The sequence below is a fragment of the Rheinheimera sp. UJ63 genome (assembly GCF_021568285.1).
Classification (GTDB): domain Bacteria; phylum Pseudomonadota; class Gammaproteobacteria; order Enterobacterales; family Alteromonadaceae; genus Alishewanella; species Alishewanella maricola.
In genome coordinates, this window is the sequence record NZ_JAKGTQ010000012.1 from 1 (window position 1) to 42,982 (window position 42,982).

A 42,982-nucleotide genomic window follows, 5' to 3' on the forward strand; every position below is an offset into this window, starting at 1 on the left:
GCTTACGCCCATTTTTCTCGGCGCGAGAAAGCTTAAGGATGTCTTCAGCAGTATGATTCATAAGACTCAGAGTATGATGATTTGGTGAGTACAATTAGAGCAGAAAACAAGATGGAATGGTATAATACATCCTTGTACGCTCCTCTTTTGCATCCATGCAAAAGACGTCCCCAGCCAAATTCTGCCCTATGCTGTATTGTGCTATTCGATTTGATTATAGCTTTTCCTCTTAAAGAACTGTTCAGCACTGCCAGTCTCTAGGTTCTCTCTAATCACGCGTGCAGTACCACTGACAAAACGCTTCAAACCATTGCCAATGCCTCACCAATCGCCTCATAGTGATTTTCTTTATTTGTTTGGGTGGGGTTTTCAATGCTTGAAGATCCAGTGCATTGTCAGCGGTTTAATAAATCGAATTGCTGATCACTGAGGATCTTTCGATAATGTAACCCTGCTAAACCTTGTAATCCACCGGTGTGGAAAAAAGCGATGCGTTTATTTGCTGGGATCTTGCCTTGATCTAATAGCGTGAATAATTGTTGTAGTGCTTTGCCGGTATACACCGGTTCTATACTGATATTCTGTTGTTGTTTTGCCTGACAACAAAAATCGATTAACTCGTTAGATACCTTGGCATAGTTAGAGTCGGCAGGTTGAATTGACCAGTTTTGATCATTTGCGGCAGCTATCATTGAATGAGGTAAACATCGTTTTACCTTGTCTGTTAAGGCGCTGTCTTTGACGACGGCTAAACCCAATATTTGCGTATGCGGATATCGCTGGATCAGACCTGCCAAAGTGCCGCCACTGGCCGTAGCACAGCATAGTATGTCGGCAAGACCATGGGGTGTATCGGCTAACGGTAATGTGGCAACGCCTGCTGCACCTTGTAAATTGCTGCCACCTTCCGGTATCACAAGATAATCGGGATACTGTTGCTGCAAATATAAATTGAACTCACTGCTTGAGCGCTGTCTAAACTGTGTTCGTGTTAAGGCGTGTAATTGCATGCCATGTTTTAAGCACTGGGCTAATGTTGGGTTATTTAAGTCTAGCTGCTCGGTACGCACTAAGCCGATGGTTGGAAAATGGTAATAGTGTCCAGCAGCAGCGAGGGCGGCTAAATGGTTAGAGAAGGCTCCGCCTAAGCTAAGAATGCCTTGCGTGGGCAAACGTTGTTGTAATGCGTTGTGTAATTTGAGCCACTTATTACCCGCAATTTCAGCCACAGGCGGGACTAGGTTTAATAACCATAGCTCGTTGTTGTTCGCGCCGAGGCGTTTGTCATACCAGCGTTGCCAGTGTATTGAGGGAAGTGTCATCGTCGTTATTCGTCTGCTTATCTTTAAGGTAAATTACTATTACAGTATAAGGTGCAGCGAGTATAACTGCCGCGGTGATTTGTTAGCAAAGCACGTGAATAGCTGACAAAAAAGCAGCAATACGTGGTTTTTTTCAGTAATTGGGTTAATTTGGCAAAAAAGTCATAAAAAGCTATTTTCTTGCCTGAGACTTACTTAGAATAGCGTTAACTCTTCTAAAATTTTTTTCTGATTGCTGACACGCTCTTGTTGGCTTTAGCAGTCGGATGTTGTTAAAAGGATCCACCTTCTCCATGTTTAATAAACTGCGCGGCATTTTCTCAAATGATCTGTCCATCGATCTTGGTACAGCTAATACTCTTATTTATGTAAAAGACCAAGGTATCGTTTTGAACGAGCCTTCTGTAGTCGCTATCCGACAGGAACGCGCCGGTGGTCCTAAGAGCGTGGCAGCAGTAGGGCATGCGGCTAAACGTATGCTGGGTCGTACGCCTGGTAATATCAAAGCTATTCGCCCGATGAAAGATGGGGTCATTGCGGACTTTTATGTTACCGAAAAAATGTTACAGCATTTTATTCGCCAAGCGCACAGCAACAGTTTTTTTCGGCCTAGCCCACGCGTTTTAGTTTGTGTTCCTTGTGGTTCTACTCAAGTTGAGCGTCGTGCTATTCGTGAATCTGCCCAAGGCGCCGGTGCGCGTGAAGTGTACTTAATTGATGAGCCTATGGCCGCAGCAATTGGTGCGGGCTTACCGGTTTCAGAAGCTACCGGCTCTATGGTCGTTGATATCGGTGGTGGTACTACAGAAGTCGCCATTATCTCGTTAAATGGTGTGGTGTATTCTTCTTCCGTGCGGATTGGTGGCGACAAGTTTGATGATGCGATTGTTAACTATATTCGTCGTAACTACGGCATTTTAATTGGTGAAGCAACAGCTGAACGCATTAAGACAGAAATTGGCTCGGCTTACCCGAGTGACGATGTGTTAGAAATTGAAGTACGTGGTCGTAACCTTGCTGAAGGTGTACCACGTAGCTTTACTATGACCAGTAATGAAATTTTAGAAGCCTTACAAGAACCATTAGCCGGTATTGTTAGTGCCGTAATGGTTGCCTTAGAGCAATCCCCACCTGAGTTAGCGTCAGATATTTCTGAGCGCGGCATGGTATTAACCGGCGGTGGTGCACTGTTACGTGATCTAGATCGTTTGTTAATGGAAGAAACCGGTATTCCGGTTGTTGTCGGTGATGATCCATTAACTTGCGTGGCTCGTGGTGGTGGTAAGGCGCTGGAGATGATCGATATGCACGGTGGCGATGTTTTCAGTTACGAGTAATGAGGTTTAGCACCGTCAGAGACCTACATGAATGATTTTTTTAGTCGTGGCCCGGCACTCGGGCTACGTTTAGTATTTGCTATAGCCTGCAGCGTCGGGCTAATGTTTGTTGACCGCTATACCGAAAGCTCCACGCAGTTGCGTAGTTATCTCACTTCAGCCGTTAGCCCGCTATTTTATGTGGCAAGTTTACCTGAAAGTCTTATTTCCGGTGCCTCAGAGCAGCTTTTGTCTCAGCAGCAGTTATTAGCTGAAAATGCTGAGCTCAAAACACGCTTATTGAACCAAGAAACGCAATTACAGTTGTTATCGTTTTTAAAACAAGAGAACAATAAACTACGAGCGTTACTTGGTTCAGCACCTGTGGTCGAGGGCCAGCGCCTGATTGCTGAAGTACTTGCCGTATATAGCCATCCTTTTAGTCATCAAATTGTGTTGAACAAAGGCACTAATGATGGCGTCACGGTGCATCAACCCATTATCGATGAAAAAGGGGTGCTTGGGCAGATCGTCAGCGTTGGGCCAAATAGTAGCCGCGCTTTGTTAATTTCCGATAATACTCATGCAGTTTCATTACGTGCAGAACGTACTGGGGTGCGCACCGTGGCAGAAGGTTTAGGCCAATGGGATATGCTGCGCGTTATCCATTTACCGTTGAGTACCGATATTCGAGAGGGCGATCGCTTGTTAACCTCTGGCTTGGATGGCCGTTTCCCTGAAGGCTATCCCGTGGCGGAAGTCATTAATGTTATTCGAGATGATAGCCAACCGTTTATGACGGTATATGCCAAACCTTATGCCAGCTTGGATCGCATCCGACATGTGTTGATCTTATGGCCAGGTACGCAGGTTGAAGCGGTGCGGCAGGAAGAGGAACCAGAATAATGCGCCCAGCACAGGGTTTAGGTTTTATTTATTTAAGTTTAATTACGGCGTTGTTGCTGACGGTTATTCCGGTACCGTTTCAATTCAGCTTATTTCGGCCCGATTGGGTGTTGCTTGTTTTAATGTATTGGACCTTAGCCTTACCACGTAGAGTGAATATTGGTACGGCTTTCTTTATGGGGTTTTTAACCGACGTTCTGGTGGGCACTGTGTTAGGGGTTAACGCCTTAGCGTTTTCAGTGGTTGCTTTTGTGATGGCGGTTAACCATCTGCAAATTCGCAACTTTGGTGTTATCCAACAAAGTTTATTAGTCGGTTTGTTGTTAGCACTGTATCAATTATTGCTTTTTTGGTTGAGTAACTTTTTAACTGGCGTTAATTTTCGCCCCGCTTATTTGTGGCCTGTGCTAACTGGCATGCTGGTTTGGCCTTGGTTGTTTTGGTTTTTACGGCGTTATCGCCGCCAACTTAAGATCCAATAATGTATCCGAAAATTGCTTTAGCTTCAGCCTCACCTCGTCGGCGCGAATTGTTGCAACAGTTGGGTGTGGAGTTTGATTTAATCAGTGCGTCAATCGATGAAAGTGTTTTGCCAGATGAAGCGGCTGCCGCCTATGTTAGCCGTTTGGCACTGCAAAAAGCACAAGCCGGTGCCGCAAAAATTGCCAACGCATTACCGGTTCTGGGCTCAGACACCAGTGTGGTGGTTGACAATAAAATTTTAGGTAAGCCAACGGATTATGCTGATTTTTTGGCTATGATGCAGTTATTATCCGGCCGTCAGCATCAAGTTATGACCGCCGTTGCCATTGTTTCACCAAGCCAAACCTTACAAGCGTTAGCGATAACAGATGTGTTTTTCCGAGAAATTAGTGAAGCCGAAATGGCTGACTATTGGTTAACTAAAGAACCTTGCGATAAAGCCGGTGGTTATGGCATCCAGGGTTTAGCCGGTAAGTTTGTCGAAAAAATTCATGGTAGTTATAGTGCTGTAGTAGGTTTGCCGCTGTGTGAAACAGATCGTTTATTACAGCAGTTATCGAGGTAGGCATGAGTGCCGAGTTACTGATTAACGTTACCCCTACCGAAACACGTGTTGCGCTGATTGAAAATGGCGTGCTGCAAGAGTTGCATATCGAACGTCAGGCCCGCTTGGGGCTGGTGGGCAATATTTATGTCGGTAAAGTCAGCCGCGTATTGCCGGGCATGCAAGCCGCTTTTGTCGATATTGGTATTGATAAAGCCGCTTTTTTGCATGCGTCAGATATCGTGCAGCACAATGAAGCCACTGAACTCGAACACAAACCCGGTATTAGTAAAGATATTCGTGTATTAGTGCGTGAAGGTCAGTACCTATTAGTGCAGGTTGTTAAAGATCCGTTAGGGACTAAAGGCGCACGTTTAACCACAGACATCACCTTACCTTCACGCTATTTAGTCTTTATGCCCGATTCAACGCATGTCGGTGTATCGCAGCGATTAGAAAGCGAAGCGGAGCGACAGCGGCTAAAAGAGATCGTATCCAATAATATGGACGACAGCGGGGGGTTTATTGTACGTACTGCCGCAGAAGGCGCCGCTGAAGATGAACTGATACATGATGCCAAATTCTTAAAAAAACTCTGGAGCAAGGTGCTCAAGCGCAAAAAAAATACGCGCAAAGAAGCGGTTGTCTATGAAGACTTAACCTTGTGTTATCGCATATTACGTGACTTTGTCGGCACAGAGCTGGAGCGAGTACGAGTTGATTCAAAGCTTACCTTTCAACAACTTACCGCTTTTTGTGAAGAGTTTATGCCACAAAGTGTGCCCTTGCTAGAGTATTACCCCGGCGAGCGGCCTATTTTTGATATGTTCGATGTTGAAAATGAGATCCAGCGTGCTTTAGAGCGCAAGGTGCCTTTAAAAAGTGGCGGCTATTTGATTATCGATCAAACCGAAGCCATGACCACTATCGATGTGAATACCGGTGCCTTTGTCGGCCACCGAAATTTAGATGAAACCATTTTCAATACGAATACCGAAGCTACCCAAGCCATCGCCCGGCAATTACGGCTGCGTAACTTGGGCGGTATTATTATTATCGATTTTATCGATATGCAAAATGAAGAACATAAACGGCGCGTATTTCATAGTTTAGAGCTAGCATTAGCCCGCGATCGAGCCAAAACCAATATTCATGGTTTTTCTGCGCTGGGTTTAGTGGAAATGACGCGCAAAAGAACCCGCGAAAGTTTGGAACATATTCTATGCTCAGAGTGTCCAGTATGTATGGGCCGCGGTTCGTTAAAAACCGTTGAAACCGTTTGTTTTGAAATTTTGCGCGAAATCGTGCGGGTTAATCGGGCTTATTCTGCAGATAAATTTGTGGTTTATGTTGCACCTGTTGTTAAAGATGCACTAACGACAGATGAGTTTCATAGTTTAGCTGAGTTGCAGGTTTTTATAGGTAAGCAAATCAGCATACATGCAGAGCCGATGTATACACAGGAGCAGTTTGACGTGGTAATGATGTAGTGCAGAAAACAAAGCAATTTTGTTTTTACTGTCTGCATAAATTATGGATAGCGCTGGCTATTTGTTTGGTGGTGTTAGCTACCGTGGTGTCGGTGCTACGCATTGCGCTACCTTATGCAGACAATTACAAGCACCATATTGAACAGGTACTGACTGCACAACTCGGTACTGAAATTGCTATTGGCCAAATTACCGCCGCGTGGCGACAAAGCGGCCCCGCTCTAGTGTTAGAGCAAGTTGAGTTGAACGCGGCCGAGCAGCTACAACTGCATATTGAACAAACGTCTATTCGTATCGACTTCTGGGGGAGTCTTACCTCAAGACAACTTACCGCTGAACATTTTGAATTACGTGGCTTACGTTATTGGTTAGATGCCGATGCACTGGTGCAGCCGGGATCTAACCAAGTAGACTCGGTGAGTAAGGTGCTACTGGCGTTAGAGCAATTATTTTTCCGGCAATTAAAAGAATTTACCCTGCGCGATAGCCAGCTGATCCTGTTTAGCGCTGATAATCCGCAGTTGGTATTGGATATCAGCCAGTTAAATTGGCGCAACCTGCAAGAACACCACCAAGGTCATGGTGAGCTCTCCATCGCCGATGTTACGGCTAATACCGTCAGTTTTATCTTAGATTTTCAAGGCCCAAGCTTGGCTGAGGCACAGGGCCAGCTGTATCTGCAAAGCTCGGAGTTAGACTTAATCCCGTTATTTCGGCAGTGGCTGCCGCAAACCCATCGCTTAGAAAAAGCCAGTATTAACTTTGAGGCTTGGGCTTCGCTCGACAACGGTCAATTGCATCAAATCCATGTTGAGTTAGCAGATAACAGCATGCATTGGCAGCGCGCCGGTTCAAAGCACAGTTTAAAGTTAGGGCCAGGGCAATTGTTATGGCAACCGGTAGCCGAAGGCTGGCAATTGTTATCCAGTGAATTAAGTTTGGCGGATGAACTGGAAGTGTGGCCCGGGTTGCAATTTCAACTGCACAAAACCTCAGAGCGCTGGGTTGCTGCGATCCAGCAATTTCAGTTAGATGCCTTAGAGCCATTGGCGCAATTGTGGGCTGAAGACAGTCAAGTGCTGCAAGGCATTTTAGCCTATCAACCTTCGGGCTATTTAGAACAGGCGCATTTAGCATGGCAAGACGCGCAATGGCAGCTACAAGGCCAGTTTAGTGGTTTCAGTAATCTTGCGGTGAAAGACATTCCTGGCACTGAAAACTTAGCAGGGCAATTTTGGGCTGGTAACAACTTTGCCTGGTTAGCGCTGTCGGCAGAAGAGCAGCAATTAACCTGGGATGGTTTATTTAAACAGGCCTGGCCTTATCAGCAATTAACAGCGGATATTCGCTTACTTAAACGGAACAACGACTGGCAGCTACAGATCCCCACCTTACAGCTGCAAGCTACTGACTTTAGTTTTGACGGCCAACTGGCTTTAACACTGTCTGAACAACCCGAGTTAGCTTTGCTGGCACAAGTCACCGGTTTAGATGCGGCCAATGCCCATTATTATTATCCGCAGCGCTATATGCCGGAGAAAACGCGAGACTATCTGACTAATGCGCTCAATAGCGGTCAAGTGATCCAAACCACTTTTTTGTGGCAAGGCGCCTTTGCCGATTATCCGTTTCGTGAAGGGCAAGGCCATTTTCAAGCTTTTGCCGAGCTAAGCGAAGGGGTGTTTTATTTTGCACCCGACTGGCCGGCGTTAACGGAGCTGCATGGAACTTTGCTATTTGATAATGCCAGTATGCTGATTGAATCACACAGCGCAAACCTTGCTGAATTGGCATTAACGGATGTGGTCAGCGCCACTATTCCGAATTTGTTTGACGCTGCCCAGTTGGATATTCGTTTAAATTCACAGTTAGACAGTCGCAATATCACCGAGGTCATCTCGCAGTCGTCATTAAAAGACAACTTAGGTAAAACGTTAGAACACTTAGGGTTAATCGGCCCACAACGTGTTGAGATGCTAGTAGAAATAGGCTTACGTGAGCCAAGTGTGAAAGTGAGTGGTGTCACGCGTTTACTGAATGTGCAAGCCAACTTACAAGCCCCCGCACTGCAAATTAATGGTTTAACGGGCAGTATTCAGTTTATTAATGAACAAATCAGCAGTGATCAGCTGCAATTTAATTGGCAAGGCATTCAAGGTGCGGCGGAATTAAAAGGGAGCTTACAAGAAAAAGGTTACAAAGTTGACCTCGCTGTAAATGGCCTAACACCGGCGACCGATCTCACTTTGCCGTTGTGGCCTGAAGCCGCAGATTTGCTTGAGGGGGAACTGGATTGGCAGTTAAAGCTGGCGTTATTGTTACCGAGCAGTGGTTTTACCTATCAGGCCGAGCTCAGTGCGCGGCTGGATGACTTAGCCGTAAACTTACCTACCCCCTTTGCTAAAACACAGCAGCAAGCTGCCAGCTTACAATTGGTGGCGCACGGTAATGAACAGCAAAGTTATTTTACGTTGGATTATCCAGCGCTGCTTAACTTTCAAGCCGAACTGCCACACAGTACAGGCGTGATAAGTCGTGCACAGTTATCGGTTGGTAGTGCGGACCCAGGGCTGGGAAGTAAAGGGTTTAATGTCGACATCAATTTGCCAGCAGTCAGTTTGCTGCCATGGTACGAGTTTTTACAGCCGTTACTCAGTTTGAAGAGCGAGGGCCAAGGGTTGTTACCGCCGTTAAACAAAGTGCGTGGCCGTATTGGCGCGATAGCGCTACCCGATAATTTGCAGTTAACCAATACGGTTTTTGAGTTATCAAGCACAGATCAAACGTGGCAGTTACAGCTTAATGGCACAGAGTTAGCAAGTCGTTGGCAGTTTTTCCATGACTGGCAAGCGCAAGGCATCGCCGCACAGTTTGATTACTTGCATCTTGCTTTACCCGAAAAAGACGCGGCCTTGGCAGAAAACGAACGCGCTGTAGCGTTATTAGCAGAGTTACCAGAGCAACAATGGTTAACGCAAATGGTGCCATTGCAATTAAGTTGTCAGGATTGCTCAATTGGTCATTACCGTTTTGGTTATGTCCAAATTCAAGCGGCGGGTACGGGTGATACTTGGCAGTTACGCCAATTCGATGCCGATTACAAAGGCAGTAAGCTTGGCGTGTCAGGCTATTGGCAGCCTGATAACGCAGCAGGTGTTAGCCATTTTAATGGTAGCTTCTCTAGCCCGAATATCGGTAACTTATTGGCTGAATATCAATTAAGCACCGCCATTAGCGGCAGCCGCAGTGACATTAGTTTTGAGCTAAATTGGCCAGGTGCGCCGCAACAATTTCGTTTAGGCTCACTCAATGGCAATGTTAAGTTTGCACTTGGTGATGGCGCTTTAACAGAGGTCAGCGATCAGGGCGCGCGGTTATTTTCACTGTTTAGCCTAGACTCGTTAGTGCGTAAATTGCGGCTCGATTTTCGTGATGTGTTTGCCAAAGGTTTTTACTACAACAAAATGAGTGGCACCCTGAACGTGCAGCGCGGTATTGCGCAAACCAATGACTTTGTGGTGGATGGTGTGCCAGGCAATTTAGCGATTCAGGGCTATTCTGATCTGGTAAAACGGCAGATGGATTATCAAATGTCCTTTGCGCCAAAAGTGACCTCGAGTTTACCGGTGATCATTGCCTGGATGGTGAATCCCGCGACCGGTTTAGCGGCACTTGCCTTAGATGAAGTCTTTCAATCGGCAGAAGTGATCTCGCGTATTAATTTCACGGTAACCGGCAGTTTTGATAAACCGGTCGTGACGGAAGTCAATCGACACAGCACCGAAGTGCCCGTACCGGTGCGTATTGCTCAACCAGAGGCGGTTCCCCTTGATAACACTCAACCCCGCTCAGACTAAGTGGCAGCTCAGTGCCATTCAATTTAACAGCCAGCCTGATCCCGAGAGTAATTTACGTTTCTTACGAGAGCAATTAGCACAATTGCCGCGTGCTTTGCAGCATCTGGTGGTGCTGCCAGAGTGTTTTGCCGTATTTGGTGGGGCTGAAGGGGTACAGCAACGTTATCAAGAGCCGCTAGGGCACGGGCCTATTCAGCAGGCTTGTGCGGCATTAGCTCAGCAGTATCAGCTGTACTTGGTGGCCGGTAGTTTACCAACATGCACCGATGAGTCAGCGCGTTTCGCTGCCAGCAGTGTATTTTTTGCGCCTGATGGCCAGCTATTGGCCGATTATCAAAAATTACATTTGTTTGATGTGAGCGTGAATGACAGCATGGGATCGTACCGCGAATCACTAAGTACCCAGCCGGGTAAGAAACTGACATTATCTGAACAGGGCAGTCTGAAACTGGGAATGACTATATGCTATGATGTGCGCTTTGCTGGCTTAACACAGGCGTTAGCCGAGCAGGGTATGAATGTACTCAGCGTGCCGGCGGCGTTTACCGAAGTCACCGGCGCGGCACATTGGCATACGTTATTACGCGCCCGTGCTATTGAAAGCCAAAGCTTTGTGGTGGCGCCAGGCCAAACCGGTACCCATGCCAATGGGCGTAAAACATTCGGTCATAGCCTGATTATTAGCCCTTGGGGCGAGGTGTTAGCTGAGGCGGGTTCCGCCCCGGGTTGGATCTCAGTGGCGGTCGATTTGGCCGATTGCCAACAATTGGCCGTAAACATGCCAGTAAAGCAACATAACCGATTTAGAAGTGAGCTGAAATAATGAATGTAGTAGAACAAAACCTAATTAATGCCTCTGAGCTGAGCGCCCGCGATTTAGAACAGACGCTGGGCTTTTTGTTTGCGCATCAGCTCGATTATGCCGATTTATACTTTCAATCTAGCGTGCATGAGTCGTGGGTATTAGAAGATGGCTTGGTAAAAGATGGCTCATTTAATATCGAGCGAGGCGTCGGAGTACGCGCTATTAGCGGCGAGAAAACCGGCTTTGCTTATGCCGATGCGATTAATAGCGATGCCCTAAAACAAGCGGCTACCGCCGCGCGCGGTATTGCGGCGCACGGTCAACAAGGCAGTGTTAAAGCCTTTAGCCGCACGGGCAATAGCCAAATTTATTTACCCTGCGAGCCCTTACAAAGCCTGAGCAACACCGACAAGGTCGCTTTATTGCATCAAGTTGAAGCCTTTATTCGTACCCTAGACAAGCGGGCTGAGCAAGTTATGGTGAGCCTAACCGGCGTTTACGAAGAAATATTGGTTGCAGGCAGCGATGGTACCTATGCGACAGATATTCGCCCTTTAGTGCGCTTAAATTGCTCGGTGCTATTAGAAGAAAACGGTCGTCGCGAGCGCGGCAGCGCCGGTGGTGGCGCGAGAACGGATTATCACTACTTTAGTGAAGAAGTTGACGGTGCGGTGCGCTGGCAGCAGTTTGCTCGCGAAGCCGTGCGGATGGCACAAGTCAATTTAACCGCAGTTGATGCGCCTGCTGGCACCATGCCGGTAGTGCTCGGCTCTGGCTGGCCAGGGGTGTTGTTACATGAAGCGGTAGGCCATGGTTTAGAAGGTGATTTTAACCGTAAAGGCTCCTCGACGTTTAGTGGCCGTATTGGTGAACAAGTGGCGTCGAAGCACTGTACTATTGTCGATGATGGTACCCTGACGGGCCGTCGTGGTTCATTAAATATTGACGATGAAGGTACAGCAAGCCAATACAATGTCTTGATTGAAAACGGTATTCTGAAAGGCTACATTCAAGATAAGCATAACGCGATGTTAATGGGCGTGGCACCTACCGGTAACGGTCGTCGTGAGTCATTTGCGCACTTACCCATGCCACGGATGACCAACACTTACATGTTAGCGGGCGAATATAGCCCAGAAGAAATTATTAGCAGCGTGAAGAAGGGCATTTATGCGCCTAACTTTGGTGGCGGCCAAGTGGATATTACTTCGGGTAAATTCGTGTTTTCGGCTTCTGAAGCTTACTTAATTGAAGACGGTAAAATTACCACACCGATTAAAGGCGCGACTTTAATTGGTAATGGCCCAGAAGCGATGCAACATGTGTCTATGGTCGGCAATGATATGCGCTTAGACAGCGGTATCGGCGTCTGTGGTAAACAAGGTCAAAGTGTACCGGTTGGCGTAGGGCAGCCTACCTTGAAACTGGATGCGCTGACCGTTGGCGGCACTCAATAATTAAAAATAGATAGCGTTAACCTCTGGATCTGTCGGCACAGGCCGGCATTACTACATACGCAGGAAAGAAAGATGGCAGCATTTGGTACGGTATTCACCCCCGAGATGATTATCTCGCGTTATGAACAAAATCAGTGGAGCACACCAGCAATGGTGTCGAGTAATAGCATCAGTTTGCACCCTGGTGCACATGTGCTGCATTACGCTAGCACCTGTTTTGAAGGGCTAAAAGCGTTTCGTCACGCCGACGATTCTATTCATATTTTTCGGATGGATAAAAACGTGGCGCGCTTACAGCAAAGTAGTGCTTTGCTGGCGTTACCTGCTTTTGACCCGGTCATGTTATCCAACATGATCACGGATATCGTGCGTCAATATGCGGCAGATGTGCCAAACCCGCCGGGCTCAATGTATATTCGTCCTACGCATATCGGTACCGAAGGCTCTATCGGTAAAGCCGCAGCACCCAGTTTAAATTCGATGCTGTATGTGCTGTTATCTCCGGTGGGTGATTATTTTGCCGGTGGCGCCAAGGCGCTAAGATTATTGCTAGAAGACGATGCCCGCTGTGCTAGCCATATGGGTATGGTAAAAAGTGGTGGTAATTATGCCAGCGCACTGCAGCCTATTATGAAAGCCCGTGCCGCAGTGCAAGCCGATCAGGTCTTGTTCTGCCCGAACGGCGATGTACAAGAAACCGGTGCTGCGAACTTCTTATTAATTGATGGCAATGAAATTATTACTAAAGCACTGGATAGCTCGTTTTTGCACGGCATTACGCGCGACTCTATTTTAACGCTGGCGCGTGATCGCGGTATGAAAGTGTCTGAGCGTGAGTTAACGGTTGACGAGCTACTCGAGCGCGCAGTACGGCCCGGTGCCGAAGCGGCGTTATCGGGCACCGCGGCGGTATTAACTGCGGTAGGTACCTTAATCCATGAAAACAAAGAATATCAAGTTGGCGGCGGTGAGGCAGGGCAAACCACAGCGGCCTTGCGTCAGGCGCTAAATGATATTCAATGGGGTAAGGCTGAAGATAAATTTGGTTGGTTGACGAAGGTCTGCTAAGCCCAGCAGTCATACGCTGATTATTACGGCAGCTGCGGCTGCCGTATTTATTGCTACAAACAAAATGACTGGTGGCAGGGCGGTACGGGCTGCTATCATTCTGCTTACACCCCAATAACAGCCAGAGAACAACATGGATCAGCAGCCTTTTTATAATCTTGTTTTATCTGACACCGATTTACCGGCGTTAGCGCAATTAAACTGGCAGCCCCTTTCCCCAAAATATAAACCGTTAATTGTGGCTTTAGAGCTCGGCTGGACAGCCTTGCTGACACTCGTGTGGCTGGTCTTGCTGTATCAACCGTTTTGGCCTGTCGATGAAGTCCATCAGCCGCTGTTGCTTTTTATAGGCTTGCTGATCAGTGGCCTGGGGCTGCTGCTGGCAACATGGGATCACTTCGCACTGCCAACATACGCTTATGCGTTACGCGAGCATGATCTGAGTTTTCAACGCGGTTTATTTTTTCGTAAAAGCACTACGCAACCGTTATTGCGTATTCAGCATATCGAACTTAAGCAAGGGCCTTTAGATCGCTGGGCCAATTTAGCCACGCTACAAGTATTTAGTGCGGGTGGCGCCATGCATACTTTTCAAATCCCCGGTTTGCCTGCTGATACCGCCCAACAAATTCGCCAGTTAATTTTGCAACATAAGGATATGCAGCAACATGGCTGAGCCGCACACCAGTGTCAGCGAAGCGACGCCGGCCCTAGATTCTTTATCGCAATGGCAGCGAGTATCGCCGATTGCGCTGTTGTACCTGGCGTTACGTTTATTTAAAGCGATTTTTGGTAACGTGAGCTACTTGGCCCCAGTGCTGATTGTGTTTTATCAAGGCATACAGCGCCAACCTCGCGCCTTCTTGCTTGGCGTACTGGTGCTGCTGCTGTTACTGGTCGTGGTTGCCTTGTTGCGCTATTGGGCTTTTCGTTTTCGCATTATTGATGAAACGGTGGAGATCCGTTCAGGCGTGCTGCGTAAAGCGCAGTTAAATTTACCCTTTAACCGCATTCAAAATGTGAGGTTACAACAACCGCTGTACTATCGGCCGACAGGGCATTTATGTGTGCATTTAGATACGGCCGGATCCAAAGTGCAAGAAGCACAGCTAGCGGCGTTACCCGAACATTTGGCACAACAATTACAACACGCTATTTATGCTAAACGCCAAGCGTTAGCCTCTGCCGGACAGCCACTTGAGAGTATCGACGATATTGCCACACGTACTGAGCCTGCGGTAGCCGCTACTGAACCAACAGAAACACTGCTCTGTCGTCGTGATATTGGCGATTTGGTGCTATACGGCATTAGTAATAACCGAGTGATTTTAGCGTTGGGTTTGTTAGCGCCTTTTTATCGCCCTTTAGTGGATATGCTAAATGAAAAGTTACCTGTATTGGGCTTAGATATTAGCGGTTGGTTTAACCCTGCCCAGCAATCCTGGTTTGGTGTGGGGTTAGCCGTATTAGCAACAGCGATGTTCTTTATGCTGCTGATCACGCTGGGTTCAATTGCTCTGTCGGTGATCAGCTATTATCAATTTCGCTTGTACCGCACGCAGGACCGCTATATACGGCGCAGTGGTTTGTTTACCCGCCATGAGATCAGCATGACATTATCGCGTTTGCAGTGGGTAAAGTTACAACAAGATTGGTTAGATAAACTGCTTGGGCGTTGTAATTTACATTATGAACAAATGTTTTCACCGCTGGAGGCCATGCAGCAAAATGCTGGCCACAGTAAAATTATGGTGCCAGCGCTTCATCCTGATGCTGCAGCGCAATTACTTTATGAAGCTTACCCACAACAACAATTAGCAAAAATGGCTTTAAAAGGGGTGAATTGGCGCTATTTAATTCCGAGCGCTCTGTTTGTCAGTTTGCCGTTATTGGTGATCAGCTTGCTGCTGATACGCACCTCAGTATGGATTGGCAGTTTTGGCATGTTGCTAAGCGCTGTGGTGCAAATATTGCTGTGGTTACGTTGGCGTAAATTTGGTTATGCACTCGATACTGAGTTTTTGTATATCCGGCAGGGCGTGATTGGCGCTGATTATTATTGTGTGCCACTACATAAGTTACAGCAACTGACCTTAAGCCAGCATTGGTTTATGCGCCGAGCGCAGCTGCAACATTTGCGGTGTGTGTATGCGGCTGGCGCATTGAATATTCCGTATATGCCGCAAGCGGATGCGCAAAAGTTGGCTGACTACGCCTTGTATCAAGCACAAGCCAGTGGCAAAGGCTGGATGTGAGCCTTGGCACACATCCAGTGGTTTGATTAGGCGGTTATTCAGGCAGGATCAACGGTCGGATCAGCTGAAACAGCTCACGGAAAGCCTTCGGGGGTTGTTCTTTCTCTGCTTCACGTTTGGCGTTACGGATCAGTTGTCGTAATTGCTGCACGTCTACCTCAGGGTAATCTGCAATAAACGCCGTTACGGCATCGCTATCGGCTAGTAAGCGATCGCGCCACGTTTCTACTTTATGAAACTGCTTGGTTGCCGCGCGATTGGTGTTACGGATCAGCGCTAGCGCCTGTTCAATCGGCTCTAAATCGCGATCACGCATTAACCGGCCAATAAACTGTAAATGGCGGCGTAACGCTTCGCGTTTTTTCGCCAGTCTATCGGCTAATTCTAGTGCGTCTTTTAATTCGTCATCCAGCGGCACCTTAGCGCGTAATGCTGGGCCAAGAGCCAGTAGCTCTTCACCTAGCTCCTGCATGGCTAGCATTTCTCGTTTAATCTGGCTTTTACTGATGTGATCCGGTTGTTCCAGCCATTTGCTGTCACCGTATTTAAATTCTGTATCTGTCATGGCTCTAAGTTCTATAAAAATAATTACACCTAGTATATCACTAAACTCGGCAGAGCAGGCAGCAGCCTTTGTCTGACTATGATAAGCTTAGCCTATTGATTTAGAGGTAAGAGTAACTATGCAGCAACAATCAGAAATTCAACGGGAAATTGCCGAAGTAAAAGAAGCCGTTAGTCAGGTGTTAGCCCATGCCAAACGCTTAGGTGCCAGTAGTGCTGAAGCGTCAATGAGCCGTACTCGTGGTTTAAGTGTCGAAACTCGACACGGTGAAGTGGAAACGGTTGAATTTAACCAAGACGGTGGTTTAGGTATTAGCCTGTATTTTGGCCAGCGTAAAGGTTCTGCCTCTACTGCCGATCTTAGCCCGCAAGCGCTAGAGAGTGCAGTTGCTGCCGCAGCAGATATTGCTCGATACACCTCAGAAGATCCGCATGCTGGCGTAGCGGAGGCGGCATGGTTAGAGTTTACCCCACCAGAGTTAGATTTATATTACCCCGACAGCATTGATACTGAACAGGCCATTGCGCTGTGTGCTGGCGCAGAAGACGCTGCCTTTTCGGCGGATAACCGTATTACCAATTCAGAAGGTGCGTCGTTTTCAACACACCAAGGTTTAAAAGTGTATGGCAACAGTCATGGCCAAATTGTCGGTTATCCTAGCTCTCGGCACAGTTTTAGCTGCGTAGTGATTGGTGAGCAAGACGACGATATGCAGCGCGATTATAGCTTTACTGTGGCACGGCGCTATGCTGACTTGTTAGATCCCAAACAAATTGGCCGCGAAGCCGCCTTAGAAACCGTCGCGCGTTTAAATGCACGTAAGATCCCGACGCAAAAAGTCCCGGTGATATTTCGGGCAGACATTGCCAGCAGTTTGTTTGGGCATTTAGTGTCTGCCATCAGCGGGGGCAGTATTTATCGTAAATCGAGTTTCTTACTGAATAAAGTTGGCCAGCCCATTATGGCGCCGCACCTGACGATATTAGAGCAACCGCACCTGAAGCTGGCGCTGGCTTCTAGCCCCTTTGATGCAGAAGGTGTTAAAACGCGTGATTTAGCGGTAATCGAAAATGGCGTGTTAAACACCTACCTGACCACCAGCTACTCCGCGCGTAAATTAAACATGGCCAGCACCGGGCATGCCGGTGGTATTCATAACTGGTTGATTAACCATGGTGATGCCGATTTAGCCGGTTTGTGTAAGCAGATGGGCAAAGGCTTACTCGTGACCGAGCTGATGGGGCAAGGCGTAAACACGGTAACCGGTGATTACTCTCGTGGCGCTAGCGGTTTCTGGGTTGAGCATGGTGAAATTCAGTTCCCTGTAGCAGAAGTGACCATCGCGGGTAATTTGGCTGATATGTTTATGAATATTGCAGCTGTGGCTAATGACGTTGATCGGCGCGGTGGCGTACTCACCGGTTCGGTCTTAATCAGTCAAATGCAGGTGGCCGGCAGCTAAATAGCACTTTGCCTGGATTAATTATAGGTAAACGAGACTTATGTCTAAGTGGCAACACTTAGACAACTCACTACAATAGCGCCTCTTTTTCAGTAGGGGCAGACAATGCAGTTAGAACGGATCCGGTTAAGCAGCTTGCATCAGAAAGTGATGTCAGCAGAAGAAGCGTGTGAATTTATTCAAGATGGGATGACCGTGGGGATGAGCGGTTTTACCCGCGCGGGTGAAGCCAAAGCCGTACCCAGAGCGTTAGTAGAGCGTGTACGTCAAAGCCCAATTAAAATCAATCTGATGACGGGTGCGTCACTGGGTAATGACCTTGATAAAGCGCTTACTGAAGCCGGTTTGTTGGCGCGTCGTATGCCTTTTCAAGTGGATAACACGTTAAGAAAAGCCATCAATAACGGTCAGGTCATGTTTATTGACCAGCATTTATCTGAAACTGTAGAGCAGCTGCGCAACCACCAATTAAAATTACCCGACATTGCGGTGATTGAAGCCGTGGCGATTACTGAGCAAGGCCATATAGTGCCTACAACGTCTGTGGGTAACTCGGCCAGTTTTGCTATTTTCGCCAAGCAAGTGATTATTGAAATCAATACGCTACATTTACCTGAGCTTGAAGGCCTGCACGATATCTACATTCCAAGTTATCGGCCAAGTCGTTTACCACTGCCCTTAGTGAAAGTGGACGATCGCATTGGTAGCACCGCCATCCCAATCGATCCGGCAAAAATTGTGGGTATCGTTTTTACTAATCAAGCCGACTCCTTCTCTACGGTCTCTGCACCAGATGCCGACACAGATAGCATTGCTAGCCACCTGGTCAGCTTTTTCCGTGAAGAAGTGAAGCAAGGCCGCCTAGCTAAGAATTTATCACCATTACAAGCCGGTATAGGTAACATTGCCAATGCGGTAATGATGGGCTTATTGAATTCTGAATTTACCGATATGACCATGTACTCGGAAGTATTACAGGATTCTACTTTTGAATTAATTGACGCCGGTAAACTGAAGTTTGCTTCAGGCAGTTCAATTACGTTATCAGAGCCTTGTTATGCTCGCGTATTTGGTGATTTAGCCAAGTACAAAGACAAGTTGGTGTTACGGCCACAAGAAATTTCTAACCACCCTGAAATCGTCCGTCGGTTAGGTATTATTGCGGTAAATACAGCGCTCGAGTTTGATATTTACGGCAATGTTAACTCTACGCACGTATGCGGTACGCGTATGATGAATGGTATTGGTGGTTCTGGCGACTTCGCACGTAATGCGCATTACGCCATTTTTGTCACCAAATCGATTGCGAAGAACGGCAATATCTCTAGCGTCGTCCCTATGGTTAGCCATGTTGATCACACTGAACACGATGTGGATATTCTGGTTACCGAGCAAGGCTTAGCCGATTTACGTGGTTTGGCACCACGTGAGCGGGCAGTACAAATTATCAATAATTGTGTGCATCCAGATTATCGTGCGCAGATGTTAGATTACTTTGAGCGAGCTTGCGAAAGAGGCGGCCATACACCGCATCTGATGGACGAAGCATTTAGCTGGCATGTGCGCCTTGAGCAAACAGGCAGCATGAAAGGCTAAGTTAGCCGTGAGCCGCAAATAAAAAGCCCCGCATTTTGCGGGGCTTTGGTTTTTGTACGCACTGGCGAAGTTTAATGCCAAACCTGTAAATACAAAATGTACACCGGCTTAGCAGTAATTAGCCTGCAACTTAGTCAATCTTGGTTTTTAAACCGCGACGAATTAACAGTGCATCTGTGGTTGGCTCTTGTCCACGGAACGCTTTATAAGAATCCATGGTAGGGCGTGAGTTGCCGACTTCCAGAATGTTTTTACGATAATGGTCGCCATTTTCACGCGTTAAGCCACCGTTTTTCTGCACATAAGCAAAGGCATCGGCGGCAAGAATTTCACTCCACATATACGCGTAATAGCCTGCTGAGTAGCCCCCACCCATCGAATGTGAGAAGAAATTTGATTTATAACGTGGTGGCACGGCAGGTAAATCAACACCATGCTTTTTCAATGCCGCGGCTTCAAAGGCTTGCGGATCTTGCAGTGGTGCATCGGCCGGTAATGAGTGCCATTCCATATCTAATAACGCGGCCGACATATATTCCAGCGTATCAAAACCTTGGTTAAAGCTACGCGAGCGAATCACTTTTTCTAATAAGGCTGCAGGGATTGGCTCACCGGTTTGATAGTGTTTAGCGTAGTTGCTTAAAATCTCGGGATGTTGTGCCCAGTCTTCTTCAAAGGTAGACGGAAACTCAACAAAGTCACGCGATACCGCAGTCATCGCCAGCGAAGGGTTTTTCACATTTGAGAACATACCGTGTATACCATGGCCTAACTCATGGAAGATGGTAGTGGTGTGATCATAGCTGATTAACGTAGGTTGCCCCTCTGGCGCTTTTGGAATGTTCATTACGTTAACCACAACCGGCTTTTGCCCGGTTAAATGTGATTGCCCCACAAAGGAGCTCATCCAAGCTCCGCCGCGCTTGCCTTCCCGTGCAAAGTAATCAGCATAGAAAATAGCTAAGCTGCTGCCATCTGCGTCGAATACTTCATAAGCGACAACGTCAGGATGATAAACCGGTAAATCTGGCCGAGGTTTGAAGCTAATACCATAAAAACGGTTTAAATAATAAAATACACCGTCTTCCAAAACGCGGTTAAACTCAAAATACTGCTTAACTTCGTTTTCGTCTAAGTCATATTTAGCTTGGCGTACAAACTCAGCATAGTATTCCCAATCCCAAGGTTGTACTTCAAAATCACCGCCTTTCTCAGCGATCATTGCCTGGATCTCAGCTTGCTCTTGTTTGGTATTCGCCACCACCGCAGGGGCCATAGAACCTAACATAGCAAAGACGGCTTGCGGTGTTTTTGCCATGTTGTTTTCTAAAGTAAAGCTGGCCCAATTATCATAGCCGAGCAGTTGTGCACGTTCGGCGCGTAATTGCGCTAAACGGGCGACAATATCGGTATTATTATTGTCGCCACTTTGCGCGCGGTTAGCCGAGGCTTCCCACACCCGTTGCCGAACGTCACGGTTGTTTAACGAACTTAATATAGGCTGGCGCGTGGTATTGGTGATGCTGATTAAATATTTACCGTCATGGCCACGCTCTTTAGCGGCATTGGCCGCTGCAGTAATTTGTGCTGCTGATAGGCCATCGAGCTCTTCTACGGTATCCACGATAACTGCAATATTCGCCGTTTCGGCTAATAGGTTTTGTGCAAATTTGTTGGTTAAGGTCGAGTGTTCTTCATTCAGTGCGCGGATCGCGGTTTTTTGCGCGTCGTTAAGTTTGGCACCGGCTCGCACAAAGCGCTCATAGTACACTTCAACTAAGCGCAACGATTCGGCATCTAAGTTTAAGTCATTGCGAGTAGTATAAATGTGCTCAATACGTGCGAAGAGTTCGGGGTTTAAATTGATATTGTCTGAGTGCGCGGCCATTTTCGGTGCTAATTCGCTTTGAATGGTACGGCGCGCTTCGTTACTGTCTGTGCCGGTCAGGTTATAAAAAACGCGAGAAACACGCGTTAATAACTCACCGCTTTTTTCCATAGCAACCAAGGTGTTTTCAAAGGTTGCAGGTTCCGGGTTATTGGCGATAACCGCAATTTCATCTAAATGTTGCTGCATACCCGCGGTAAAAGCCGGTAAAAAATGCTCATCTTTAATGGCGGCAAAATCTGGCGCTTCATAAGTTAAGGTGCTTTTTTGAAAAAACGGGTTGCTCACTGTTACATCCGTAACCGCAGCCGGTGCGGCAGCTTGATTCGCTTGTTGAGTAGGGGGGGTGTTGTCTGTACAGGCGCTTAGTGCAAGTACAGCACTGATAGTAGTAGCGAGTAACGATTTACGCATGACGTGCTCCATGGATTAGCGTGATAATTTTATAGTTATAAAATGCCAATAAGTGGCGAGTTTTAACTAGCAGTATGCCAAAATTGCTCTGTTGATAAAGGGGCTTTGCAACTAAATCACCATAATATCAGACCAATGGCCCTTGTTTTGCTGTTGTAGCACGCTTAGTCTTCTGCTGGCGTGGTCAGTGGTAGAGTAAAGTAAAAGCAGCTGCCATCACTTAGCCGTTCATAACCCACAGTACCTTGCAGTTTTTCAATGATTTCTTTGCAAATCGCCAAGCCTAAGCCTGTACCGCCTTGTTCACGCACTGTCGGGTTATCGGCTTGGGCAAAACGTTGGAACAGCATAGGCTCGAAAGCCGGTGGCACCCCTTTGCCATGATCGATAACACAGACTTTGATCGTTTGCTCTTGTTGCTCGAGCCGAATATGCACGGTCGACGTTACGGAAGAGAATTTTATCGCGTTAGAAAGTAGGTTGATCACCACTTGGCGTAAGCGTGCTTCATCGGCTAATACCCAGCGGTTGTTTGCAGAATTATCCTCTAGCTCAATGGTACGATGTAACCCGTGCAATTGAGCGATGCATTGTAATAACAAGGCTTTTAAATCAACCGACCGCACATTAAAACGCATATGGCCGCTACTGAGCTTTTCAAAGTCGAGTAAGTCGTTCACCAGTTGGTGTAACTGCTTACAACTTTGCTGCGCTAAATGCAGCATTTTATGTTGTTTCTCGGTTAATTCACCCAAAGCACCGCCCAGTGCTAAATTCAAACTGCCATTAATGGCGGTAAGTGGCGTGCGTAATTCGTGGCTCACGGTTGCTACAAAGTCGTTTTGTAGGCGCTCCACCCGTTTGCGTTCAGTGATATCACGTAATACAAATAAGCGCTGAGCTTGTTGCAGCGGTAACTCGGTATGTGATAACTGCAGCGGGAAACTTTGTTGATCAGCGCGTCGCCCCAAACACTCAATGCCAACTTGCTTTGGCTGTGCAGGATCATAAATTTTCGCGCTGTTTTCACTCGCATCTAATAAACACGTCCAGTGTTTACCCAATAAACTTACGCCTGAATAAGCAAAAATACGATAACAGGCTCGATTAGCGGTTTGAATAATGCCACGGGCGTCAACGGTAATAATGCCATCAAAAACATTATCATGAATGCTACGCAGCGTTTTTTCCTTATCGCCTAATGCTTTAGCACTTTGCTTTAAGCGTTGCATCGAAAAGAATAAGCGCCACTGTAACAACAGCATAATAATACCCGCGCTGTACAGCATACCCCGAAGCCCAGACACGTGTTGCTCAGACAGCTCCGCTGCCGGGATTGCCATTTGCCACTGCGCCCCACGTACCGACACATCTAGGATGGGGTTAGCTTTGTTGAACAGGCGGTCATCACCATAAAAGCTTTTGCTAAAGCGCTGTTTGGCTAATTTACTGCGCAGCGCAATGGGTAAGCCCATTTGCTGCGACTTTTCACTCAGTAACTGCCAAATGGGTTCAATGTCGATTACCGTGCTGACAATGCCCCAATACTCGCCGTCAGGCATAAAAATAGGGTAGCGATAGATAAAAGAAATACCCCCTTGCACCAAATGTATCGGGCCTGTTAGTTTGGCATTTCGATCTGCAATAATGCTGGCAATAGCCGGCCATTGCTCAGGTAAATCGGGATAATATAAGTTTAATGCCTGCTCGTTGCCGGCCAAAGGAAAGATGTAACTAATACGATTTGCTGGTGCAATGCCAATGTTCCGAATATAAGGGGCTTGTTGCACCATGCCGGGCAATAACACGTTTAATTCGCTATCACGAATTTTGCCGTCCATCGCAACAATATAAGACGCCAAACCAATGGTTAAATAAGATGAGATATTCAATTCGCTTTCTAACTGCGAGCGTAATTGCTCGGCCGTATTTAAGCGTTGCTGCAGTTGCCCAGCGCGCAACCGGTGCTGCTCATTATTTAAAAACCACTCAACGCCCAGCAAAAACAGCAAGCATGAAGCGATCAAAGCAAGCCATTGCCATAATTGTAGGCTAGAGCGATAGTTCAGCATAACAAGGGGATTGCCGCAGAAAGTGAAAACATACAGGCAGATTATAGCCACTTACCACCAGATGCAAAAAAGATTCGAACTGTTCGCCTAAAAAAGCAACGCCCTAGCAATAGACTTAGCGCCAAAGCCTGTCTATAATGCGCCCTCTATCGCTGCACCCGTAGCTCAGCTGGATAGAGCGCTGCCCTCCGGAGGCAGAGGTCCCGCGTTCGAATCGCGGCGGGTGCACCATATAAATCAACCACTTATGCGAAAGCTAAGTGGTTTTTTTATGCCCGGTGACAAATCGGTGACACAATCGTGACAAACCCATTTTCTTCTGCTTTGTAAAACCACGTTTTTTGACCTTTGCTCGATTTTATCATCTATTCGTGTGAAATATCTAAAATGCAATAGCCTGGATTTAAATGCCCTTCAATTTTACTTCGTCTACATTCAATATCATAACTTGTTGTAAATTTGCGCGCTCTTAAATTTTAGCAAACTAGACATTTTTTGACTCAACTGCATGGGTACAAGCAATCCGTATTCTCAGCAGCTATCTTGCTTGTAGCTTTCAATTTAACTCGAAGTCAGCTTTGCCAAATTAGAGAAGGATTCATTTTTTCAAGTTAAAAACATGCGTCTGAAAAGCATACACTGAATACCTGTACAGTATGGCGTAAAATTAGAAACAGTTTAAAGTAAATTGTTCTTTATATTATTTTGAGCTGAAAGTTATAAGAGCTTAAAAGGTGAGACGTGTTACAAATCAAAAATAAGGATTTCACGGGACAAAGTATTGTCATTTGTTCGTTTTAATGTGAGTTTAAGATCTCAAAAGGAATAAGATTCATGGATGAATTTTCACCGTCAGATTTAAAAAGTATCCTGCATTCCAAACGGGCAAATATGTACTACCTGCAGCACTGTCGCGTGCTGGTTAAAGGTGGTCGTGTTGAATATGTAACTGATGAAGGTAAACATTCGCTGTATTGGAATATTCCTATTGCTAATACGACATGTTTGTTATTGGGAACAGGTACTTCTGTAACTCAGTCTGCAATGCGTGAGTTGGCGCGAGCAGGTGTTTTAGTTGGCTTCTGCGGTGGTGGTGGAACGCCATTGTTTAGCGTAAATGATGTTGAAGTTGAAGTGGCCTGGTTTAATCCGCAGAGTGAGTACCGACCTTGCGAATATTTACAACAATGGTTGAAGTTTTGGCCTGACGACAACAAAAGGTTGCAGGCAGCTAAAGCCATTCAGCAGTTCAGAATTAATTTCACGCTGAAGCACTGGTTCAAAAATAAGTCGTTTATCGACAATGGCTTTGTGGTTAGTGAAAACCAATTAGATTCAGCATTACTGCGTTTTAAACAAGATGTAGATGCTGCAGATGGCACCCAGCCACTCATGTTAGCGGAAGCCCGCCTGACCAAATTACTGTATAAAATTGCCTGCAATACCTTAGCGCATGATGACAGCTTTGCGCGTGCCAAAGGGGGAAGCGGTATTGATCCAGCTAATCGCTTTTTAGATCACGGTAACTATTTAGCCTACGGCTTGGGAGCAACTGCTACCTGGGTTTTAGGTTTACCGCATGGCTTTTCAGTACTACATGGTAAAACCCGTCGTGGCGGTCTGGTGTTTGATGCGGCGGATTTAATTAAAGATGCATTGGTGCTGCCGCAAGCTTTTATCAGTGCGATGAACGGTGATGAGGATCAGGAGTTTAGGCAAAGCTGTATTACAAACTTTCAGCAAGCCGAAGCGCTGGATTTCATCATCGACAGCCTGAAAGGTATCGCTGCACTTCATGGTGGCGAACTATGAACATTATGCTGGTATCGCAGTGCTCTAAAAATGCCCTTGTTGAAACACGGCGGATCATAGATCAGTTCGCTGAGAGGCGTGGTGACAGAACCTGGCAAACGCCAATTACTATGCAAGGGCTTGATGTGCTGCGCAAGCTGTTGAAAAAGTCGGCACGGCGCAATACCGCTGTGGCCTGCCATTGGATCCGCAGTAAAAATCATACCGAGTTGTTATGGGTAGTGGGTAATCAGCGTAAATTCAACGTTGATGGTGCCACACCAACCAATATGACATTGCGCAATATTCTGCGTAGTGAGGATGAAAACAGCTGGCACAATGCCGAGGTTATTGCATTATTGGCTGGTATTGCCGGTTTGTTTCATGATTTTGGTAAAGCCAATCTTCTTTTTCAGCAAAAAATAAATCCCAAAGTAAAAACGCTGGGTTATGAGCCTTATCGTCATGAATGGGTATCGCTACGGCTATTTCAGGCATTTACTGCCGGTAAAACAGATAAAAAATGGCTTACTGAATTAGCCAATATTTCGGCTGAGTTTGAACACAGTGTTTTAGCAGAGCTACATAAAGATGCGCCGGAACAGGGACATCTGGAACCGTTTTCCGGTTTAGCACCAGTTGCCAGATTAGTGGCTTGGTTAATCGTATCGCATCATCGGTTACCGGTGTTTTCTCCTAAAAACTCAGATACATCGCCGTCCTTAAACAGCACTGCAGATTGGCTGTCAGAGGGTTTTGATGTGTTATGGAATTCTGTAAACAGTGCTGAGAGTTGTGAGCAACAGCGACGTGAACAAAATTGGTTTTTTGAATATGGCACGCCTTTTCTCAGCGCAACTTGGCGTCAAAGAACCGGTGAAATTGCAGTTAGAGCGCTGAAGTGCGGCAGGCTGTTTGAGCGTGATTGGTTTGAACAGCGCTTTACTAGTCATAATGCTCGGATGGTACTGATGTTGGCCGACCATTATTATTCAGCACAAGAGCCTAAAACAAAATGGCAAGATGCAAGCTACAAAGCCTTTGCTAACTCTGACCGCAAAACCAAAGCGCCTAAGCAAAAGTTAGATGAGCACAATATAGGTGTTAGCCATAATGCCTATTTATTGGCCAGAAGTTTACCTACATTAAAAAATACCTTGCCGGCCATTACCCGGCATAAAGGTTTTAAACAACGAGCCAAACTGGATGAGTTTCGCTGGCAGGATAAGGCCTATGATTTGGCTTGTTCGGTGCGGGAAAACAGTGTTGCTCAAGGTTTTTTTGGTATAAACATGGCCAGTACCGGCAAAGGTAAAACCTTTGCCAATGCCCGTATTATGTATGGTTTAGCTGACGAAAAGCTGGGATGCCGTTTTAGTGTGGCACTGGGGCTAAGAACGCTAACCTTACAAACAGGTGATGCGTTAAAACAGCGTTTGCATCTGACTGATGATGACTTGGCAGTATTAATAGGCTCAGCAGCAGTGCAACAATTGCATGACATCAGTAAGCAAGCTTTACAAGCTGAGCTGGCCGTTAGCAATAGCGCTACCGGCAGTGAGTCGCTGGCCGATCCTATCGCAGAGCATCTTTACGTAAGTTATGAAGGCAGCTTGTATGATGGCCGCTTAAAAGACTGGTTAAACAGTAGCCCGAAGCTAAACCAACTGGTTAGTGCACCGGTACTGGTAAGTACTATTGATCATTTGATGCCAGCAACCGAAGGTGTGCGTGGCGGTAAGCAAATCGCGCCTATGCTGCGGTTGCTAACGGCTGATTTGGTGCTGGATGAACCCGATGATTTCGATACTGCCGATTTACCCGCGCTGTGCAGGCTGGTGAACTGGGCTGGCATGTTGGGCGCCAGAGTGTTGTTTTCATCTGCCACTTTACCGCCAGTGCTGGTGTGTGCTTTGTTTGAGGCCTACCGAACTGGCAGAGAGCATTTTAATGCAGTGAACGCTGATGGTCGATCCCAGTTGCCGGTTATCTGCGCTTGGTTTGATGAATTTACCCCAGTAAAAGCAGAGTGTGCAGATAAAAAGCAGTTAATGCAGCAGCACACGTTATTTGTTGAAAGGCGGGTTAAGGCGCTGGCAGCTCAGCATGTGCTGCGTAAAGCCAGTTTACTGGGGGTAACCGCCAGCAGTAAAAATCCAGAGCTGATTATTAGCCAACTGGCTAGCCTGATCCAGCAGAGTATTTGTCAGTTACATAGTCAGCATCATCAAGTGGCACCTACAGGTCAAAAAGTATCCATCGGCCTAGTACGTATGGCCAATATTAATCCTATGGTAGCTGTGGCTAAGCAGTTGCTACAAATGGCAGTACCTGTCGATTGCCATATTCATTATTGTGTTTACCACAGCCAGTACCCATTAGCGGTGCGCTCTGCTATCGAGCAAAAGTTGGATGCAGCACTGACCCGCTACAATACGTCAGCGCTTTGGCAGCAAGCTGAAATCAGCCGTGCATTAGCGCAATATCCACAAGGCAATCATCTGTTTGTGGTATTAGCGACCTCTGTCGCTGAGGTCGGCAGGGATCATGATTATGACTGGGCAATTGCCGAGCCCAGTTCTATGCGCTCACTTATCCAGTTGGCCGGGCGTATTCAACGGCACCGCCAGCGACCAGCAAGTAGCGATAACCTACTGATTCTTTCACAAAATTTTAAAGCATTAAAAGCGGTAACAAATAGGGATGGAAAGCGCAAACCTGCCTATTGTCAGCCGGGGTTTGAGCGGGATGATTTATTATTAGAACATCATGATCTTCAACAGATTTTACCGGTAGAGTATTTTCAGCATATCAGTGCATTACCGCGTATCAGTCAGCCAAAACTAGTTGAGTCGAAACTGTACTCTGATCTTGTTGTATTTGAGCATTTGGCGCTATTACAAAGTGTATTTCCTCAACCAGAAAATTGGCCATCCGGTAGTGGTGACTGGCCAACAGATTATGCCGCAAGGTGGTGGCTGCATGACGCAACCTGGAGTGCTGAATTACAAAGACGCAAACCATTTCGCAAGTCATCGCCTGATGAGCCCTATTGCCTGATGTTATCGGAAGAAGATAACGAGCCGGTATTTACAAGGATTAATGATGCTGTCTGGCCACTTGAATATATCGAAGCAGAAAACTTTGTTACTGAAAGCTGGCAGCCAACGCAGGGCAATCATGCCTGGTTTACGCTGGATGCGTTGTCGGTGTATCAGCAGTGCGCAGAACAAATGGGGCTCACGCTTGAAGAGGTGAGCAAGCAATTCGGTGAGATCCGCTTAAGAGTAAAACAGAATGCTGAAAAATGGCATTACCACCCGGTTTTGGGCATTTTTCAAAATTTATAGCCGCAAGGAGGTGTTATGCAATATGAAGGGTTAGCAGCAGTAATAGCTGATTATATCGACCAGCGCAGGTTGCAGAAGCTGGAGCCAATAGAAAAAGCATTGGAGAAAGCGCTAAAAGGTGTTGACGATGATGTTAAACAAGCGCAGATCAATACTGAGTTTTCGCCTCAGATCCAGCAAATAAATAAGAAGTTTAATATAAAGACGTGGTTAGATGATGCGGCAAAACGTGCTAAACAAATCAGTCTTGTTACTCATGCGCTGAAGTTTACTCATGGCGATGCCAGAGGCAGCAGCGTGTTGTCACTAGAATATTTGGAAGATGCCGACTATCTCGTCACAGCCAGTTTAGCCAACTTGGCTATTGATGCAGTTGGTAATGGAGCTGCGTTAGATGTCGCCGCCCTTCTACAGTTAGAATATGAAGGGCAGACTTTGGCTCAATCGCTATCAGATGGTGATTGCAGCGCTCTAGCTTTTTTTAGCGATAATCAGGCACAACTCACTGAGTGGGTTGAAGGTTTCAAGTTGGCTTTGGCAGACAAAGCTTTGTCATCTCATACCTTAGCCAAACAATTGTATTTTCCCACCGCTGATGGTCAGTATCACCTGCTTAGCCCCATATTTGCGTCATCTCTTGCGCATCAATTTAACGGCAAAATAACAGCGGTGCGCTATGGTGAAGAGCCCGAAGCCATTCGAAAAGCGCGTAAGGCTGGTAAATATCATGACAAGCCAGATATTCGATTTTTAGATACTGCAATACAACGCTTTGGCGGTTCAAACCCGCAAAATATTTCACAACTGAACACTCAGCGGAGCGGTAAAACCAATTTACTCAACTGTGCACCGCCATCCTGGCAGTCGACGTTAAAACCACCGTTAAATGAGCAATCTATATTTTTTGGCCGTGAGTTTAACCGCCGGGTATGGCGTGATTTACAAGAACTACAACGTTACTTACTTAGCATAAAAGGGCGCGACAGTACTTTGGAAATTCGCCGTAATATCGCCGCTTACGTAAATGATCTTATTGATGGCTTGCTAAATTATGCGGCTGAGGTGCAGGGGTTAAGCGAGTACGCTGGTTGGAGTTTGCAAAATTGCGAACTAAAGCAGGCGGAACAACTGTGGTTGGACACCTGGTGTGAGGATCTGCAATTCCAGCAAAAAAGGGCTAACAGCAACTGGCAGCAAGAGATTTGTCTTGCCTTTGCCGGCTGGCTTAATAATAAGCTGAACAAAGCTCTGAAAAATGAAGGGTTAGTGTTTGGTACTGCGCAATATCAACATTGGGCGAAGTTGTTGTCGCCCCGGCTACGCGATTATGAGCTTGGCACAATGGTGTTTTCTGCAGGTAAGGCAAAAGCGGGGGCCGCAGTATGAGCAATTATATTTTGCTGGAACATATCAAAGTCCAAAATGCCAATTGTATTGCCGGTTTTACTTATGGCTTTCCGGCTATTACCCATTTCCTTGGCTATACCCACGCGTTGTCGCGTAAGTTACAGCAACAGTTTGGTATTGAACTGACAGGCTGTGCAGTGGTATGCCATCAGCATCAGATACAGGCTTATCAGCCATCCGGTTGGGGCGATTATGTTTTTGCACTTACCCGCAACCCATTAACCAAAGAGGGCAATACTGCGCCTATTGTTGAAGAAGGAAGGATGCACCTTACCGTTTCCTTGATTCTTGAATCCAGCAAAGCATTTAGCGGCGCTTTGCAACAGCAGTTAATTACAACACTTACTATGCTAGCTCAGCGACAAAAGCTGGCTGGTGGCCAGGTTATTTGCCTCAAAAGCGTTAGCCTTTACAGCGATGATGACGAGCAGGCGTTAAGCCGTAAATTGCTGCGAAAAGTGCTTCCGGGTTTTGTGTTAACGGATCGCTCAGAGCTGTTAAAGCAGCATTATCAGCAGTTAATTACGACTCAGCCCAATGCCACTATGCTGGATGCCTGGCTGGATTTTGCTGCGTTAACTTATCAGGCTGTCACACCGGAGAATGTTGACTTATCAACAGAGCCGAACGCTGTTGAATGGGTACGGGTACCGAAATCGGACAAAGGTTACCTGGTGCCGATCACTACCGGCTATAAAGCGATTTCAGCGCTTCATCCTGCTGGCGCTGTTGCCAATAGCCGTGATCCGCAATATCCGTTTTGTTTTGTTGAATCTGCGTATGGCGTTGGCCAGTGGTTAAGCCCGCACCGTGTCCCTGATTTACGCGATGTTATCTGGCGTTATCGTCAGCAAGGCCCCTGGTATTTATGTACAACAAACACGGCACAGAACACATTAAAGCTGCACCCGGAGCAGGAAGCCGCTTTAGTTGAACTTACAGAAACTGAAATTACTTTCTACTAAAAAGGAACTTAGCTATGAGCGAAAAATTGAAGACCCCATCGGTACTGGCTTTTGAAGCCAAACTGTCAAATTCAGACGCCATTATGGCCAGTGGCAACTGGGAAGAGCGCGCAAATTCGAACAGCTTTTTGCCAGTATTTATTAAAGAAAAAGCAGTTCGAGGAACTATTTCAAATAGATTGAATAACAAAGACCCTAAATTTAACGACCCTGCAAAACTTGATGCAGAAGTTGCTAAGCCAAATCCTCAAACTGTGGATAATGCTTCACTGCCATTTGAACACGATACGCTTAAAGTTAGTTTTACCTTAAGAGTCATTGGTGATTTAGCGACACCCTCTACCTGTAATGATCCTGCATACCAGCAGGCATTAGCCAACCTTATTAATGGCTATGCTGAACAAACCCAATTTACCGAATTAGCTAATCGTTATGCTGCCAATATTGCCAACGGTCGTTTTTTATGGCGCAACCGGGTAGGTGCTGAGGCAATAGAAGTGCAGGTGACTCATGGTAACGAGCTTTGGGTGTTCGATAGTCAGCAGTTTGATTTACGCAGTTTTGCCGAACCAACCGGCGATTTAGCAAAATTAGCGCAAGTCATTAAGCAGGGGCTGACAGGTGAAAGCTTTGCGCTACTTAAAGTAAATGCATTCGCGAAACTCGGCCCAGGTCAGGCTGTATACCCCTCACAAGAATTAGTGATGAAAGAAAAAAATGACAAAAGCGCCAAGAGCAAGTTTTTATATCAGTTAAATGGTATTGCCGCCATGCACTCGCAAAAAATAGGTAACGCCCTTCGCTCGATTGATACTTGGCACCCTTCAGCTTCTGAAGTAGGAGCTATAGCAGTTGAACCTTATGGTTCTGTTACTAACAGAGGCAAAGCATATAGACATCCTACTGATAGCGGGAAATTGGATTTTTACAGTCTTATTGATAGCTGGGTATTAAAAGGTAAAACCCCGCCATTGGAGCAGCAGCATTACATTATGGCCATGTTTATTCGTGGCGGCGTATTTGGTGAAGCAGGTTAAAGGGGCTGACTATGGATCGCTATATCGAAATAACGGTATTGCCCGACTTAGAAGCTGATGCCAACTTTTTAATGAATAACCTGTGCTCAAAACTACACGCGGTGCTAGGGCAGGTGACTATGGGGAAAGTAGGCGTTAGTTTCCCCGGTTATGCTCAAACGGGTAAGAATCTTGGTACTCAGTTGCGTATTCATGGCTCGGCAATCATGCTGGAAAAGCTGATGGCTGAAAATTGGCTAAAAGGGCTCAGAGATTACTGCCAATGCAGTGCGATACTGCCAGTGCCTGTTAATGCCAAGCAGCGTTATTTTGCCAGACGGCAAGTAAAAAGTGCACACAACAAACGACAGCGTTCAGTCAGCAAAGGCTGGTTAACACGGGATGAAGCATTGGATAAGATCAATGACGAGTCCCAAAAACTGCTGAAGCTGCCATTTTTGCAATTATCCAGCCGAGGTAATAAGCAGCAAATGAAAGTGTTTATAGAGCAGGGACCGATAGTTGAGCATGCAATAGTAGGTAGTTTTAATTCATACGGTCTAAGTCGATTATCTGAAAAAATAACAGTTCCTTGGTTTTAACCCTTTTTTGAGCAATCGCTGGCAGCCCTTACCATATAAGGGCTGCTTTTTGTCCTTATAAAAAGGGAAAATCACCCATAAAGTAAAATGTTCTTTAATAATCAGGTTATTAGTGCTTATATGCGCTACTTCACTGCCGAACAGGCAGCTTAGAAATGTGGCTTGTCGCTGCACTTGCGGCAGTGCTACTTCACTGCCGAACAGGCAGCTTAGAAATTGTGACACGGCGATATTGCTGATTGCTGTACCTTCACTGCCGAACAGGCAGCTTAGAAAGCTGTAGCACTAGCGGTGTGACCAACTGCCACCTTCACTGCCGAACAGGCAGCTTAGAAAAACAACACCCATCAATGGCCTCTTAACAATGCCTTCACTGCCGAACAGGCAGCTTAGAAATTGATGCTGGCGTGTCGTTGCGCAATTGTGCGCTTCACTGCCGAACAGGCAGCTTAGAAATTTCAGCTGGCGTGGTGCTTTTAGTGCTGTAACTTCACTGCCGAACAGGCAGCTTAGAAAATGTCGTCTAGTGATGCCGATCGCATTGTTAGCTTCACTGCCGAACAGGCAGCTTAGAAAATTCGCTAATGGTTTTATTAATGGCCACCAGCCTTCACTGCCGAACAGGCAGCTTAGAAATTTGGCCAGTAAGGTGTTTACCGAAGCGCAGGCTTCACTGCCGAACAGGCAGCTTAGAAACTATGCTATCGATGCAGTTTAAAGACCATGTACTTCACTGCCGAACAGGCAGCTTAGAAAAGCAAAAACATCCCCTATAACATTCGCCTTAACTTCACTGCCGAACAGGCAGCTTAGAAAATTGCGGGTGTATGTGTGCGCGATGATGCCGACTTCACTGCCGAACAGGCAGCTTAGAAAAGGTAAAAGCTGGCAAACAGCCGATCGGCTATCTTCACTGCCGAACAGGCAGCTTAGAAACAAGTAAGTTGAACCTGCCCACAGGCCAATGACTTCACTGCCGAACAGGCAGCTTAGAAATAGCGTAAACGACATTGTTGCCCCATCCCAATCTTCACTGCCGAACAGGCAGCTTAGAAATGATAAACCGTCTGTTGTTAGAATGGTCAAAACTTCACTGCCGAACAGGCAGCTTAGAAATGATGCACAACCATCATCATCAGACTCATCAACTTCACTGCCGAACAGGCAGCTTAGAAAAATAATACCTCTCATGTCTTTTGCATAAACATCTTCACTGCCGAACAGGCAGCTTAGAAATGATAAACCGTCTGTTGTTAGAATGGTCAAAACTTCACTGCCGAACAGGCAGCTTAGAAATAGCAACGCACAGCAATAATTGCGAACACTACCTTCACTGCCGAACAGGCAGCTTAGAAAATTTTAGTGTGTTGCTATCAACGTGTAAGCCACTTCACTGCCGAACAGGCAGCTTAGAAAAATAAACTGCGCGCTGATTGCTTGATCCAATCCTTCACTGCCGAACAGGCAGCTTAGAAACGCATAACCGAAGCAGCCATGTACATACCCGCCTTCACTGCCGAACAGGCAGCTTAGAAAAGTATCAACGATATGATTTTTAGTAATATCAACTTCACTGCCGAACAGGCAGCTTAGAAACTATCAGTTAATGGGAGCACCACCCTTAATGGTCTTCACTGCCGAACAGGCAGCTTAGAAAGCTCAGGCCATCCGGGCCATGTGTGCAGCGATCTTCACTGCCGAACAGGCAGCTTAGAAAGACTTGGAGAGTAGGAACTAGCAGTTTAACACCTTCACTGCCGAACAGGCAGCTTAGAAAAGTGCCGCTGAATTGGGGCTGATTACCGTGAACTTCACTGCCGAACAGGCAGCTTAGAAATTTTCGATGGCGTAGAGATTGTGATGCTAACGCTTCACTGCCGAACAGGCAGCTTAGAAATTGCTAAAGTTTGGATAGTCTGACCAGTTCATCTTCACTGCCGAACAGGCAGCTTAGAAAAAACGCGAACGATGGTATCTCGGCATCATAAGCTTCACTGCCGAACAGGCAGCTTAGAAATAGCACCCGCCAATTTCCGGCCGTATCCCGCTCTTCACTGCCGAACAGGCAGCTTAGAAATTTTATTACCCCACCATCAACTCCGTAATAGTCTTCACTGCCGAACAGGCAGCTTAGAAAAGTCTCAGGCGTTAACAGCGCATTACGTAAAACTTCACTGCCGAACAGGCAGCTTAGAAAAGCCCATAGGTATAGCCTACTTAACACTGACGCTTCACTGCCGAACAGGCAGCTTAGAAAACAAATTGATCCTATGACTGACGCAGACAAAACTTCACTGCCGAACAGGCAGCTTAGAAATTCCGTTTTCCGTTCCGTTGGCATGATGGCAACTTCACTGCCGAACAGGCAGCTTAGAAAGGTATCTGTCACCCGTCCAGATTTCTGAGTTTCTTCACTGCCGAACAGGCAGCTTAGAAATGATCACGGATAAGAGAAATATATGGCTCAACCTTCACTGCCGAACAGGCAGCTTAGAAATGAGCGCAACTTGCGAACAGCGATGAAGCAGGCTTCACTGCCGAACAGGCAGCTTAGAAATCACACAAGAGGAATACCAACACCGTTGTCGACTTCACTGCCGAACAGGCAGCTTAGAAAATACGATTTTAATACCATTGCGGGGGGCGTCACTTCACTGCCGAACAGGCAGCTTAGAAATCACGTTTAAGGCCGACACCCATGCCGTCACACTTCACTGCCGAACAGGCAGCTTAGAAATAACGAATCGTAGCCAATTATAGCGTGCATTACTTCACTGCCGAACAGGCAGCTTAGAAAAACAAGGAAGCTCGGAAATGCAGGAATACTAACTTCACTGCCGAACAGGCAGCTTAGAAATATGGCTTGGCGCTGCACTTGCGGCAGTGCTGCTTCACTGCCGAACAGGCAGCTTAGAAAACAATAAACGCATGGGTAGCAGCATTAAGCGGCTTCACTGCCGAACAGGCAGCTTAGAAACGTAGCAGCTCGCTCACCAGCAAATAACACCACTTCACTGCCGAACAGGCAGCTTAGAAATTAAACGCTGCGTTATCAGCTTCTAGCGCGTCCTTCACTGCCGAACAGGCAGCTTAGAAAAACCATGCTGCTAACCGTTATATCAGGGTTGCCTTCACTGCCGAACAGGCAGCTTAGAAAATGGCTCTGTTTTCTTTGAAGCTGGCGAGATACTTCACTGCCGAACAGGCAGCTTAGAAAGACTTCACAAGCTAACTCCCAATGACCTTTATCTTCACTGCCGAACAGGCAGCTTAGAAATATAACGCAAGTGCAATCAGTAAGCGCGAAATCTTCACTGCCGAACAGGCAGCTTAGAAAATGCAGACTCGAATTGAGTCGATGAATCCAAGCTTCACTGCCGAACAGGCAGCTTAGAAAAACAGGCTCAGGCAACTACGACAGCGCTTCAACTTCACTGCCGAACAGGCAGCTTAGAAAATTAGGAAAAGTCTTAGGATCATAATTAGTATCTTCACTGCCGAACAGGCAGCTTAGAAATGTCAATCCAATGCGTTTTAAGCCATCATAAGCTTCACTGCCGAACAGGCAGCTTAGAAAACATGCGAGCGCCACCACCTGAGCAACTAAAGCTTCACTGCCGAACAGGCAGCTTAGAAAGCCTTGTACCGATTACCGCCAACGTTAATCAACTTCACTGCCGAACAGGCAGCTTAGAAAAGAAGATGAAATTTATTACGATTCAGTAATAGCTTCACTGCCGAACAGGCAGCTTAGAAAGCATGAAACGCCCGATAGTGATGGGCAATCTACTTCACTGCCGAACAGGCAGCTTAGAAAGCAACACGCGCAGAAGATTAGCGCTTTGCGTGCTTCACTGCCGAACAGGCAGCTTAGAAATGGCCCACGTTCAAACACCGGTCAACGTCCACCTTCGCTGCCGAACAGGAAGTTTAGAAAAATACTCAGCCAAACCTTGTTTCGTCGTTGGCCTTCACTGCCAAACTGTCTAGCGGCCAGCGCAGCCACTTTCGCGTCGCGCCTCATGCAGGCGCGTGGATTGAAACTGATTATGCTAGTTTATATATATTTTATGCCTCGCCTTTTTGTGCTTACTTCACCCATGACTGCCGAACCGACTGCTGAATGATATCTATTAATTCTGGAACTTCCGGTTAGATGGATGTAAATGACATCAAAATGGCGTATCAAAATTATTTATCCTTCTGATATCTCTAAAAATTCACCAACATCACATTCTAAGTATTTGCACAGTATTTCCAACGTATCGTAGTCAATGCGCGTAGTGGTCTCGTGATACAGTCGCGTTAATGTGCTTCTGTTGATCCCTGTATCCCGCATCACATCGGTAATCTTCAATTTTTTTGCGCCCATCAAAGTGGACAGGTTACATTTTATCACCCTAAAGCACCTAAATGTTTCTCCAAAGATACAAAATGTGCTTGACAGGTATCTTTTGAGTGTATTATTGTGTCTCTAGAGAAGCATAATGGCTTCTTGCAGAGGAGGTTCATAGTATGGCACAAACTTATCTGACAACGGAAGAGTTGTCGCAATTAATCAAGTATGACGCTAGAACAATCAGAGAGCAGCTAAAGGACAGAGTGTTGCTTGAAGGTGTTCACTATATTCGACCTTTTGGTGGTCGGAAAATTTTATATATGTGGGAGGCTATACAGCGAGATATCAGTAAAACGTTTACTCACAGTTCTATTCCAATGGCTAATGGAGGATACGCTCGTGGGTAATATCAGAGTACGTGCTTCAAATATGTTACAAATCGATTTCCAATATATGCGTGAGCGCTGCCGTGAACAAACAGCATTGCCTGACACTCCAGCAAACCGGAAAACGTTAACCAAGCTGTTAGAGAAAATTGATGCGGAAATTTTGCTTGGAACCTTTGTTTACAGCAATTATTTCCCGAACAGCAAAATGGTCGCTCGGTTTGAAAAACAGCAACAGCGTTTGCTTGCTGGAAACCGGGCTCAGCGGCTGCCAACATTGGAAGAGTTTGCCAATATTTGGCTTGATGAAATGCAAGTTAGCTGGCGCGAGTCATATCGTAAAACGATTTCGATATTGGTTCAGAATCGGCTTATCCCTTACTTTGGCAAGATGGAAGTCGACCACATCACAAAGGCTGATTTAATCCAGTTTCGCGCCACACTCGGCAAAGTTCGTCGCGAAAACGGAGAACAGATTTCAGCAGGTTATATTAACCGTCATCTAAAAGTTATTCAGATGATCCTTAGTGAAGCAGCCGACCGTTACCAGTTTACTGCGCCTGTGCGCTTAAAACCACTGAAAATGCAAAAGTCTGATGTGGACCCATTTACATTAGATGAAGTGCAAATGTTCTTGCAGCATGCTCCTGAGCAATTTAAAGATTACTACGTTGTGCGTTTCTTTACGGGGATGCGAACCGGCGAGATTGATGGTTTAAAATGGCGTTTTGTCGACTTTGACCGAAACATCATTTTAGTGCGAGAAACCTGGGTGGGTGGCCGCACGGAATACACCAAGAATGATGGTTCACAGCGTGAAATTCACATGTCGAAACCCGTACGTGAAGCACTGCAGCGGCAATATGCTGCACGCACAAAATCTGAGTACGTATTTTCAACGCGAAATGGTACGCCCCATAATCACCGTAATGTTACTCAACGGGTATGGTATCCCACGCTCAAACAGTGTGAGCTTCGGGACCGAGTGCCATATCAAACGCGACATACAGCCGCTACGCTTTGGTTGGCTGCTGGGGAGAACCCTGAATGGATTGCTCGGCAAATGGGACACACCACCACAGAAATGTTGTTCCGTGTTTATAGTCGCTTTGTGCCTAACTTAACGCGGCAAGATGGCTCAGCTTTTGACCTGTTGCTTAAAGCTCATATTCCAGGAGAAGTAGCATGATCCAGATTGAAACGATCCCAGCAATTCGTAAAGTCATGTTAGACAAAATATACCGCGCCCATGTACGAAAATTAACGGCAAGTTTAATCGCTGCGTTAAAGATTGACCCTAATAGTCGTGATTTAGTGGCAATTTGTGGTACTGGTGGCGAAGCGGATAACTGTGAAGCTGTTTATGTGTGGGTAAAGCGACAAACGTGTTGTGTCAGCTGCATTAAAGGATTGGACTTTAAAATGCTGCAACATCGGTTTTTGACTTTTTTGCTCGACAATAGTCATCAAACAGAATATTACGAGTAAAGAGATATCAAAAATCAGCAATGGATTGTGCCGAAAGAACTTTATGAAAAACCTCAACAGTTGCAAGTTTTGAAATTGCTGTTGGGGCTTTTTTATTAATAAAGCAGGTTAGACTATGCCTTTACATTTGATGTTTTTCACCGATGTTTTATCTGTTAGGTACACCAGTGAATAGAGGCATTAGTGGCAGTGCACACATCTAGAGCGATTTTTATTTATCCTAATACTGGCAATTAACTACTTTCAACTAGTTGTTGTTTTGAGCGAGTTACGACATTTTTCACAAAACCATGAGTTTTTGGACTTTTTATAAATCAGATCTCATCGTAGTTAATTTCAATCAACTCACCATGACTTCGTAATGGCTTCGTTTACACGTAGTCATGTGTGTCTATAATGTTCTTAACTTTATTCAATGGTGAGAAGAAATAATGGCACAGCAGTCTATTCAATTAATAAAAAGTTTTTTAAAACATCTTAGAACCCAACAAGGGCAAACCCAAGAGGCAATAGCCGAAGTATGTGAAATCAGTCTTCGGCAGTATCAGAATGTTGAGAAAACCGGGTGTACTACCAAAAGTGTTATCTCGCGCTTAGCTAATTACTTTGGCTGTTCAGTTAATGAGCTGATTAAAAATGAAATCCAAGATAGCTCGCTATGGTATATCAAAAGATCTGAATCAAAGTGTGGTCAGGTTGTAGATGGATATGTCGATGCTTTAGCGGAAATCCAAAAACAAGCCATCGCCTATCCAAATGAACTTAATCCTAAGTTAAAAATTACCGATGGCGCTCAAGTTAAAGAAATATCCGTTGGTATTGACAATAATGAACATAAATGGGTTATGCGGCCAATAAAATTCAATGAAAATATTGGTTTGTTATGGACGGAGCTCACTGAATGGCAGCAGGAGACTTGGCAATCGACATGTAATAAATTGCTTTATGGATGTGTAGAACATGTTTTCTTAGACGGCAAGCCACTTGTTCCTGAAGGTGTTACGCCAAAATTTATCGTTGAGTTTATTGAGACTGGTAAAGGTAAAAAAATAGATACCGGCTATCGCATATTTGATTCTTCTGCAGAATTCAGAGCATCATTTTCTCAATGGCTTGAAACTGTGATTAGAACTACTGATTTTTCCCACTTTGGAAATGGCGAACTTAATATCTTTTACGGTTTTAAAGATGAAATGAGCAAATCAGTTAACATTTACAAAGGGTGGGTAAATGGCGATGGCGAAATAATTAAAGCGCCTTGGTCTGCGGCAAATATAGAGAGCTTGATAGACACCATGAACAAAATAAAAAGAGGCGCAGGCTATTTACCTTTGCCAATTGGGATTGGCGAGAATTTTGAAGGTGATGAGCCACCACCATTTGAAGCAGAAATTAAGCTAAAAAAAGAGACTAAAATACCTGATATAGATTTTTGTTTATATCCAATCAATTAAACCTGATGTTAACTAAAATGGAAAACAACATGGCGAAATCAAAAAATCCAGCACCCCTAAATGGACCAAGTAAAACAGGTAATAAATCAGGTGGAGGGCGCGGTAATAACCCATCGCGTAGCAATTAAATGTCGAGTGATTTTCAAGAAGGGTATAACACTTATTGGGAAGGCTCTGCCAAGTCGGCTAATCCGTATTTCTGGTCTAGCAACACATGGTGGATGGTAGAGGATTGGGATAGAGGTTGGGATGCGGCTCATCATGAGAACTATGACGATGATTAACGTAATTGCCACTTAAGCACGAAAGCTACAATTTAAGCGTAACAGCACCCACACCGCAAAGTGAGGTTGCCGTTATGCTTACTTATTACTATTTGATCTGATAATGAATATTACCTATTAATCGCCTGCTTTTAGAACCTTTAATGCTTTCTTCTAGCTGGAAAATACTAAAGTTGAGAATCTGTTATTCGTCAGGCGTAAGACTTATAACGCGTGTTAAATTACCAGCCGCTGAGATCTGTTCGTCAGTTAAAGACTGTTCGATATGCTTCACCATCCTCATTTCTGAACGAGCTTTATTCATCTCACAAACTAAAATATCTCCTATGGCAAAAACCTAGTTCAGAACATAACTCATCAGGTAGAGAGAGGGTTATTCTTTTTTATCTCAACGGTGTAGCCCATCTTAAGCTCAGTTTTTGTTATGGGTAAATGCTCTTATGAGCCAAGTACAAATTGAACAACTTGTCACCAATCAATGTCGTTATCCTGCCAAGATTACCTATCTAATATTAGGGTTCAGGATCAGCAAGGAGAGCTTGAAAAATACTGTTCTGTGCCAGCTAAAGTGGTCGCTTCTTTCTGACGGTTGTTTTCAAATTGTTATAATAAAAGGCTTGGCACTAGCAGTGCCAGTAATGGCGTTGTGAATTAACAATGATTGGTAAAAAACGTTTTCAAATGAGTGGTCCTGTAAGTGCAATTAACCAACTGGATTCTTATCCACGGCGATTTTTTACCTCTTGAGGTGCGCATGGGTAAAGGGGGTAAGTGGCGTGATGCTATATTCACAGCGATTTTTTACCTCTCTAGTTGCCCATGAGTAAAGGTATTTGTAGTGGTGGAATGCTATATCCATGGCGATTTTTTACCCCTTGGAGTGCACAAGGGTAAAAGGGGTAGTGGCGTGTTGCTATATTTACGGCGATTTTTTACCTCTCTAGGTGCCCATGAGTAAAGATATTTGTAGTGGTGGAATGCTATATCCATGGCGATTTTTACCCCCCTAGGTGCACGGGTATAAAGGCGTTTAGTGGTGGGATGCCTATATTTACGGCGGTTTTTTACCTCTTGAGGTGCCAGTGTGTGAAGGCGGTTAGTAATACTGCTGCAAAATTCAAAGTGATGCTTTACCTAGCCAAGTTTGGGATGCCCATTTTAAGTGGCGTAATACGGATCAATTTTTATTACGAATAATACAACCGATGCTAGTGTGTATTCATTAAAAATGAGAATTGGTCTGTAAAATACCAAGTGTCTTGTTTTTTACCGTTGAACAATCTAGTTTTATATTTTGTTTTGTAATTAACCGTTGCGAGGATACGAATTGACGCCGTTCAAGATAGGTTCTGCACCAGAGCAGGGTATTGAGCAACCAAAGGCGTGGGCAGAGGCGTTTTTTACTACGATTGATCACCTAGCTGCTTTTGTTGATCTTCCTCCTCAGTCTCTTAAAAGGCAAGAGCGTGTAAAGCAATCGAAAGTGCAAACGAGGTTAATCGAGATCCATGCACTATTACGTCGGGTGCGGCCCTGGTTTAATTCGGATCAGGCTGCATGGGCATGGTATATCGGTGAGCCGATTGTCGCTTTTGAGCAATTAACGCCATCAAAAATTATTAAAAAATTTCATGGCTCAGGTGTTGAGGCATTGAATGATTGGATCACAGAGCGAGAAATGGGCGGTTTCAATTAGTGGCATTTTGCTAAACTGAGGTAGTTTAATAATCCACTATTGATATCCCACCTCTATTTCTTGATCTAATGCGGTTAGTTCAACAAGAACAGTGAGTCTTGTGTGTTAGAAAAAGCAGGCTAAGAAATTAGTACATCCGGCACAGACAGGCCACACGCTCTGGCCAACGACATGACAAACCATTCATTTTGAGTACTAAAGTAATAGACCGTAGTGTCAGTATGTTCGGGTTTTAAAATGTGCGTTGATAGTCTGCTATTCCTACATCATGAAGTGCATTACTGTCTGTAGAAAGCGTATAAGTAAAACTGTGTTTTTTTAAGTAAAACGAGTGGCTTGTAAGTGGAATGGTTGGTTTGTAAGTGTTACCTTAAATATATAAGTATTTTATCTTTAGTGATAACTAACAAGGTATTCTTACAGATGAGCCCAATAGGGTACACCTACCTAAATCAGTTTTACAAACTACTGCTTCCGAAGCTGAATGTCGAGGTCTTTGCTGATAAATCAGTGTCAGCAGACAGCATAGTAGATTTTGGTTCATCTAAAAGAAGAGTGATACCTGCCACAAGAAAAATTACCGACTCACCCTATGAGCACATGTGCGCTGCAATTAAATACCAAGGTATTCGTCTTCATTTTTTTGCTGCAATATTCAAAGTCATTGATGTAAATGAATTTGCAGATTTCATTCGAGCATCACC

General features: G+C 45.7%; 30 protein-coding genes, 1 tRNA gene and 1 CRISPR repeat array. Of the genes, 26 read left to right on the top strand and 5 right to left on the bottom strand.

What is annotated here, in order from left to right; all coding sequences use genetic code 11:
* Positions 1 to 395: 395 nt before the first annotated feature.
* Positions 396 to 1,322, bottom strand: a complete 927-nt coding sequence (locus L1N97_RS16365) for a 1-aminocyclopropane-1-carboxylate deaminase/D-cysteine desulfhydrase (protein WP_236130530.1) — start codon at positions 1,320 to 1,322, stop codon at positions 396 to 398.
* Positions 1,323 to 1,615: 293 nt separating this feature from the next.
* On the opposite strand from L1N97_RS16365, the gene L1N97_RS16370 reads away from it, so the two are divergent.
* The 11 genes from L1N97_RS16370 to L1N97_RS16420 all read left to right on the top strand — a co-directional run bounded on the left by L1N97_RS16370 (position 1,616) and on the right by L1N97_RS16420 (position 15,503).
* Complete coding sequence (locus L1N97_RS16370) at positions 1,616 to 2,659, top strand: rod shape-determining protein (protein WP_226752415.1); 1,044 nt, start codon at positions 1,616 to 1,618, stop codon at positions 2,657 to 2,659.
* 27 nt (positions 2,660 to 2,686) lie between these two features.
* Entirely contained in the window at positions 2,687 to 3,544 is an 858-nt protein-coding gene (gene mreC / locus L1N97_RS16375; protein ID WP_226752416.1) for a rod shape-determining protein MreC, read from the top strand.
* Positions 3,544 to 4,026 carry a rod shape-determining protein MreD gene (gene mreD / locus L1N97_RS16380; RefSeq protein WP_229588286.1) on the top strand — a complete coding sequence of 161 codons (483 nt, stop codon included), beginning with the start codon at positions 3,544 to 3,546 and terminating at the stop codon, positions 4,024 to 4,026. Before mreC ends, mreD begins: the two co-directional genes overlap by 1 nt.
* Positions 4,026 to 4,592: a Maf family protein gene (locus L1N97_RS16385; RefSeq protein WP_229588288.1), complete on the top strand. Its 567-nt coding sequence runs from the start codon at positions 4,026 to 4,028 to the stop codon at positions 4,590 to 4,592. The genes mreD and L1N97_RS16385 overlap by 1 nt, the downstream gene beginning before the upstream one ends.
* Before the next feature lie 2 nt (positions 4,593 to 4,594).
* Positions 4,595 to 6,061 carry a ribonuclease G gene (gene rng / locus L1N97_RS16390; protein WP_229588289.1) on the top strand — a complete coding sequence of 489 codons (1,467 nt, stop codon included), beginning with the start codon at positions 4,595 to 4,597 and terminating at the stop codon, positions 6,059 to 6,061.
* Positions 6,061 to 9,918: a YhdP family protein gene (locus tag L1N97_RS16395; protein WP_236130531.1), complete on the top strand. Its 3,858-nt coding sequence runs from the start codon at positions 6,061 to 6,063 to the stop codon at positions 9,916 to 9,918. The genes rng and L1N97_RS16395 overlap by 1 nt, the downstream gene beginning before the upstream one ends.
* The gene (locus tag L1N97_RS16400; RefSeq protein WP_229588293.1) at positions 9,890 to 10,741 is read left to right on the top strand and encodes a carbon-nitrogen hydrolase family protein; all 852 of its coding nucleotides are present in this window, start codon (positions 9,890 to 9,892) and stop codon (positions 10,739 to 10,741) included. The genes L1N97_RS16395 and L1N97_RS16400 overlap by 29 nt, the downstream gene beginning before the upstream one ends.
* A complete protein-coding gene (gene tldD / locus L1N97_RS16405) occupies positions 10,741 to 12,180 on the top strand; it encodes a metalloprotease TldD (protein WP_236130532.1) in 1,440 nt (479 codons plus the stop codon). The genes L1N97_RS16400 and tldD overlap by 1 nt, the downstream gene beginning before the upstream one ends.
* 72 nt (positions 12,181 to 12,252) lie before the next feature.
* A complete protein-coding gene (locus tag L1N97_RS16410; RefSeq protein ID WP_236130533.1) occupies positions 12,253 to 13,248 on the top strand; it encodes a branched-chain amino acid aminotransferase in 996 nt (331 codons plus the stop codon).
* Positions 13,249 to 13,381: 133 nt separating this feature from the next.
* Positions 13,382 to 13,924 carry a PH domain-containing protein gene (locus tag L1N97_RS16415; RefSeq protein ID WP_236130534.1) on the top strand — a complete coding sequence of 181 codons (543 nt, stop codon included), beginning with the start codon at positions 13,382 to 13,384 and terminating at the stop codon, positions 13,922 to 13,924.
* Positions 13,917 to 15,503 (top strand): PH domain-containing protein, encoded by a 1,587-nt coding sequence (locus L1N97_RS16420; protein WP_236130535.1) that lies wholly within the window; start codon positions 13,917 to 13,919, stop codon positions 15,501 to 15,503. Before L1N97_RS16415 ends, L1N97_RS16420 begins: the two co-directional genes overlap by 8 nt.
* Positions 15,504 to 15,537: 34 nt before the next feature.
* Here the strand turns inward: L1N97_RS16420 and yjgA are convergent, their stop codons facing one another.
* Positions 15,538 to 16,068 (bottom strand): ribosome biogenesis factor YjgA, encoded by a 531-nt coding sequence (gene yjgA, locus L1N97_RS16425; protein WP_236130536.1) that lies wholly within the window; start codon positions 16,066 to 16,068, stop codon positions 15,538 to 15,540.
* 118 nt (positions 16,069 to 16,186) lie between these two features.
* Between yjgA and pmbA the strand changes: the two genes are divergently transcribed.
* A complete protein-coding gene (gene pmbA / locus L1N97_RS16430) occupies positions 16,187 to 17,530 on the top strand; it encodes a metalloprotease PmbA (protein WP_236130537.1) in 1,344 nt (447 codons plus the stop codon).
* Positions 17,531 to 17,635: 105 nt separating this feature from the next.
* Positions 17,636 to 19,126 (top strand): acetyl-CoA hydrolase/transferase family protein, encoded by a 1,491-nt coding sequence (locus L1N97_RS16435; RefSeq protein WP_236130538.1) that lies wholly within the window; start codon positions 17,636 to 17,638, stop codon positions 19,124 to 19,126.
* A 130-nt stretch (positions 19,127 to 19,256) separates the two neighbouring features.
* Here the strand turns inward: L1N97_RS16435 and L1N97_RS16440 are convergent, their stop codons facing one another.
* Both L1N97_RS16440 and L1N97_RS16445 read right to left on the bottom strand, forming a co-directional pair.
* Positions 19,257 to 21,428, bottom strand: coding sequence for a M3 family metallopeptidase (locus tag L1N97_RS16440; protein WP_236130539.1), 2,172 nt, complete (start codon positions 21,426 to 21,428; stop codon positions 19,257 to 19,259).
* A gap of 164 nt (positions 21,429 to 21,592) precedes the next feature.
* On the bottom strand, positions 21,593 to 23,500 hold the full coding sequence (locus tag L1N97_RS16445) for an ATP-binding protein (protein ID WP_236130540.1): 1,908 nt from the start codon (positions 23,498 to 23,500) through the stop codon (positions 21,593 to 21,595).
* Between the two features lie 154 nt (positions 23,501 to 23,654).
* Between L1N97_RS16445 and L1N97_RS16450 the strand changes: the two genes are divergently transcribed.
* From L1N97_RS16450 to cas6f, 7 genes are all read left to right on the top strand, one after another.
* A tRNA-Arg gene (locus tag L1N97_RS16450) sits at positions 23,655 to 23,731 on the top strand.
* Positions 23,732 to 24,334: 603 nt separating this feature from the next.
* Positions 24,335 to 25,312 (top strand): type I-F CRISPR-associated endonuclease Cas1f, encoded by a 978-nt coding sequence (gene cas1f, locus L1N97_RS16455; protein WP_236130541.1) that lies wholly within the window; start codon positions 24,335 to 24,337, stop codon positions 25,310 to 25,312.
* Positions 25,309 to 28,641: a type I-F CRISPR-associated helicase Cas3f gene (cas3f, locus tag L1N97_RS16460; RefSeq protein ID WP_236130542.1), complete on the top strand. Its 3,333-nt coding sequence runs from the start codon at positions 25,309 to 25,311 to the stop codon at positions 28,639 to 28,641. The genes cas1f and cas3f overlap by 4 nt, the downstream gene beginning before the upstream one ends.
* Before the next feature lie 15 nt (positions 28,642 to 28,656).
* On the top strand, positions 28,657 to 30,027 hold the full coding sequence (gene csy1, locus L1N97_RS16465) for a type I-F CRISPR-associated protein Csy1 (RefSeq protein ID WP_236130543.1): 1,371 nt from the start codon (positions 28,657 to 28,659) through the stop codon (positions 30,025 to 30,027).
* Positions 30,024 to 31,013: a type I-F CRISPR-associated protein Csy2 gene (gene csy2 / locus L1N97_RS16470; RefSeq protein ID WP_236130544.1), complete on the top strand. Its 990-nt coding sequence runs from the start codon at positions 30,024 to 30,026 to the stop codon at positions 31,011 to 31,013. The genes csy1 and csy2 overlap by 4 nt, the downstream gene beginning before the upstream one ends.
* 14 nt (positions 31,014 to 31,027) lie before the next feature.
* Positions 31,028 to 32,050, top strand: coding sequence for a type I-F CRISPR-associated protein Csy3 (csy3, locus tag L1N97_RS16475; protein ID WP_236130545.1), 1,023 nt, complete (start codon positions 31,028 to 31,030; stop codon positions 32,048 to 32,050).
* 11 nt (positions 32,051 to 32,061) lie between these two features.
* The gene (gene cas6f / locus L1N97_RS16480; RefSeq protein ID WP_236130546.1) at positions 32,062 to 32,631 is read left to right on the top strand and encodes a type I-F CRISPR-associated endoribonuclease Cas6/Csy4; all 570 of its coding nucleotides are present in this window, start codon (positions 32,062 to 32,064) and stop codon (positions 32,629 to 32,631) included.
* 128 nt (positions 32,632 to 32,759) lie between these two features.
* A CRISPR array of direct repeats spans positions 32,760 to 36,568; the repeat unit is 28 nt; unit sequence CTTCACTGCCGAACAGGCAGCTTAGAAA.
* Positions 36,569 to 36,826: 258 nt separating this feature from the next.
* Here the strand turns inward: cas6f and L1N97_RS16485 are convergent.
* On the bottom strand, positions 36,827 to 37,030 hold the full coding sequence (locus L1N97_RS16485; RefSeq protein ID WP_324295619.1) for a helix-turn-helix domain-containing protein: 204 nt from the start codon (positions 37,028 to 37,030) through the stop codon (positions 36,827 to 36,829).
* Positions 37,031 to 37,146: 116 nt separating this feature from the next.
* Between L1N97_RS16485 and L1N97_RS16490 the strand changes: the two genes are divergently transcribed.
* The 6 genes from L1N97_RS16490 to L1N97_RS16515 form a co-directional block, all read left to right on the top strand.
* A complete protein-coding gene (locus tag L1N97_RS16490) occupies positions 37,147 to 37,377 on the top strand; it encodes a hypothetical protein (protein WP_236130547.1) in 231 nt (76 codons plus the stop codon).
* Positions 37,370 to 38,545, top strand: a complete 1,176-nt coding sequence (locus L1N97_RS16495) for a site-specific integrase (protein WP_236130548.1) — start codon at positions 37,370 to 37,372, stop codon at positions 38,543 to 38,545. Before L1N97_RS16490 ends, L1N97_RS16495 begins: the two co-directional genes overlap by 8 nt.
* Positions 38,542 to 38,844 (top strand): hypothetical protein, encoded by a 303-nt coding sequence (locus L1N97_RS16500; protein ID WP_236130549.1) that lies wholly within the window; start codon positions 38,542 to 38,544, stop codon positions 38,842 to 38,844. Before L1N97_RS16495 ends, L1N97_RS16500 begins: the two co-directional genes overlap by 4 nt.
* A gap of 431 nt (positions 38,845 to 39,275) precedes the next feature.
* Positions 39,276 to 40,298 carry a helix-turn-helix domain-containing protein gene (locus tag L1N97_RS16505; RefSeq protein WP_236130550.1) on the top strand — a complete coding sequence of 341 codons (1,023 nt, stop codon included), beginning with the start codon at positions 39,276 to 39,278 and terminating at the stop codon, positions 40,296 to 40,298.
* 1,611 nt (positions 40,299 to 41,909) lie between these two features.
* On the top strand, positions 41,910 to 42,278 hold the full coding sequence (locus L1N97_RS16510) for a hypothetical protein (RefSeq protein WP_236130551.1): 369 nt from the start codon (positions 41,910 to 41,912) through the stop codon (positions 42,276 to 42,278).
* Between the two features lie 423 nt (positions 42,279 to 42,701).
* Positions 42,702 to 42,982 (top strand): hypothetical protein (locus L1N97_RS16515; protein WP_236130552.1); only part of this gene is annotated, 281 nt, incomplete at its 3' end.

Excerpts from the sequence above, each read along its gene's own strand:
- L1N97_RS16365 (WP_236130530.1), bottom strand. The coding sequence starts at position 1,322 with ATGACACTTCCCTCAATACACTGGCAACGCTGGTATGACAAACGCCTC.
- csy2 (WP_236130544.1), top strand. The coding sequence starts at position 30,024 with ATGAGCAATTATATTTTGCTGGAACATATCAAAGTCCAAAATGCCAAT.
- mreC (WP_226752416.1), top strand. The coding sequence starts at position 2,687 with ATGAATGATTTTTTTAGTCGTGGCCCGGCACTCGGGCTACGTTTAGTA.
- L1N97_RS16370 (WP_226752415.1), top strand. The coding sequence starts at position 1,616 with ATGTTTAATAAACTGCGCGGCATTTTCTCAAATGATCTGTCCATCGAT.
- yjgA (WP_236130536.1), bottom strand. The coding sequence starts at position 16,068 with ATGACAGATACAGAATTTAAATACGGTGACAGCAAATGGCTGGAACAA.
- pmbA (WP_236130537.1), top strand. The coding sequence starts at position 16,187 with ATGCAGCAACAATCAGAAATTCAACGGGAAATTGCCGAAGTAAAAGAA.
- L1N97_RS16385 (WP_229588288.1), top strand. The coding sequence starts at position 4,026 with ATGTATCCGAAAATTGCTTTAGCTTCAGCCTCACCTCGTCGGCGCGAA.
- L1N97_RS16505 (WP_236130550.1), top strand. The coding sequence starts at position 39,276 with ATGGCACAGCAGTCTATTCAATTAATAAAAAGTTTTTTAAAACATCTT.
- tldD (WP_236130532.1), top strand. The coding sequence starts at position 10,741 with ATGAATGTAGTAGAACAAAACCTAATTAATGCCTCTGAGCTGAGCGCC.
- csy1 (WP_236130543.1), top strand. The coding sequence starts at position 28,657 with ATGCAATATGAAGGGTTAGCAGCAGTAATAGCTGATTATATCGACCAG.
- csy3 (WP_236130545.1), top strand. The coding sequence starts at position 31,028 with ATGAGCGAAAAATTGAAGACCCCATCGGTACTGGCTTTTGAAGCCAAA.
- L1N97_RS16440 (WP_236130539.1), bottom strand. The coding sequence starts at position 21,428 with ATGCGTAAATCGTTACTCGCTACTACTATCAGTGCTGTACTTGCACTA.
- L1N97_RS16435 (WP_236130538.1), top strand. The coding sequence starts at position 17,636 with ATGCAGTTAGAACGGATCCGGTTAAGCAGCTTGCATCAGAAAGTGATG.
- mreD (WP_229588286.1), top strand. The coding sequence starts at position 3,544 with ATGCGCCCAGCACAGGGTTTAGGTTTTATTTATTTAAGTTTAATTACG.
- rng (WP_229588289.1), top strand. The coding sequence starts at position 4,595 with ATGAGTGCCGAGTTACTGATTAACGTTACCCCTACCGAAACACGTGTT.
- L1N97_RS16500 (WP_236130549.1), top strand. The coding sequence starts at position 38,542 with ATGATCCAGATTGAAACGATCCCAGCAATTCGTAAAGTCATGTTAGAC.
- L1N97_RS16420 (WP_236130535.1), top strand. The coding sequence starts at position 13,917 with ATGGCTGAGCCGCACACCAGTGTCAGCGAAGCGACGCCGGCCCTAGAT.
- L1N97_RS16415 (WP_236130534.1), top strand. The coding sequence starts at position 13,382 with ATGGATCAGCAGCCTTTTTATAATCTTGTTTTATCTGACACCGATTTA.
- L1N97_RS16410 (WP_236130533.1), top strand. The coding sequence starts at position 12,253 with ATGGCAGCATTTGGTACGGTATTCACCCCCGAGATGATTATCTCGCGT.
- L1N97_RS16490 (WP_236130547.1), top strand. The coding sequence starts at position 37,147 with ATGGCACAAACTTATCTGACAACGGAAGAGTTGTCGCAATTAATCAAG.
- L1N97_RS16445 (WP_236130540.1), bottom strand. The coding sequence starts at position 23,500 with ATGCTGAACTATCGCTCTAGCCTACAATTATGGCAATGGCTTGCTTTG.
- cas6f (WP_236130546.1), top strand. The coding sequence starts at position 32,062 with ATGGATCGCTATATCGAAATAACGGTATTGCCCGACTTAGAAGCTGAT.
- cas1f (WP_236130541.1), top strand. The coding sequence starts at position 24,335 with ATGGATGAATTTTCACCGTCAGATTTAAAAAGTATCCTGCATTCCAAA.
- cas3f (WP_236130542.1), top strand. The coding sequence starts at position 25,309 with ATGAACATTATGCTGGTATCGCAGTGCTCTAAAAATGCCCTTGTTGAA.